The organism is Sediminibacillus halophilus (genome assembly GCF_900103695.1).
GTDB lineage: Bacteria > Bacillota > Bacilli > Bacillales > Amphibacillaceae > Sediminibacillus > Sediminibacillus halophilus.
The window spans coordinates 1-57,671 of record NZ_FNHF01000004.1 but is presented as its reverse complement, the minus strand read 5'-3'; the positions used below and the strand labels follow the sequence as shown (position 1 = coordinate 57,671).

At 41.4% G+C, this 57,671-nt stretch carries 45 protein-coding genes, 2 tRNA genes and 1 rRNA gene (1 of these 48 running past the window's edge); 15 read left to right on the top strand and 33 right to left on the bottom strand.

Annotated elements, in window-relative coordinates; translation table 11 throughout:
- From BLR82_RS14195 to BLR82_RS14175, 5 genes are all read left to right on the top strand, one after another.
- Positions 1–1,135, top strand: the 3' portion of a protein-coding gene (locus tag BLR82_RS14195; RefSeq protein WP_425440905.1) for a bifunctional 2-methylcitrate dehydratase/aconitate hydratase. Its footprint begins 308 nt before the window's first position; the window shows 1,135 of its 1,443 coding nt (coding positions 309–1,443); its start codon lies off the left edge, out of view; the stop codon is at positions 1,133–1,135.
- 17 nt (positions 1,136–1,152) lie between these two features.
- The gene (prpB, locus tag BLR82_RS14190) at positions 1,153–2,073 is read left to right on the top strand and encodes a methylisocitrate lyase (RefSeq protein WP_074600144.1); all 921 of its coding nucleotides are present in this window, start codon (positions 1,153–1,155) and stop codon (positions 2,071–2,073) included.
- Between the two features lie 159 nt (positions 2,074–2,232).
- A complete protein-coding gene (locus BLR82_RS14185; RefSeq protein WP_074600143.1) occupies positions 2,233–2,673 on the top strand; it encodes a cell wall hydrolase in 441 nt (146 codons plus the stop codon).
- A gap of 234 nt (positions 2,674–2,907) precedes the next feature.
- Positions 2,908–4,365: an aldehyde dehydrogenase family protein gene (locus BLR82_RS14180; RefSeq protein ID WP_074600142.1), complete on the top strand. Its 1,458-nt coding sequence runs from the start codon at positions 2,908–2,910 to the stop codon at positions 4,363–4,365.
- A gap of 15 nt (positions 4,366–4,380) precedes the next feature.
- Positions 4,381–5,235 carry a methyl-accepting chemotaxis protein gene (locus BLR82_RS14175; protein ID WP_074600141.1) on the top strand — a complete coding sequence of 285 codons (855 nt, stop codon included), beginning with the start codon at positions 4,381–4,383 and terminating at the stop codon, positions 5,233–5,235.
- A 266-nt stretch (positions 5,236–5,501) separates the two neighbouring features.
- On the opposite strand, the gene betA is transcribed toward BLR82_RS14175, so the two are convergent.
- A complete protein-coding gene (gene betA / locus BLR82_RS14170) occupies positions 5,502–7,184 on the bottom strand; it encodes a choline dehydrogenase (protein WP_074600140.1) in 1,683 nt (560 codons plus the stop codon).
- A gap of 142 nt (positions 7,185–7,326) precedes the next feature.
- The gene (gene betB / locus BLR82_RS14165; RefSeq protein WP_074600139.1) at positions 7,327–8,799 is read right to left on the bottom strand and encodes a betaine-aldehyde dehydrogenase; all 1,473 of its coding nucleotides are present in this window, start codon (positions 8,797–8,799) and stop codon (positions 7,327–7,329) included.
- Between the two features lie 290 nt (positions 8,800–9,089).
- Here betB and cudC point away from each other — a divergent pair, with 290 nt between their 5' ends.
- Together cudC and BLR82_RS14155 are read left to right on the top strand one after the other, a co-directional pair.
- Positions 9,090–9,641, top strand: a complete 552-nt coding sequence (gene cudC, locus BLR82_RS14160; RefSeq protein ID WP_074600138.1) for a choline uptake/conversion transcriptional regulator CudC — start codon at positions 9,090–9,092, stop codon at positions 9,639–9,641.
- A gap of 188 nt (positions 9,642–9,829) precedes the next feature.
- Positions 9,830–10,720, top strand: a complete 891-nt coding sequence (locus tag BLR82_RS14155) for a glycine betaine ABC transporter substrate-binding protein (RefSeq protein ID WP_074600137.1) — start codon at positions 9,830–9,832, stop codon at positions 10,718–10,720.
- An 81-nt stretch (positions 10,721–10,801) separates the two neighbouring features.
- Here the strand turns inward: BLR82_RS14155 and BLR82_RS14150 are convergent, their stop codons facing one another.
- From BLR82_RS14150 to BLR82_RS14125, 6 genes are all read right to left on the bottom strand, one after another.
- Positions 10,802–11,647, bottom strand: a complete 846-nt coding sequence (locus tag BLR82_RS14150) for an SPL family radical SAM protein (protein WP_074600372.1) — start codon at positions 11,645–11,647, stop codon at positions 10,802–10,804.
- Positions 11,648–11,762: 115 nt separating this feature from the next.
- Positions 11,763–13,202, bottom strand: a complete 1,440-nt coding sequence (locus BLR82_RS14145) for a HAMP domain-containing sensor histidine kinase (RefSeq protein WP_074600136.1) — start codon at positions 13,200–13,202, stop codon at positions 11,763–11,765.
- On the bottom strand, positions 13,186–13,866 hold the full coding sequence (locus BLR82_RS14140) for a response regulator transcription factor (protein ID WP_074600135.1): 681 nt from the start codon (positions 13,864–13,866) through the stop codon (positions 13,186–13,188). The genes BLR82_RS14145 and BLR82_RS14140 overlap by 17 nt, the downstream gene beginning before the upstream one ends.
- Positions 13,867–14,087: 221 nt before the next feature.
- Complete coding sequence (locus BLR82_RS14135) at positions 14,088–16,175, bottom strand: carbohydrate-binding domain-containing protein (RefSeq protein ID WP_074600134.1); 2,088 nt, start codon at positions 16,173–16,175, stop codon at positions 14,088–14,090.
- Positions 16,176–16,191: 16 nt separating this feature from the next.
- A complete protein-coding gene (locus BLR82_RS14130) occupies positions 16,192–16,893 on the bottom strand; it encodes a DUF4956 domain-containing protein (protein WP_074600133.1) in 702 nt (233 codons plus the stop codon).
- A gap of 18 nt (positions 16,894–16,911) precedes the next feature.
- Positions 16,912–17,592, bottom strand: coding sequence for a polyphosphate polymerase domain-containing protein (locus BLR82_RS14125; protein ID WP_074600132.1), 681 nt, complete (start codon positions 17,590–17,592; stop codon positions 16,912–16,914).
- Positions 17,593–17,990: 398 nt separating this feature from the next.
- On the opposite strand from BLR82_RS14125, the gene BLR82_RS14120 reads away from it, so the two are divergent.
- Positions 17,991–18,653 carry an ABC transporter ATP-binding protein gene (locus tag BLR82_RS14120; RefSeq protein ID WP_074600131.1) on the top strand — a complete coding sequence of 221 codons (663 nt, stop codon included), beginning with the start codon at positions 17,991–17,993 and terminating at the stop codon, positions 18,651–18,653.
- A 59-nt stretch (positions 18,654–18,712) separates the two neighbouring features.
- Positions 18,713–21,331 (top strand): FtsX-like permease family protein, encoded by a 2,619-nt coding sequence (locus BLR82_RS14115; protein WP_074600130.1) that lies wholly within the window; start codon positions 18,713–18,715, stop codon positions 21,329–21,331.
- An 86-nt stretch (positions 21,332–21,417) separates the two neighbouring features.
- Here the strand turns inward: BLR82_RS14115 and BLR82_RS14110 are convergent, their stop codons facing one another.
- The 4 genes from BLR82_RS14110 to BLR82_RS14095 all read right to left on the bottom strand — a co-directional run bounded on the left by BLR82_RS14110 (position 21,418) and on the right by BLR82_RS14095 (position 23,957).
- Positions 21,418–21,699 (bottom strand): hypothetical protein, encoded by a 282-nt coding sequence (locus BLR82_RS14110; protein ID WP_074600129.1) that lies wholly within the window; start codon positions 21,697–21,699, stop codon positions 21,418–21,420.
- Between the two features lie 12 nt (positions 21,700–21,711).
- On the bottom strand, positions 21,712–22,113 hold the full coding sequence (locus tag BLR82_RS14105; protein WP_074600128.1) for an SHOCT-like domain-containing protein: 402 nt from the start codon (positions 22,111–22,113) through the stop codon (positions 21,712–21,714).
- Positions 22,114–22,125: 12 nt separating this feature from the next.
- The gene (locus BLR82_RS14100; RefSeq protein ID WP_074600127.1) at positions 22,126–22,491 is read right to left on the bottom strand and encodes a DUF2089 domain-containing protein; all 366 of its coding nucleotides are present in this window, start codon (positions 22,489–22,491) and stop codon (positions 22,126–22,128) included.
- Positions 22,492–23,234: 743 nt separating this feature from the next.
- Positions 23,235–23,957 (bottom strand): nucleotidyltransferase domain-containing protein, encoded by a 723-nt coding sequence (locus BLR82_RS14095; RefSeq protein WP_245693827.1) that lies wholly within the window; start codon positions 23,955–23,957, stop codon positions 23,235–23,237.
- Positions 23,958–24,346: 389 nt separating this feature from the next.
- On the opposite strand from BLR82_RS14095, the gene hpaB reads away from it, so the two are divergent.
- Positions 24,347–25,801: a 4-hydroxyphenylacetate 3-monooxygenase, oxygenase component gene (hpaB, locus tag BLR82_RS14090; protein WP_074600125.1), complete on the top strand. Its 1,455-nt coding sequence runs from the start codon at positions 24,347–24,349 to the stop codon at positions 25,799–25,801.
- A 615-nt stretch (positions 25,802–26,416) separates the two neighbouring features.
- Here hpaB and BLR82_RS14085 read toward each other — a convergent pair.
- The 9 genes from BLR82_RS14085 to BLR82_RS14045 form a co-directional block, all read right to left on the bottom strand.
- Positions 26,417–27,736 (bottom strand): Na+/H+ antiporter family protein, encoded by a 1,320-nt coding sequence (locus tag BLR82_RS14085; protein ID WP_074600124.1) that lies wholly within the window; start codon positions 27,734–27,736, stop codon positions 26,417–26,419.
- Positions 27,736–28,695, bottom strand: coding sequence for a formimidoylglutamase (gene hutG, locus BLR82_RS14080; RefSeq protein ID WP_074600123.1), 960 nt, complete (start codon positions 28,693–28,695; stop codon positions 27,736–27,738). Before hutG ends, BLR82_RS14085 begins: the two co-directional genes overlap by 1 nt.
- The gene (gene hutI, locus BLR82_RS14075; RefSeq protein WP_217629895.1) at positions 28,688–29,902 is read right to left on the bottom strand and encodes an imidazolonepropionase; all 1,215 of its coding nucleotides are present in this window, start codon (positions 29,900–29,902) and stop codon (positions 28,688–28,690) included. The genes hutG and hutI overlap by 8 nt, the downstream gene beginning before the upstream one ends.
- A 121-nt stretch (positions 29,903–30,023) precedes the next feature.
- A complete protein-coding gene (gene hutU, locus BLR82_RS14070; protein WP_074600121.1) occupies positions 30,024–31,682 on the bottom strand; it encodes a urocanate hydratase in 1,659 nt (552 codons plus the stop codon).
- 14 nt (positions 31,683–31,696) lie between these two features.
- Positions 31,697–33,223, bottom strand: a complete 1,527-nt coding sequence (gene hutH / locus BLR82_RS14065) for a histidine ammonia-lyase (RefSeq protein WP_074600120.1) — start codon at positions 33,221–33,223, stop codon at positions 31,697–31,699.
- A gap of 110 nt (positions 33,224–33,333) precedes the next feature.
- Positions 33,334–33,786, bottom strand: coding sequence for a histidine utilization transcription antiterminator HutP (hutP, locus tag BLR82_RS14060; RefSeq protein WP_074600119.1), 453 nt, complete (start codon positions 33,784–33,786; stop codon positions 33,334–33,336).
- Between the two features lie 1,019 nt (positions 33,787–34,805).
- Entirely contained in the window at positions 34,806–36,824 is a 2,019-nt protein-coding gene (locus BLR82_RS14055; RefSeq protein ID WP_074600118.1) for an RNA-directed DNA polymerase, read from the bottom strand.
- 112 nt (positions 36,825–36,936) lie between these two features.
- On the bottom strand, positions 36,937–38,190 hold the full coding sequence (locus tag BLR82_RS14050; protein WP_074600117.1) for an RNA-dependent RNA polymerase family protein: 1,254 nt from the start codon (positions 38,188–38,190) through the stop codon (positions 36,937–36,939).
- An 833-nt stretch (positions 38,191–39,023) separates the two neighbouring features.
- Positions 39,024–39,938 carry a hypothetical protein gene (locus tag BLR82_RS14045; RefSeq protein WP_139186973.1) on the bottom strand — a complete coding sequence of 305 codons (915 nt, stop codon included), beginning with the start codon at positions 39,936–39,938 and terminating at the stop codon, positions 39,024–39,026.
- A gap of 1,293 nt (positions 39,939–41,231) precedes the next feature.
- On the opposite strand from BLR82_RS14045, the gene BLR82_RS14040 reads away from it, so the two are divergent.
- Entirely contained in the window at positions 41,232–43,646 is a 2,415-nt protein-coding gene (locus BLR82_RS14040) for an AAA family ATPase (protein ID WP_074600115.1), read from the top strand.
- Between the two features lie 1,308 nt (positions 43,647–44,954).
- Here BLR82_RS14040 and groL read toward each other — a convergent pair.
- Together groL and groES are read right to left on the bottom strand one after the other, a co-directional pair.
- Positions 44,955–46,595 carry a chaperonin GroEL gene (groL, locus tag BLR82_RS14030; protein ID WP_074600114.1) on the bottom strand — a complete coding sequence of 547 codons (1,641 nt, stop codon included), beginning with the start codon at positions 46,593–46,595 and terminating at the stop codon, positions 44,955–44,957.
- A 58-nt stretch (positions 46,596–46,653) separates the two neighbouring features.
- On the bottom strand, positions 46,654–46,938 hold the full coding sequence (groES, locus tag BLR82_RS14025) for a co-chaperone GroES (RefSeq protein ID WP_074600113.1): 285 nt from the start codon (positions 46,936–46,938) through the stop codon (positions 46,654–46,656).
- 299 nt (positions 46,939–47,237) lie between these two features.
- On the opposite strand from groES, the gene BLR82_RS14020 reads away from it, so the two are divergent.
- Positions 47,238–47,948 carry a CPBP family intramembrane glutamic endopeptidase gene (locus tag BLR82_RS14020; RefSeq protein ID WP_074600112.1) on the top strand — a complete coding sequence of 237 codons (711 nt, stop codon included), beginning with the start codon at positions 47,238–47,240 and terminating at the stop codon, positions 47,946–47,948.
- A 7-nt stretch (positions 47,949–47,955) separates the two neighbouring features.
- Entirely contained in the window at positions 47,956–48,159 is a 204-nt protein-coding gene (locus BLR82_RS14015) for a YdiK family protein (RefSeq protein ID WP_074600111.1), read from the top strand.
- 30 nt (positions 48,160–48,189) lie between these two features.
- On the opposite strand, the gene BLR82_RS14010 is transcribed toward BLR82_RS14015, so the two are convergent.
- Positions 48,190–49,521: an MDR family MFS transporter gene (locus tag BLR82_RS14010; protein ID WP_245693826.1), complete on the bottom strand. Its 1,332-nt coding sequence runs from the start codon at positions 49,519–49,521 to the stop codon at positions 48,190–48,192.
- Between BLR82_RS14010 and BLR82_RS21345 the strand changes: the two genes are divergently transcribed.
- The gene (locus tag BLR82_RS21345; protein ID WP_245693837.1) at positions 49,493–49,633 is read left to right on the top strand and encodes a hypothetical protein; all 141 of its coding nucleotides are present in this window, start codon (positions 49,493–49,495) and stop codon (positions 49,631–49,633) included. The genes BLR82_RS14010 and BLR82_RS21345 overlap by 29 nt on opposite strands.
- A 34-nt stretch (positions 49,634–49,667) precedes the next feature.
- On the opposite strand, the gene BLR82_RS14005 is transcribed toward BLR82_RS21345, so the two are convergent.
- A complete protein-coding gene (locus BLR82_RS14005) occupies positions 49,668–50,318 on the bottom strand; it encodes a redox-sensing transcriptional repressor Rex (protein ID WP_074600109.1) in 651 nt (216 codons plus the stop codon).
- A 734-nt stretch (positions 50,319–51,052) separates the two neighbouring features.
- On the opposite strand from BLR82_RS14005, the gene BLR82_RS14000 reads away from it, so the two are divergent.
- Positions 51,053–52,981, top strand: coding sequence for an ABC-F family ATP-binding cassette domain-containing protein (locus BLR82_RS14000; RefSeq protein ID WP_074600108.1), 1,929 nt, complete (start codon positions 51,053–51,055; stop codon positions 52,979–52,981).
- Between the two features lie 382 nt (positions 52,982–53,363).
- Here the strand turns inward: BLR82_RS14000 and tsaD are convergent, their stop codons facing one another.
- From tsaD to rrf, 8 genes are all read right to left on the bottom strand, one after another.
- Entirely contained in the window at positions 53,364–54,404 is a 1,041-nt protein-coding gene (gene tsaD / locus BLR82_RS13995) for a tRNA (adenosine(37)-N6)-threonylcarbamoyltransferase complex transferase subunit TsaD (RefSeq protein WP_074600371.1), read from the bottom strand.
- The gene (gene rimI / locus BLR82_RS13990) at positions 54,401–54,847 is read right to left on the bottom strand and encodes a ribosomal protein S18-alanine N-acetyltransferase (RefSeq protein ID WP_074600107.1); all 447 of its coding nucleotides are present in this window, start codon (positions 54,845–54,847) and stop codon (positions 54,401–54,403) included. Before rimI ends, tsaD begins: the two co-directional genes overlap by 4 nt.
- A 1-nt stretch (position 54,848) precedes the next feature.
- Positions 54,849–55,544, bottom strand: a complete 696-nt coding sequence (tsaB, locus tag BLR82_RS13985; protein ID WP_074600106.1) for a tRNA (adenosine(37)-N6)-threonylcarbamoyltransferase complex dimerization subunit type 1 TsaB — start codon at positions 55,542–55,544, stop codon at positions 54,849–54,851.
- Positions 55,541–55,996, bottom strand: a complete 456-nt coding sequence (gene tsaE / locus BLR82_RS13980; protein ID WP_074600105.1) for a tRNA (adenosine(37)-N6)-threonylcarbamoyltransferase complex ATPase subunit type 1 TsaE — start codon at positions 55,994–55,996, stop codon at positions 55,541–55,543. The genes tsaB and tsaE overlap by 4 nt, the downstream gene beginning before the upstream one ends.
- Before the next feature lie 12 nt (positions 55,997–56,008).
- Positions 56,009–56,986 carry a thiamine-phosphate kinase gene (gene thiL / locus BLR82_RS13975; protein WP_074600104.1) on the bottom strand — a complete coding sequence of 326 codons (978 nt, stop codon included), beginning with the start codon at positions 56,984–56,986 and terminating at the stop codon, positions 56,009–56,011.
- Positions 56,987–57,233: 247 nt separating this feature from the next.
- A tRNA-Asp gene (locus tag BLR82_RS13970) sits at positions 57,234–57,310 on the bottom strand.
- 105 nt (positions 57,311–57,415) lie between these two features.
- A tRNA-Met gene (locus BLR82_RS13965) sits at positions 57,416–57,492 on the bottom strand.
- Positions 57,493–57,540: 48 nt separating this feature from the next.
- A 5S ribosomal RNA gene (rrf, locus tag BLR82_RS13960) occupies positions 57,541–57,656 on the bottom strand.
- Positions 57,657–57,671 lie beyond the last annotated feature (15 nt).

The window sequence follows — 57,671 nt, the reverse complement described above, 5'->3', positions numbered from 1 at the left end:
CACTTGGCTTGCTGCAGAATGGGGACATCCTTCCGACAACCTGGGAGGAATCTTAGCGATTTCCGATTATATCAGTCGCAAAAGATGTTCAGAAGGAAAACGACCGCTGCATATGGACACAGTTTTGGAAAACATCGTTAAAGCCCATGAAATTCAAGGGATACTGGCTTTGGAAAACAGTCTTAATCGCGAGGGGCTCGACCATGTGCTTTACGTCAAGGTTGCCACCACCGCCGTAGTAACCGCCATGCTGGGAGGCAGCAAAGAGGATGTCATCAATGCGGTGTCACAGGCATGGGTCGATAATTCCAGCCTTCGGACTTATCGGCACGCACCGAACACCGGATCACGGAAATCGTGGGCAGCCGGAGATGCGACAAGCCGCGGGGTAAGACTTGCCTTGATGACGATGAACGGGGAAATGGGCTATAAGACCGCCCTTTCCGCGCCAGGATGGGGATTCCAGGATGTGCTCTTCGGCGGAAAAGAATTGAGCCTGGCACGCCCATTTGGCTCCTATGTGATAGAAAACATTTTGTTTAAAATATCCTTCCCTGCTGAATTCCATGCGCAAACTGCAGCGGAAGCGGCAATCAAACTCCATGAACGGGTTAGTGGAAGGATCGAAGACATCGAGCGAGTAACCATTACAACGCACGAATCAGCTATTCGGATTATCGATAAAAAAGGGCCGCTTTACAATCCGGCAGACCGAGATCATTGTATCCAATACATTACAGCTATCGGCTTGCTTTATGGGTCATTGAATGCAGATCACTACGAAGACGAGGTAGCCTCCAATCCGGAAATCGACCACTTGAGAAACAAGATGGTGATAACCGAGAATGAACAATACAGCAAAGACTACCTTGATCCGGATAAGCGCTCCATCGCCAATGCTGTCCAAGTGTTCTTCAATGATGGGACCCATACCGAACAAATAGCAGTAGAATACCCGATAGGACACAGACGCCGCCGTGAGGAAGGCATACCGCTGCTTTTGGATAAGTTCCAACACAATGTAAAGACACGGTTTCCACTTCGCCAGGCCGACAGAATTCTTGAATTGTGCGAGAATTATGATGAATTGACAGATACACCCGTCAATCAGTTCATGGAATTATTCCGCATTTAATGAAGGAGGAATTATAGATGTCATGGATCGTCGAACCAAAATCAACGCAGCCCGAAAGAGCAGAAACCTTTAAAAAGTTGATCAACCAACCAGAATTACTAAAAATCCCTGGCGCTCACGATGGGATTTCCGCCAAGATTGCCCGAGATGTCGGTTTCCAGGCCATTTATCTGTCCGGTGCCGCCTATACGGCAAGCCGGGCTCTCCCTGATCTCGGACTCATTTATTCAAATGAAATGGCCGAAAAAGCCCAAGAACTTATCCGTGCTTCAGATCTTCCTCTACTCGTGGACATCGATACGGGATACGGAGGAGTCATCAACGTAGCCCGGGCGGCAAGAGAAATGGTCGAAGCCGGTGTTGCCGCCGTACAAATAGAGGATCAGCTGCTTCCTAAAAAATGCGGGCACTTGAATGGAAAAAAACTGATTGATCCAGATGAAATGATGCAGAAAATCCGTACAATCAGAGAAGTCGCTCCTACACTTGTCATCGTAGCCCGGACAGATGCAAAATCGGTGGAAGGAATGGAAAAAGCCATCGAGCGGGCCAACATGTATGTCGAAGCTGGAGCCAATGCCATCTTTCCTGAAGCGTTAACGAGTGAAGAAGACTTTCGACTGGCATCATCAGCGATAAATGCCCCTCTGCTCGCCAACATGACCGAATTCGGAAAAACCCCTTATTTTACAGGGGCGGATTTCCTTTCATTCGGAATGAGCATGGTCATTTATCCTGTTACGTCCCTACGCGTGGCAGCCAAAGCTTACGAGCGGGTTTTTACTGAGATTATGGATCACGATACACAAAAGGAAAAACTCGAAGACATGCAGTCACGCCAAGAACTATATGACACCATTAAGTATTACGATTATGAAGCATTGGATGAAAAAGTAGCAAGAACCGTACTTCCGGAAATAGGGAAAGAAAATAAGTAATCAAGAGAAATTATCTGCTTCCCAAACTATTATCCGACCATCGACTGTTTGTATATAAGCAGCCCAGTCAGCCATACTCATCCTCTTTCACTATATTGTTCACGTAAAAAGCAACTTTATGGGCATTTTACATAGAATGCTCTTAGAGGTGATACAAAAATGGCAAGAGTAAAATATACGGATAACGATGTCAACCTTGTCGCAAGGATGATGAGGGCTGAAGCTGAAGGGGAAGGAAAACAAGGAATGCTGATGGTGGGCAATGTCATTGTGAATCGGCTGAAAGCAAATTGTCTGGATTTTGAAGATTTGCGATCGATACGGGATGTCATCTTTCAAGTGCAAGGTGGCAACTACTCGTTCGAAGCTGTGCAAAAGGGAAATGTTTTTTATAACAGAGCCAGAGGTGTAGAAAAAAGGTTGGCCAGACAAGTGTTGGACTTTTGGAGACAGCACCCTTCCAAATTTGCCCTCTGGTATTTCAACCCTTATGGCGAATGTCCTCCTGAGTGGTACGGCCAGCCATTCACGGGACAATTTAAACAACATTGTTATTATGAACCCCAGGCCAATACGTGCGAAAGCGTTTATCGCTGGTAGGAACCCCCCTCCCCCACACAAATGTGGGGATTTTTTCTGCACTTTTTACGATCTATCGTTAGGTTGTCTTTTCATCGTTCGCTTTCATGAATGCCCATACAATCAGGTTCCGTGGATTCACCAGAATAGGTTTTCCTAAAGGATCGAAGCTACCTCACAAACACCCCTTTACTTATTGACTATTCATACCGATATTAGAAAGGTATTTACATTTTACATACCAGGGGGAATATCATGTTAGACATCAACTCGCTCAACAAACAATACATTGCCGGCACATGGATTGATGGAAAAAGCAGCCGCACATTGAAAGATATAAATCCATACAACGGCGAAGTAATAACAGAGTTCAAAATGGCTTCGACAGAGGATGTGGATGCTGCCTATTCAGCAGCACAGGCAGCTATGGACGAATGGAATCAAATTAATCCATATAAACAACGGGACATCCTCGAGAATGCTGTAACATATATTGATGCCCATGAAGAGGAAATCACGAATCTCATTATCGATGAGCTTGGTGGTACACGATTAAAAGCAGCATTTGAAATAGGCCTTGTGAAAAACATGATCAAGGAAGCAGCAACTTTTCCACTAAAAAAGGAAGGCAAAATTCTGCCGTCCGTTGAAAACGGGAAGGAGAACCGCCTATACCGAATGCCGGCAGGTGTAGTTGGAGTTATCAGCCCATTCAACTTTCCTTTTTTCTTATCCATTAAATCAATTGCACCAGCAATCGGCGCTGGTAATGGCGTTGTTCTAAAAGCGCACGAAGAAACACCAATCGTCGGTGGTACATTGATTGCGAAGATATTCGAAGAAGCTGGAATTCCCAAAGGTCTATTCAATGTAGTGGTCACAGACATTAGTGAAATTGGCGATTCGTTTGTAGAACACCCTATTCCAAGGATTATCTCCTTTACAGGTTCCACTGGTGTAGGTAGACATATCGCACAATTGGCAGCAAAACATTTTAAAAAACCACTGCTCGAATTAGGCGGAAATAGCGCATTTATCATTTTGGATGATGCCGATATCGACTATGCGGTGAACGCAGCGGCGTTCAGTCGATTTACCCATCAGGGTCAGATCTGCATGTCTGCAAACCGTATCATTGTCCATCAATCTGTTTATGACGAATTTATTCGCAAATACAGAGATAAAATCGCTTCCCTTAAAACCGGCGATCCACGAGATCCTGATACCGTTATAGGACCTGTCGTGAACGAAAGAGCAGCCCAAACCCTCAAGTCACTCATCGAGAAAGGCATAGAACAAGGTGCCGAACCGCTGCTAAAAGGAAATATTTCAGGTAACATAGTAGAACCAACCATATTGACAGGTGTCACTTCAGATATGGACATTGCCCGCGAGGAGATGTTTGGCCCGGTTGTCAGTGTGATGACGTTTAAAACGGACGAAGAAGTAATTCGGATTGCGAATGATACTAACTTTGGTCTAAGTGGTGCAGTGCACACCAGGGATGGAGAACGAGGTGTCCAGTTGGCAAAACAGGTTCATACCGGCATGATTCACGTGAACGACATCACGATCAATGACGAACCAATTGTCGCATTCGGCGGTGAAAAACAATCCGGTCTAGGTCGGCTGAACGGAGAATGGAGTCTTGAGGAATTTACAACTCTAAAATGGATTTCGATCAATTATGGACAGCGACAGTTTCCATACTAAACGAGGAGGAAAATTATGAGCAGCGTTAAAACAGCTACAGAGTCAGAAATTCTGAATGCCTTTATCAAAGTGGCACCGGTCCTGAATCAATTGATAAACGATGATATCACGGTCGGGATTTATGATACGGAAAAACTAATCATCAATATCCCCGGGGAAACATTCTCCCTTAATGTCAATCCCGGTGATCCGCTTGCTGAGGGTGACATCATCACCAATGCCATTAAGGAAAACCGTTCAAAAACAGAAATTGTGCCGAAAGAATTATTCGGCTTTCCGCTTATTGCCCGCGCCATTCCGTTGCACGACGAAAACGGTACAATTATTGGGGGCGTAGGCATCGGAACCAGTCTGGAAAAAGCCAATAAACTGCATGAAGTTGCCGAAAGCCTTCTAGCAATTGTAGAACAGTCGGCAGCTTCCATCCAGGAAATCACTGGCTCCATAAATGATTTGGCCCAACATGTAACAGATGTTTCAACCCAAGTGAAAAAGGTCAGTGAAAGCACAGATGAAATCGGCGAAATATCAACGGTAGTCAAAGGCATTTCTGAACAAAGCAACCTTTTGGGTCTGAATGCATCAATTGAAGCTGCACGTGCGGGTGATGCAGGCAAAGGATTCGGCGTGGTGGCGGAGGAGATTCGGAAACTTGCCACTAACTCAAAAGATAACGTCAAAAAAATCAACGATGCCACCAAAAACATCCAAAACCTGATTACCAAACTGGATGAAGCATTTTCCGGAATTCATAAAATGACAGATACACAAGCAACCGCAATTACAGAGATTTCTTCCACTGTCGAAGAAATCAGTACGAATGCCCAGGACTTAGCTAAATTAGCTGAAAATCAGCTGGAAACGAGATAAAAAATCCTTATAAGCACGAAACAGAACCTGGAAAGCCATTACAAGGCCTTCCAGGTTCTGTTTATAAAGGGGGGACATTTTTTATGGAGTATCAAACTGATTCAATCCCATCGTTTCTTTACGGAATCTGTCCATCAGCACTTTCTTATCGCTAAAGCACGGCGATGCCATCTAACACTATTTCCAAATAAAAGAGAAGGCACTCTATCAAAATGTATGCTGTGACGGGCAAATACATTCAGAAAGAGACCTTCTCCTAAAAAGCATTATTGGGTTACGGTGCCTGCATCGGCCGGATGTACTCCATGACGATAATAATCCGCATGAATAGGGTCTAGCGGTTTACGCCCGAGGATTAAGTCCGCTGCTTTTTCCGCCAACATCAACACTGGCGCATGGATATTGCCATTTGTGACATAAGGCATAGCCGAAGCATCTGCCACTCGTACATTATCAAGGCCATGAACTTTCATGGTTTGTGGGTCCACGACAGACATGGGATCAGAAGCTGGCCCCATCTTTGCTGTGCAAGACGGGTGAAGAGCTGTTTCAGCGTCATTCCTCACCCATTCCAAAATCTCTTCATCTGTACGAACAGAAGGTCCAGGTGAGATCTCCCCTGCGTTGTAAGGCTTCATAGCTGGCTGAGACATTATTTCACGGGTGATTCTGATTGCTTCCACCCACTCGCGCTTGTCCTGTTCCGTAGAAAGATAGTTATAAACCATGCTCGGATGCTCTCTTGGATCTTTCGAACGAATCTTTAACGATCCACGAGCATCAGAGTACATCGGTCCAATATGAACCTGGAATCCGTGCGGTGTTGACGCTTTTTGTCCATCGTACCGGACTGCTACCGGAAGGAAGTGGAACATCAAATTCGGGTAATCGACATCTTCGTTCGAACGGACGAAACCTCCGCCTTCGAAATGATTGGTCGCTGCCGCTCCGGTGCGTCCGAGCATCCATTGCAAACCAATCCAAGGCATCCGTAATTTATTCAAGTTCGGCTGTTCGGAAACCGGTTCCGAGCAAGCGTGTTGCACATAGACTTCAAGGTGATCCTGGAGGTTTTCCCCTACTCCCGGAAGATCAACTACCGGTTTAATGCCAAGAGAACGTAGATGTTCGGCATCGCCCACACCCGACAGTTGAAGCAGCTGCGGTGTATTGATGGCGCCGCCTGCGAGAATGATTTCCCCTGCGTTCACTTGATGTGTCTTCCCGTTGCGTCGATAGGTCAACCCTTTAGCTCGAGTCCCGTCGAAGTCGATACTTGTAACAAAAGCACGTGTCTTCACCGTCAAATTCTCACGCTTCATTGCCGGGCGCAAATAGGCACGGGAAGCTGACAATCGTTGACCTTTATAAACATGCTTATCAAACGGCCCGAATCCCTCCTGGCGAAAACCGTTCACATCAGGGGTCCGAGAGTAACCGGCTTCTACGCCTGCATTAAAGAAGGCTTGGAACAAAGGATTTTTGGCTGGTCCGCGTTCCAGTTTGATAGGCCCGTCATGGCCGCGAAGCTCGTCGTCTGGTGATCCCAAAGCATTTTCCAAGCGTTTAAAATATGGCAGACAGTGGGCAAAATCCCATGTCCCCATCCCTTCGTCGGCTCCCCAGCGTTCATAGTCCATCGGATTTCCGCGTTGATAAATCATGCCGTTGATGGAACTTGAGCCTCCGAGCACCTTTCCACGGGCATGCTTGATCCTACGGCCATTCATATATGGTTCAGGGTCCGATTCGTATTTCCAGTCGTAGAGGCTTTTGCCTGCTGGAAACGGCAAAGCTGCCGGCATTTGGATCAATAGATCCCATGGATAATCACTTCGTCCGGCCTCTAAGACAAGGACACTTTTTTTCCCATCTTCACTTAGACGGTCGCCGAGCACGGAACCCGCACTCCCGCCGCCAACGATAACAATGTCGTATGTTTCGTTCATCTTCTGTTCCTCCTTAGGTGTTAAAAATAGAAGAAAGGAATTCCTCACAACTTCTTTCTTCTTTTATTGAAGCTTCAGGCTTTAAGTTGGAGGGATGTAAAATATCCCTCCCCAATCATGGAAGTCATACTAGATTGATAGCTTAGAACCAGTTAATCGATTCGGGTTTAAGGTTTTGAAAGATATGCTTTGTTTCGGTATATTCTTCCATCCCCAGCTTCCCTAGTTCACGTCCAATTCCAGACTGCTTAAATCCACCCCAAGGGGCATGCGGGAAGTAAAGGTTGAATTCATTAATCCAAACCGTACCCATGCGCATTTTTGCTACACAACGTTCCGCTTTGGCAATATCGTTGGTCCAAACGCCGCCGGCAAGCCCGTAGATCGAATCGTTCGCAAGCTTTACCGCTTCCTCCTCTGTCCGGAACTTCTCTACCGTAATAATAGGACCAAACGCTTCGTCCTGGACAATGCGCATGTCTGTGGTGCAGTCTGTGAAAATGGTAGGCAAATAGAAAAATCCATTTTGCAGTTCTGGATCAGCCGGACGGCTGCCGCCAACTGCCACCGTAGCGCCTTCTTGGATACCTGTTTCTACATATTTTTCTACTTTTGCAAGATGTTCCGCTGAAATAAGCGGACCCATTTGCGTATCCTCATCAAATCCGTTGCCAAGCTTGAATTTTTTCACCCGCTCAACAAGCGCATGTACGAACTCATCGTGAATACTTTCTTCAACAATCAATCTAGTACCGGCGGAACAGATTTGTCCTGCGTGGAAAAAGACCCCATTTAACGCCTGGTCGACTGCTACATCGAAATCAGCATCAGCAAAAACAACATTCGGGTTTTTCCCGCCAAGTTCAAGGGCCAGCTTTTTCACATTCACGCTTGCCGCTTGCATGATTTTCTTGCCGGTAACAATTCCGCCTGTAAAGGAAATAAGGTCTACCTCCGTATTATCAGACAGCTCGGCACCCACGGTATTGCCAGCACCAAGTACCAGGTTGGCAACGCCAGCAGGCACTCCCGCTTCTTCGATTAATTCAAATACTTTTATCGTCGTTAGTGGTGTAATTTCACTTGGTTTCATAATTAATGTGTTTCCAGTCGCAAGCGCTGGAGCCAGTTTCCAGGACGCTTGAAGCAATGGATAATTCCAAGGGGTAATCTGGCCGCAGACACCAACTGGTTCGCGCACTACTTTGCTGATTGAGTTAGGAATAGGAGAATCGATCAACTCCCCTCCATCTTTATCAGCAAGCTCGGCAAAATAACGAAAAACGCCTGCAATGTCCTCCATATCCCCGCGGCTTTCTTCTACTGTTTTACCAGTATCCAACGATTCTAATGTAGCAAGTTCTTCTTTATCTCTTTCTATTAATTCAGCAATTTTTCTAACGATCGCTCCACGCTCCGTTGCCGGGGTAGTCGACCATTCACCATGATCAAATGCTTCTCTTGCTGCAGCGATTGCTGCCTTCGCATCCGATTCATCCCCTTCGGGAACCGTTGCAATAATTTCCTGGTTAAATGGATTAATAATATCCCGCGTATTACCTACGTTCGCATCCACCCATTTGCCATTAATGTATTGTTGTTGTTTGAGGTCCACAACTATCAACTCCAATTTTTAAATTACATTAAGTTTATTAAAAATATATTTAACGTTTAAAAATCATATCATGACTTTTTTTGGCTGTCAAAGTAGAATAAAAACGTAAAAGTTTAAGGAGAATCAAAATACACGATAATAGTTGGCGTGATGCAGGTAGCAGGCAATCGCGGCCGGCGTGGATTGCAATTTTCCATTTGACATTTCGTCTCAACACGATAACATAAACTTTGTGAAGAAAATTTAAATGTTATTTAACGCGCTTTACTTTATCGCGAAGGAGCGACCTTATGAGTGAATCGACAGAAAGATCAAGAATGAAAATAGAAGAAGCCAAGGACAAAGTAATTGGCGCCATTGCAGAAACAATGGATTTATATGGGGTAACCCCATCGGCCGCAAACTTGTATGCGACCATGTATTTTAAGGATCAGATGACCCTGGATGAAATGCGTACGGAGCTGGATATGAGTAAACCGAGCATGAGTACCAGTGTCCGCAAGCTCCAGGAAATAGCCATGGTGAAGAAGACGTTCACACGTGGTTCCAGGAAGCATACCTATGCCGCAGAGAAAAATTTCTTTCGTTCCTTTATGGTGTTTTATTGTCAGATGTGGGAACGAGAAGTAAAAATGAATATGGAAGCAATTGAGGAAGCGCAAGAAGATTTAATAGATGTCATAAAAGAGACCACCAGCACACCAGAAATTGTAGCGGATGCGAAAAAGTACTATGATCAATTAGAAGGTTCCAAAACGTACTATCGCTGGTTGGATGACTTGGTTGCAAGTATAAGAAGCGGTAAGATTTTTGAGTTCTTACCGAAAGATCAGCAAGAATAAGTGGCTGGTTTTTTATCAGGTAGTCTATAGAAAGATGGCTATAGACTACTTGGCTATAGGAATGTTATCGTCTCTTTGGAAAGAAGAGATGAATTCTTTTAGTCTTTTTGTTAAATTATTTCTAAATACATTTAATATTTTAAATGTATTTAAATAAATATACAAAAGCAAAGGGGAGTTTTTTCAACATGAATACTTGGAAAAAAGAGCTTAGTCTTATTTTCGCGATTCTCCTGCTCGCTGTACTGACAGCATGCGGTAACACAAGCGGAGAATCTAACAGTGAAGCAGAAACAGAAGAAAACGAGGAAGCAATAACAATTGGCCAAATTAACTGGGCTGAAAATATTGCCGTCACAAATATGTGGAAAGCCATCCTGGAAGACAAAGGTTATAACGTGAAGTTAAGCGTATTGGATATGGGCACGACGATGAAGGCTTTAGAAGATGGCGAGCTGGATGCCAGCCTTGAAATATGGCTGCCGGTCCAGGATGCCAATTATCTGGAGAAATACCAGGATACAGTCAATTTCTCTGATGCAACTTGGTTCGATAACGCAAAAGTAGGACTGGTTGTTCCAACCTATTTAGAAGATATCAACAGTGTGGAAGACTTAAACGAGCACAAAGAACTGTTTGATGGGGAAATTGTTGGTTTTGACCCGGGTGCCGGTACGATGGAAGTTACCGAACAATTAATCAAGGATTATAATCTCGATTTTGAACTGCTGCCAAGCTCTGAGCCTGCGATGTTAAGTGAAATCGGAGAAGCAGTAAAAGATGAGGAACCAATCGTGGCACCGCTATGGAGCCCACACTGGATCTTTTCCAAATATGATCTGAAATTCCTGGAGGATCCGAAGAAAACATTCGGCGGTGTAGAAAAAATCCATCATGCTACAAGACAAGGGTTTGCAGAGGATTATCCAGAAATAAGCGAATGGTTTAAAAACTGGAAGATGAATGACCAGCAAATCGGCGAGCTTATCGACTACACTGAAAATGCCGAAGAGCCGCTTGACGGGGCGAAAAAATGGGTTAAAGAGAATCAGGATTTGATTGATGAGTGGGTAAAATAATGGAATAAAAAAGAAGTCGGCTCTCTTCCTTTTGATGAGTCCGACTTCTTTTTTATATGAAATCCTAACTTATTTTTTGAACTACTTATTCCATAATTCCGGAAATACCTCTTCTCTTGAAACTCTTACCATGTGACCAGGAAAGTACTTTTTAAAATACCTCTCCACTCTTACATGGATATCCTTTTGATACCATTTTTCCAGCCCATTTTCTTTAAATAACCTGGGCATCCCTAGCCTAGCCGATCGTTTTCCCATCATTCCATCTCCGATATTCAATGTATCAATCCAAATGCTGTCTGTAATATTTTCCAGCGCCTTCGGAAAGTCAGGCGTAAATGGCAAAACCGGTGATATGGCAGCTTGGGTGAGGATACCAGCTTCGTGGACTTCTCTCAACGTTTTTAACCGCAATTTAATCCCTGGAGCGTAAGGGGCAAATAACTTCTTTATATCTTCTCTGTCTGTTTCAATTGTCATGGAAACAAGCACTTTACATTTCTCTTGTAACTGTATAAGCAAATCTATATCCCGTGTGATAAGGGGGCCTCGTGTTTGGATTTGTAAAAAATCAGGGGGATTCTCAACCATTTCCTCCAGCAGGCCCCTTGTTATCTCCGCCTTCCGTTCTATCGGCTGATATGGGTCTGTCGCAGAAGACATGAAGAGATTCACCGGGGAACGTTTCTTGCGAAGTTTTTTTATTTCATGACGGTATTTCTCGACTGCATTTACTTTAATATCCACCCATTCTCCCCATGTACTATCTCTGAACGTTTGGATAGGCATTTCTCTAACGTAACAGTATAAACAAGAGAATCCACATCCGCTGTATGGATTCAAGGAATGCGTAAATCCAACATTCAAGTATCCTTTTGCTTCCGTTAAAATTTTTTTCGTATGCGTTTCATTCAACTGCGTATTCATACGCCATCCTGTCCACCAACCTTCCATTTTTACAAAAGCGTCCCATTGCCCCTCTCATTCTCCTGCTCTTAGCTGTAAAGTCTCAACCGCATAGATCCCTCTATCATGTACCGAGCTATTCATCAGTAGTTTTTTGTTCGGAAAGCGGTAACTCAAATCGAAAAGTAGTCCCGGAAGGGCTGCTTTCGACAAGCATGAGATCACCATTTAACACGTTCGCAATCATTTTGCTGAAAGGCAGTCCCAGTCCTAAACCGCCAACTTTGTACTTTTTGTTTTCTCCCCGGTAAAACCGTTCAAATATATACGATTGTTCCTGCTCCGGAATTCCCTCGCCGGTATCATTCACATCGATCATTACCTTATTCTGGCTAGTATGGAGTTTTACTGAAATTGTTCCTTTATCCTCTATTGCCTGGGAAGCATTGTTTAAAAGATTGGTCATGATTTGCTGAACACGCAACGGATCCACGTCTACGGTTTGATCTTGTTCGAGTAACGAAACCTCCATTTGTACGCCTTCTTGCATGTTGGTCTTTTTCCAAACGTTGAGGGTATCTATTATCAATTCATTGATTAAATAGGTATCCATTGTCACCGGCACGGCGTTTGCTGCAAATTTATTAAAAGCCAGCAGGTCTTCTACCATTGTTTTCATTTTTTCAGATTCTCTAATCGAAAGCTGTAAAAATTCTTTTGCTTCTTCCTTGTCGACAACACCTTCATCGATTGCTTGCAACAGTCCGCTTATCGAGGTGACAGGTGTTTTTAATTCATGAGAAACCCCTGCCAACAGCTCCGTCCGGAGTGCTTCCAGATGCTCTAACTTTTGCGACATTTGCTGGAAAGAAGTTATTAACTCATGAACCTCTTCCTCTCTTGTATTTGTGGAAAAACGCACATCGTAATTCCCCTCTTCTATTTGTTTGGCAGCTGCTGCAACTTCTTTAATTGGTTTGGACAATCGGCCCGTTATAAAATAAATGGCAAGCCAACCCAAAATAAGCAAGCTCCCAATCACAATCAACAATTGGCCATATTCCTGGCGGACTTTTGTCAGCTCGGCCTTTGATTCCACATAGAGCACCAAGCCAAGTGTCGCATCTTCCGTTTCAATCGGTTTCTTCACGACATATAATTCGGCTTGTTCCCCGTTTTCAGAATTGATGGTTTGAATGGTATCTTTTTTTTCCAGTATAGATGAATGGATTTCCTGGCCGTTTGATTGTGGGGGTAAGTTACTACTAATAATCGTACCCTCTGGGTCGGTTACATAAATGATGGGATTGCTTTCTCTATTCATAAATCTGCCTCTATCTGTTATGACGCGATGTATCTCAAATTCCGGCGGCAGCGTATCATCGCTCATATTTTCAATTCGGTCGGCTGTTTCTTCTGCCATAAATTCCATCATATTCAGACGGTTTTCCAGGGTGGTGTGGCGAATCCACAGCGCTGAAATCACTGTGATAACCGCAAGACCGACCACAAGTGTAATTAGGTATCGAGTTGTCCAATACCGTTGCAGTGATACTTTTTTATTTTTCTTGAACACGGAATTGATACCCCACCCCTCTGAGCGTTTTTATTTCTCCTTCTTCACAGGACCAATCCTTCAATGATTTTCTTAACCGTTTGATCGATAAGTCGACAGCACGGTCGCTGCCTTCATAATCCCAGCCCCATACTTGCTCGATCAACTGTTCTCTTGTAAAGGTTTTGTTCGGGTGCTCGGACAAGAATAACAGCAATGCTAAATCACGTGGTGTTAATTCGATTTCCTTTTGATGGAGGAGGACCCGGTGTGCCTCGTGATCAATATGCAGGGCACCGAACTTTTTCAATTGGTTATCATCGGTGCGGAATCTGCGCAATACGGCATTCACTCTGGCGATCACTTCATCCCCGATAAACGGTTTTGTAATATAATCGTCTGCTCCTCCGTTCAGACCGTCCAACCGGTAATTTACATCGCCTAGAGCGGTCAACATGATAACGGGGCATGTACTTGTTTCTCTTATTTCCTTTAGTATTTGCCAACCATCTGTTCCCGGGAGCATAATATCTAATAATACTAAATCTGGATTCCATACTTGAAAAGCTGGAATGGCTTGGTTTCCTTCCATTACCACTTTTGTTTCGAAACTGGCCTTTTGTAAATAAACATTCAGCACTTTGCTAATGGCGACTTCATCTTCTATGATCAGCACTTTGCTCATTCTTTTCAACTCCCAAGGTTATTTTATCATAGAAAGTAAGCTTTACTTCCCTGGTTTTATTGCAGACAATTGCAAAGGATAATACCGCTGTTTGATGAGTGCTTGTCTACCATTCATATTAATATGAATCAGAAATGAAGAATCGAACGAGTTCGACTATTTAAGGGTCGAATCATCGTTCGATTTTTCTTTGGACCTCTGATTTTTGCCCTGCTTGCTCTTTACTGGGATGGGGGCTGGGGCATTTCGCTTCCATCCTGCCCTTGTTGGCCTTGTCCGCGTCCGCCGCCGAACATGCCGCTCGGTTGTTCGGTTTCGCCTGATTCATCCAAATAGACCATCGTACTTGTCAACGAAAACTCCAGTACTTTTGTACCGCCTTCCATTGTGGGACCTTGGAAAATTCCATCCGTTTCATCGCCAGACAGTTCACCACCTGTATAGAGCGTATAGGATTCACCCTGCCGTAAATCTGGCGAACTAATGACAATTGATTGAAACTCTTTTTCGGGTGCAACCGCAGCTACGATGTTTCCATTACTATCCTCGACAGAAACAGTAGTACCAGCTTCGAGCATTTCAGGAAAAGTCATCAGGAACGAGGTTTGTTCCGAATCGTCGGAAACGCCTTGAGCCATCCCGCTGCTCCCCGTAGCAATCAATGTTCCACCTTTGATATCAAAGGATTGATCGTAATCCAGGGCTCCGTTACCATCGTTCGTCGGACCGTACACGAGTACCGTGCCGCCTGTCATTTCGGCGGAAGTATTGGAGTCAAGACCATCACCATTTGCATCGACATAGATGTAGCCACCTTCTATCAACAATTTCCCTTGATCTTGATCTGCCTCTTCTTCCGTACTATCCTCTTCACTCTCCGGTTGGTTTTCCCCAAACCCTTGCATACCCATCTGATCTGTTCCACCATTTACATTGAAACCATCGTCTTCTGCAGTTAAATGAATCGTTCCATCTGAAACCGTTATTGATTCTGCTTCAATTCCTTCATAACTTTTATCGACTTGGATAGAACCATTTGTGATAGTGATCTCCTCATCTGCATGAACCGCATCGTCTCCGGTGGCCAACGTCATATCTCCATCGGCTACGGTCAATTCCTTATTGCTGTGCAGTGCATCATCACTCGCATCGATTGTAATGATGCCACCTGCTATTTCCAGACTGTTTTCTGCTTTAATCCCTTTCATACTTGGTGTATCGTCTTCCGCAGTTTCTGTATTAACTTGTGCTTGTTCCCCTTCCACCGCCTGTTCAGGAGGCTGTCTGTCTTCAAAATCGCCGCTATCACCTTCTGCCGGGGGTTCCATTCCTTCCGCACCGTCCGGCCGTTCCGTCGGCATGTTATCGTCTGAAAACTCTTGGCCATCAGGTATTGTTCCCTGGCCTCCGAAGCCCCCTCCGAATTCAGTTGTAGCCTCGATCGTTTCCGGACTTCCTCCTCCGGCCGTAATGTCATACTCTCCATCCAATATGGTGACCGTGTTTTCTGACTGCACACCATCACCGCCAGCATTTATGGTTAAGGAGCCGCTTTCCAATACGACGTTTGCTTTATCTTCATCTGTATCATTGGAGGATTTCACTCCGTCGCCGCCTGCCTCGATTGTAATCAGTGCTTCGTTCATCGCAAACAAATCACGTCCCACAATGCCATCGTCTTCCGCTTTAATGTCTATGTTTGTTTCGATGATTTTCAAGTCGTCATTGCCTGTAATGCCATCATTATAATTGCCATTCACGGTTAGATCGCCTGATCCGTTTATCGTCAGATCATCCTTGCTATAGATGGCCGCTTTCGGTTCATCTGTGTCCTCTTCATACACATATTCAGCCGGATCTTTCAGGGTGTTGCTTGACCCCTCTTCTACTGAAATGACGGTTTTATCCGCCTGTTTGACAAAAATAGTGGCCGTTGATGCTGATTCTAATGAAACGCCATTCAAAATCAGACGAACGGTCCCTTCATCCTCTGCGTCAACAAGTACCTGACTGTCTGTTGCACTTCCTTCCAAGACATAAGTGCCAGAGGTATGGATTTCTACTGTATTGTCATTGACAATGACACCATTGTTGCCATCTTCCACGTCAACCGACTGGTCATCGAAGGTGATGTTTGTGGCATCTTGCTCATCCCATTCGGTGTAGGTATCTTCTGTATCATAGTTGACTGTTGATTGTGCCGACTCTGTCAATGTTTTATTGTCATTTTTGTTGCTGCAGCCGGCTATCATGATTGCTGTTCCTATAAAAAAGGGAAGGAGAAACCTTACCTTGATGGATTTTTTCATGTGATTCCCTCCTGGATTACGCAGTGAAATTCCCGTCATAGCTCAGCATCACTGCCGAACGGACACCATCGATTTGGGAAACAGTCGAAGTCACTTGCGCATCGTTTTCTTTCACACGTACTTCATACGTTACTTCCACCTCATCGTCTTGCATCATAGATTTTGATTTCAGCACATACTTCTTCACCTTGTTACCGATAACTTGTTCCACTTTCTCTCCAACTGCATCCTTATCAAATTTCACCACTAATAAATATGGATTTTCGACTTTGATTTTGTTCGAGAATAAGGCGATCACTACGCCGATCAATCCAGAACCTACCGCCGCTAATAAAACGAAACCTGCTCCGCTTAAAATTCCTGCAATCACTGACCAGAACAAGAAAACCAAATCCATCGGGTCTTTTATCGGGGTACGGAAACGCACGATCGATAAGGCACCGACCATTCCAAGTGACAAGAGAACATTTTGGCTTATCCCCATAATCACAAGCGCTGTTGCCATGGTCATAATCACAAGCGATATATTGAAGGAGTGGGAATAAATTACGCCTTTAAAGGTTTTCTTGTAAACACCGTAAATAAACAAACCGATCAAAAACGCCACACCGAGTCCTAGTAAGGAATCTATAATGGAAAACGATGCAGTATTTTCTATAAAACTGGATTTAAATATATCTGAAAAATTGGTTGTGGTTGTAGTTGTTGTATATAGCACTTTTTTCTCTCCTCTTCTTTATCCATACATTCTGCTTAATTGGTATTTGGAATATGCTTCCTGCCGTGTATCTGACAGTTGAAGCAAATGCTTGATCACATCTGGCAAATATTCATCATACTTCACTTCCAGAATCACGATATCCGGATTTAATACGTCCACCATCGGTAAATCCCGGGCAAACATGTTCGTATTGTGCATGCTTGTCTGTACTTTCAAATCGAACGTGATCCTAACATTCCCAAACGGATAGATATAGGGTTCCCGGATATAATCAACGACCGTCCTTGGTCTTAGCTGATAATGGTACATTTCAAAAAACAAGTCTCTTATCAAAGGACGATCATCCTCTACCATCCAAGCAATCTCTGATTTTCTGATATTCTCGAATTCATGTCTTGTAATCTGGCATTTGGATTTAAAGGTAAGATTATTCCGCTTGCTTTTTCTTTCTAGATTAATGACATGATCACACTTCCCATATATCCTCACCCGATACTTATCCCGGTTTAAATAACCTTCCTTTTTCTCCTGCAGCACTTTGTTATCAAAATTGTCAAAGTAAGTAGAGCGAATCATATATTTTCCATCTGACGCTGCATGTGGATCGATCCTCATAAAATGAGCAAGTTTTTTTCTCAGCACTTGATATTCCGCCAGCGAGATGGCGTGTTTTAATTCTTGTCTTCCCAATGACACCTTGCCTTCCTCCTTCCTGGTACATTTGTTATGTTAAAGCAGAAAAGTGTCAGCAAGATGTCAAGTAAAGTTTTTGTTTGGTTTTTATGTAGAGAAGGTTATTCGTTATTACAAGAGAGGGATCAACAGGGAAAGCGAATGGACAGTGTATGCCGATACGGTTAAACAACCAGGAAGAGAGTTAGGGCAGAACTTGCCCTGTCCCTTTATTCACTTGATTACAGAAGGGGATTAATTGTATATAAATTAGTCCTTAATCATAGGAAATCGACGTCCAGTCGTGCTTTTTACTGTACCCCCCAATTAACTGGAAATAAATCTAGAAAATTACAGTCTAATAGAGTACTATTAACTGTGAAGATGTCGAAAAATTGAATTTAAGGTAAAGGGGGATTTCCATGACCATCGAATTGCATAATGTTTCTGTCACCTTTGATGGAGTCGAAAAGGTGGAAGCCATCAAAAATATCTCCTTAACGATTGACCACAAGGAATGCCTGGCCATATTGGGACCGTCCGGTTCCGGTAAAACAACCTTGTTAAATGTGATTGGCGGGATGCTTCCGCTTACTAATGGCGAGATTTTTGTTGACGGTCAAGCTATTCACCGACTGACAGCTAGCGAACTTCAAACGTTTCGAAGGACGAAAATTGGCTATATTTTTCAAGACTATCGATTATTTGACCAATTTACCGTACTAGAAAACGTCATGCTGCCCCAATGGCCCTATGATTCCAAAAAAACGAATGAAGAAAAAGCACGCGGACTGTTAGAGGACCTGCAAATAAGTCATCGTGAAAAGGCTTTTCCTTCTTTGCTGTCTGGTGGTGAGAAGCAACGGGTTGCCATTGCCAGGGCCATGCTCCATCAACCGGATATTTTACTATGTGATGAACCAACAGGTAATTTAGATGCTGATAACCGCAACAATGTCATGGAAATTATCGAGGAAATTAGAAAACAAGGCATAACTATTATAATAGTCACACATGATCAAGAGGTTGCTAAGCGAGGTACCAGAGAACTATTTATACGGGATGGCGAACTTGCTTCCGGGTAAAACAGAGAGGACAAAACTCCTAGCTTATCATTTCTCCATTAAATAAGAGGAGGGTTTTTTTGGACCGTTTAACTTTCATTCAACTAAGCCGAAATAAATGGAAGCATTTTCTCTTCTTTCTTGCACTATTACTTATTTTCATAACCGTTCCGCTGGCCTTGCATTCTCTTCAACGAGCACACCAACAAGTGGAATCGGATATTACCTACTATGCTCGGGGGACTTACGATTTGCTTGTTCGTCCTATGGAGACAGAACATCCTTTGGAAGAAAAACTGGGAATGGTTCCAGAAAACTATATAGGTTTTGGCAATGGCGGCATTTCTATCAACACTTGGGAAACGATCAAGAGCCGTGAAGATATTGAAATTGCGGCCCCTGTTGCTTCACTTGGCTACTTTACCGGTGTGAACTCAACCCTCGCCATCTCTCCTCCGCAAGCAAATTATATGCGATACATAACGGAATTTGCAACGACGGATGGAGTCAATCGTTATCCGATTGAACCGGAATATATGTGCGCTTTGTTAAAGTACGAAACAGATCAATTCACATATGAAAGCATCATTAATAACGATGATTTACGTAATGACTGTGTTGAAATTCCTGCTTTCCCTCTTCCAGCTACCTACCATTTAGTTGTCGGCATTGATCCTACCGAGGAGGAAAAGTTAACAAACACTTCCTTTTCCAGCATTGCATCAGACTCTACATTAACCGGCAGCGGCTCCTTATATACCGCTGATTATCCAAATGCCAAACTCCTTCCTATCGTCGAAGTTATAGATAAGGAAGCATCACTATCAACAAGCTTATCCATCGGTACACTCGATTTATCGCCTGATGATATTGTTCAATTTAGGGATCAATTGGGGCTGAAAGACCCTGATGAGGCCGAAGATCCGACTTTACCAACCCATTTTTATCAAAAAAAGCAAACGAAGCAATACAAGCAGTTAGTAAAAACCCTACGCACACTCGATACAGCCGACAGCGAAGACTATACCCTGGATTTATCTTCAGTGGTCAATGCCTTTGATCAAAATGAACACGGTATCTATCTAACAGAGGACGGGGATTTGGACACGATTGAAAATCATCCCGAACTGTTTCAACAAGGATATTTTATTAATCAGAGTATGAGTGCATCCAGTGCTTATTATCAAGCGAGTCAGACGCCGTACGAATTATCCGACGGGCGATTATCTGTTCCCATATTGGATGTTAAAGATGGTGTTCCTATCTATCGGGAAATTAAAAAGCAAGGAAACACGATGAAAGAGGTATTTGACAATGATTCATTAAGCCCCGAAGACATTGCATTCATTCCCGATCCAGTTGACACAGTAGAAATGGGAGAAAAAGAAGCGCAACTAGCTGCAAGCCCTTTGGGGATTTATCAGTTTGAGCCAGCAAGATATATCGGAAAAGAGAAAAACGAATCCATTGAATTAGAACCGACCATGACACCTGGAAGTTTTGTCACTCCTTCAGCGAAGGGACTGACCAATATGGAAGCGGCAGTTACCGTAAAGGGGGATGAACCGATTGATGCTATTCGAGTAAAGGTTGCTGGTATCGATCAATACACAGAGGAAGCAGCAACTAAAATTGAAAAAATCGCAGACGAGCTTCGACATATGGACTTGAATGTGACGATTGTAGCCGGCGCCTCCCCACAAAACGTAGAGGTTGATGTAGAAGGTATTGGCCTTGTGGAGGAATCTTGGACAACACTTGGCGCGGCAGGAACGATTGTTGGGGAGTGGAGTATCTCGAACCTTGTCTTGGCCATCCTATTTGTACTCGTTGGAGGCACCTATATTTTTAATCGATTTATTTTCTGGAGGATTACCAAAGAAAAGGACACCCTGTTATTATCTCAGCTTGGGTGGACTAATCATCATATCCAAGCACTTTGGAATAAAGAGGTTTTTTATGTTTTAAGCGGGTCAGCAATACTGGCTATCCCACTGTTAATGGTCCTGTCCCGATTAGGCGGTTTGGATTCGACCCTCTATGTTTACCAGCTTATAACCGTGTTAATCGCAGGCACCTTTGTTTGGTTCTTTATTCGGAAAGCCATACCAAAGCTTACCAATCCTTTCCTATCTAAGAACAATCCGAAGAAAAGCAAGCGTAATAAGCGAAGATCTTTAGTTAATAGAAATATACACTATTATTGGCGCTATATCGTCTCAGCATTTACCCAACTAGCAATCGTCAGTACGTTAGCCACTTTTGTCTATCTGGCCATTAATGAAACAGTCAGCCAAACCAATACAACGGTGCTTGGCGAATATATTAACGTTCAGGTTAATCATTGGCACCTTATCCTGGTGGTTTCTGCTTACATTCTAGCTTTTATTACCCTGATTGAAGCGTTAATGTCTCTATTTAAAATACGAAAAAAAGAAATCAAACAATTTTTATTGATCGGCTGGCGTAAAAAAGATATTTTTCAACTCTACATGAAAGAAATCTTTTTGTGGACTGGTTGCGCCTTACTCATGGGAAACTTAATAAGCATCTTGTTGTTTATGATTTTCTATTCCTTAAACTGGACTGTTTTTCTCGTTGCCACTCTATCTTTTTTAGGTTTATACCTGTTCATTGTTCTACTTGCCATGGCAATCGTCTGGCGGTATATCAGCAAACCGTTTGCCAGTGCGGCTTAAGCAGGAAGGGCTGATGTGTCCTTCCTGCGTTTACCTTAGAATAGTCCGTAATACAAAAGTTCAGCGGGGCAAAAATTATTATGGTTTTATAATCTTACAATCACTTCCGTACCATCTTCGGCTTTCACATTAACCAACTCTAGGCCTTTATTCTTTTTCAGTTCTTTAATAATACGCTTGAGTTCTGTTTTATCTATGGAAGGAATGGTAAAGGATATATTTTTCTTTTCCAGATGAGGTTTAGACCATTTGTTTGCATACCGAATCAACAGTTTGGAGGTGAAAATGGCTACACCTACATTTAAGAGGACATAAGGGACAGGTATCATGAATTTAGCTTCATCTGTTTTCACCTTTACATGCAACATGCTCTGCCCCCTCTATTCAATAAATATGGAAACAGTATCACCGTTTGCGGATTTCACATCGACAATTTGGCCGTCTAGTTCATTTTCGATTGCTTCTAAGATAAGGTCAATATTAATATCTTTTACATATTCTTCAGACTGGGGAATTTTTGAAGCGATGCTATGACCTGCTGATAAAACGACCTTTACCAGCTTAATGGGAAGGTTTACATTTACGTTGTCATTTTCAGTAGAGACGACACGTATCTTTAGTGTTTTATCCATGTAACTAGAAGTTTTTTGAGAAGTTTCGCTCGATCCAACAGAAGCACTTTGTTCCTTTTCTTTTAATACTTGGATTAATTCAGAACCCTTTTCCGTGTCAATCTGACCTTCTTGTACCATTGTTAAAACTTTTTCGATTTCATTTTTCATTTCACATTCCTCCTATTCATCTTTTAACATTTTGATCGCTTCATCTGCGGTTATTTCTCCGCGTTCAAGCATCATAACAACCTTTTTCTCGTCTACTTGATTCTTCTTTTTTCGTTCATACCCTAGTGCAGATGCAATGTCATTCAATTTGCCTCGAACGGTTGGGTATGAAATTCCAAGTTCTTTTTCAACCTCTTTAATATTGCCTCTACATACAAGAAAGACTTCCACAAAATGAAGCTGCTCTTTCGTTAATGAAGATAACTTGAATAACTCGAATTCGTTCTCGATGGTCGTCTGGCAATGTGAGCAATGAAGTTTCGTAACCGTGAGTTTTTGTGAACATACAGGACAATTGGTGAGTAGTGGATGAGGCATATTAGATTCCTTTCTCTTTGTTTAATTTGATTATATACAACAAAATAAATATTGTAAACAATAATAATTAATTATATTTATTTTAAATTTAACTTTATTTATAACTATATTAATTTATTTAATTTCCTGTTTTTTGTGATTTGATGATTTTATGGATTCTTCCCCATTGAAATTTCCAGCCTTTTATGTCTGAATTTTTAACAAGTGATGTCTTTTCATCGATACAAATCCAAGTGAGAACAAAAACGCCTATTAAGCGTCCTCCCTTATTGTATGGCTTTATGAATTATTTAAGAGGCACTACCCTTAAGTTCGCTTACGAGAAATAAAAGGAGATATCCTTTGAATAAAGAAGATTAAATTCGAATGGTTAAGCGGGAGGCAAAAATTTAATAAGCCTATGTATAAACAAAAAAAGCCTCCGACAAAGTTAAAACCCTGTACAGAGGAATAAAAAGTTTGTAGTTCTTTATCGTTATAACTATTGTAGTTACAATTGATGAAGGGAATATATTAAACCGCCATTAGTAGTAGCACTATCAAAAGCGCAGTGTCAACCGTTAATAGATAAATGGGCCACGACGAAAACGAGTGCGAGGATCAAAAACACGACCTCGGTAACCGTAACGAGGGCCAACGCCGAAACCACCTATGAAGAATGGCATAAAAAATTCCTCCTTTATAAATGATATGGTAGGTTATGCCACAAAGGCGCTCGGGGACAGAGAAATATATGGAGAAATCTAAAAAAAGTATCCTTTATAACCAGCGAATAATTGTCCCCCATACTTATCAAGTGTAGATTGAATGAATGAAATCAGTTCTGTTTTATCATTTGTCTTTACGTAGTCCTTAGTATATTTAGCTAGTTTATCAGACAGATCTTTATCATATGATTTAAGGTTTCTAGCAACCCACTTTCCTTCACCATACCAATTGCCATCCACCCTTAAAATCAATTCCGTTAACGTATTGATTAACTTATTTAAAATAAAGAAACTTTCTTCAAAGTCTTCCGAACATCTAAAGTCTGACAAAAAATCTGTGATTTGATACCTTGCCGCATCTATTTTGTCCTCATCCCAAAGCTTTGGACCTTGGTCATATAGCATTTTCGCCTCTCTTTGCACTTCCTTTCCATCCCCATGTTTATCTTCTATAAGTACACCCTCGGCACACATTTTAATGATGGTGGGCATCCCTTTATATCTAGCTGTTTGAAATTCCAACTCCAGCGATAAAGCCGTATAAATAAATGCTTCGATTTTCCACCCTAGAAAGTGATAACATTCAAGTCTTGGTGTTTCTGTTTCATCAATGATAATTATGTCAATATCAGACTCTGTTGTTACATTTCCATAAACTGCACTTCCACCTAACAAAGCTACATCTGACTCAGGAAAGTGTGAAACGATAAACTGTTGAGCTATCCGCTTGATCGACTCTCTCATATAAACACCACCCATACCAGGATATTCACCTAAATGATTGGTGTTCTAAAAGGCATTATCCATCTATAAAATCCTGAATCATTTTCGCTATAGATTTTTGCCATCCCTTCCATTTGCCTTGTATGCGACAAGTAACTTTGTCTCCCTTTTTAACTTTCCAATGTTTTTCAGCATATTATGTTGAGTGAGATCGATTATGTATATTTGACTCATAAATGGAAAAGGATTCTGGCTTTACCCAACTGATTGATATATGGACTGGTACGCGCTGGACAATTTCACGGTTTCCATGAAAGGTTTGTCGCCTCTTATCCAGTCCTTACTTTGTACTTAAAAACAAAGGACCCTTGCGCAAGTTAAAACCACAGGTCCTTATAAAAGTAATTGGATATGGGAGTGTTATTATGGGAGCTATCAATGGGGCAGAATTTCTTAACCGCATAAATTCGCTGAAAACTGAAATTTGGCTAGATGGAAAAAAGATTCAGGGGAAAATCTCTGAACACCCCGCATTCAAAGGAATCCTTCAGACAAAGGCTTCTCTATATGATATGCAGCATGATCCTGCATTGAAAGACGAGATGACTTTCCTTTCACCAAAAACGGGGGCTCCTGTCGGGCTTTCCTTCTTGCAGCCTAAAACGAACGAAGATTTAATCAAAAGACGAAAAGTAAGTGAGCAATGGGCTAGAAAAACAAGGGGATTTATGGGAAGAAGTCCTGATTATCTCAATTCCGCTGTGATGAGCTTCGCTTCTTCTTCTCCTCTATTAAGAGGAAAAGTCAATTGCTTTCCAGAGAATATCCGATCCTTACATGAAATGGCTATGGAAAAAGACCTTTCGTTCACCCATACATTTGTCACCCCTCAAGTAAATCGTTCCAATACCTATTCTGAATCCTCTGAAGAAGAACCCATTGTCGCCCGGGTGATTGATCGAAACGAAGAAGGAATAATTATTAAAGGCGCACGCCTTTTAGCTACTCAAGGTGGATTGACAGACGAAGTGCTAGTTACTAGTACTCCTAATTTTTTGCTGGATGAAAATGAAGCTTTTGCCTTCTCCATTCCATCAGATACTAAAGGCTTAAAATTTATTTGCAGAGAGTCATTTGTTGGTCGGGAGTCACTTTTCAATCACCCATTAAGCTCTCGATTCGAAGAAATGGATACCATCCTTGTTTTCGACAATGTATTAGTACCGTGGAATCGAGTATTTTATTATGACAATGGAGTTGCAGCCGCTGAATTCTCATTCCAAAATTCTTTTCATGCTTTTACAGCCCATCAATCCTTGATCAGACGAATTGTCAAAACCGAATTCATTTTAGGTCTGGCAGAGCTTCTCGTACAAACAATCAACGTGAGCGAGTATCAACATATCCAAGATAAGCTGTCAGAAATCATCATTGGTCTTGAAACAATGAAAGCTCTTTTGGAGAAAGCTGAAAAAGATGCAGCTTTGGATAAGTGGGGGACAATGCGTCCAAGTGTTGTTCCACTGGAGGTGGCCAATAACATCTTCCCCAAAATTTATCCCCGCTTCACTGAAATTATTCAGTTAATTGGGGCCAGCGGACTAGTCGGGTTGCCTACGGAAAACGCCTTTCATTCCTCGATCAGGTCTGATATCGATCAGTATCTCCAAGCCGCAACCAAGAACGCAGAGGACCGAGTGAAAATATTCCGGTTGGCCTGGGACCTGACCATGAGTCCGTTCGGAACGAGACAAACTCAATTTGAAAGGTACTTTTTTGGAGACCCGATCCGGTTATCAAGCCGCCTGTACAAGGCCTATCCACTTACTGACTATGTGAAGGAAGTTGGGGGTTTTTTAGACTTGGAAACGCATGAATAATAATGAATTTGATTATCAGCTAAGAAATACTCATAATTGGCACCTGTATAAGCTGTGGATTTCTCACTCTAAGCCACATGATATACCAATATCAGCGCTCCAGGGTTATCCTGGAAATTCCGTTTCATGGTATTAAAGATTCTGTTATAAGGTCACGTGCTCTTTCATGTTTCCACTGATTTGAAAGAGTAAACTTTGTCGTAATTATCGCGTTAGGTTATACACGATTTACATTGGGCCTCTTGCTTTCTGACATAACTTATCCTCTTCTCTTTTTAGCACAAAAAGAATCATTGTATGAAAAAAGCCAACAAACCTGTTTAAATTGTTTGTTGGCTTCATTAAACCGTTCCCTCTTAAATAATAGGGGCGTAATGTCCAGTTCCTGCATCGAACGGAATAAACAGTCCGGATGCAAATCAAGCAAATGGGCGGATTCCTTATATACGAATTACTTCATTTACTCCATCACCAAAGTGATGACCCGATCATCGAATGAGATAAGACCGTCCCTTTCCTTAGGACAACCCTATGATTTATCCGTTCACATTTTTTCCATTGTCCTTTTCATCTCTTCTTAACACTTATTTAAGGACTTGATCTAGTGTGACTCGGTTATAGCACCACAGCAGCCAGCACACCAAAAATAAACAGAGGTATGTTGTAATGCATGAATGTCGGAACACATGTATCCCATATATGGTGGTGCTTTCCATCCGCATTCAACCCGGAAGTGGGGCCTAACGTACTATCGGAAGCCGGCGAGCCTGCATCCCCTAATCCTGCAGCCGTTCCAATCAAAGCCGCAGTAGCCATCGGTGAAAAACCGACTTCCAAACAAATCGGCACGAACAGCGCTGCAATAATCGGAATGGTGCCGAAAGAAGAGCCGATCCCTATCGTTACCAATAGCCCAACAAGCAACATCACCACCGCAATAACAAGATGACTGGTGCCCAGAAACTGGGAGGCTGAAGTAACAAGTGCTTTGATTGCGCCCGTATCTGTCAGGACCTTTGCATAACCTGAAGCAATTAGCATGACAAATGCAATCATACCCATCATATGAATACCTTCGTTCACAAAACGATCCCCGTCTCTAAACGGAACTACGAGGAGTGCAAACATGGAAACAACTCCTGTAAGCGCCCCCAAAACAAGAGACTCGGTAATCAGTTGCACAACCAGGGCAGCGGCAATGGCTATTAACGTAAGGAAATGATGTTTTGAAAATACAAGTTGTTCGTGTTCCGCCGACGCAGCAATCTCCCCTTCTGCTAACGGGGAATTACCCATTGCACTAAGTTCCCTGTCTTTTCTGTAGGTAATAAATATTGCAAATAGTAAACCGGCAACCATACCAATACCCGGAAGGATCATCGCTTTCGTAACAGTTGAAAGTGCTACGTCCATGCCATTAGCAGACATTTCACTTACGATGATCCCCTGAAAAATCAACCCAAAACCAGCTGGTATCGTCAAATAAGGTGCTTTCAGACCAAAAGTCAACGCCGCTGCTACACCGCGGCGGTCCACCTTCATCTTGTCAAACAGGTGCAACAACGGTGGAATAAGTATTGGAATAAACGCAATATGAACTGGTATGACATTCTGAGATAAACATGCTGCTCCTGCAATCACGAGTAAAAGGATCGAACGCTTCCCGCTTATTAGTTTTACAAGTCTTTTCACCAAAAAACCTACGATTCCTGAAAAACCGATCATTACAGCGAAAATCCCCAACAAAACATAGCTTAATGCGGTATCGGCCAACCCACCCATGCCGGAAATCATGAGATTCGTTGTCTCTGTTAAGGAGAGACCGGTCAGCAGTCCTGCTACCTCAGCAGCTACAATAATGGCAAATATGACATTCACCCGCATTAAACTTAATGCTATGAGAACAAGAACTGAAATAATAACAACCCATTCCATTATCCTTCCCCCTCATGGCTTCTATTCAGAAATTGTAATACCACATGCGCTGCAATCCGGCTTGTCATGTTACGAAAGTCAATCGTCGGATCAATCTCAACAATATCGATGGCACGTACGGATTTTTCGCCTCCGAGATAATGAACCGCCTCCAGAAGCGTTTCGCTGTCCATGCCTCCTGGGCCGATTGCGGGGCATCCGGGAGCAAACGCTTGATCCAACACATCCATATCAACGGAAACATAGATTACATCGACTTTTTCTTTCAAACGGTTTACGCTTTCTCGTAAAATATCAGTGATGTTGCGCCGCCGCACCTCCCTCATCGTATAAATTGATACACCGTGGTCCTTCCCGTAATCATGGTATTCGCGGCTATTTGAAAAATTGCGGATGCCGATTTGGACGAGGTTTTCTCCTTTTAACGTGCCCGACTCTATTAGATTTCGGAAAGGCGTACCGTTGGAGGGCCCACCATCTATTAAATTCCGCAAATCATGATGGGCGTCGAATTGAATAACGCCGACTGTTCCCCTTGCTTTGGAAAAAGCTTTGATACTCGGGGAGCTTATCGAATGGTCACCTCCGAAAATGATCGGAGTCATTTCTGTCTGTGATTGGAATACTTGATAAAATGTATCTTCAATGCGTTGCTGGGATTTAATCAGGTCCGTCACGTGCATGTTCACGTCGCCAAAATCATGTAACTGGGTACACTTCAGATCAACATTGTCCTCAATAGCATACGTGGTATAAGAAGAAAAAGCGGATCGAATGGCCCCGGGTGCACTCGCCGCACCAGAATGACTGATAGACGATTTGGAAAGCGGGGCACCAAGAATGCCAAAGCCTTTCACTTTTTCCCCATTCCATGGCACGATGAGTTCGTGCGCCTTTGTCACTTCACTGTCTTTGAAAGTCGCTTTTCCCGCAGGGGATAAATGGGGGATGTCAGCCATGCCAGCCACCTCTTTCAAACACTTTTTCTCCGTTTTTCAATACAGTGTTAACATGATTCACACCATAGTGATATGGAATATATAAGTAGTTTGACGCATCCCAGATGACGATGTCCGCAACTCGGCCCACAGCAATTGTTCCTGCTTGATCCCCGCGTCCGATTGCATGAGCCGCATTCACTGTTACCGCATGCCAAATTTCTTCCGGAGTCATTTTCAGGTTTAAAGCAGCCAGATTCATAATGAATTGCAAGTTTTCGGTTACGGAACTACCCGGGTTGAAATCGGTCGAAAGTGCAACCGACACACCTGCTTCTATCATGTCTCTCGCTCTTGCGTGCTTTTCTTTCCCAAGATAAAACGAAGTACCGGGAAGCAATGTAGCAATCACGTTGTTTTCCGCAAGCATTTGGATGCCTTTATCGCTTGTGCCGACGAGGTGATCAGCTGAAATCGCCCCGACTTCCGCAGCCATTTCCGCTCCCCCGAGAGGATCAATTTCATCAGCATGAATTTTAACCTCGAACCCGGATTCTTTTGCTTTTTGTAAATATTCACGGGACTGCTCAACACTGAAAACACCCGTTTCACAGAAGATATCAACAAATTCTGCAAGTTTTTTTTCTTTGATATCGGGAAGCATTGCTATCATTTCATTTAAAAACATATCAGGGGCGTCTTTATAATCTTCAGGTATCGCATGTGCTCCCAGGAAGGTCAAAACTACATCAAGTTTGTGCTCCTCCTGAAGTTGTTTCGCAACCCGCATTTGTTTCATTTCCGTTTCATAGTCAAGCCCGTATCCGCTTTTCGCTTCCATCGTTGTAATTCCATAGCTCATCATCCGATTGAGATGAAATCTTGCTTTTTCGAGCAGCTCTTCCTCCGGCGTTTCACGCGTGGATTGGACGGTCGAAAGAATACCTCCGCCCTGTTTTAAAATATCAAGGTATGGCACGCCTTGTTGTTTCAACGCCATTTCGTGCTCACGTGATCCGCCGAATACGAGATGCGTGTGCGGCTCGACGAGTCCTGGTGTCACTAATTTTCCTTGACAGTAAATTTTTTCCTTTGCCTCGAAGTGTTTTAAGTCATGTGTTTTTCCAATAGCAATGATCTTGCCGTCTTTGATAGCAACTGCGCCGTCCTCCAAAACATCGAGTTTGCTCATATTTTGGCCTTTCACCGGCCCCTCGCTGCCATCCATCGTTAACAGTTGTCCGATTTGATATAACAGTATATCTGCTTCTTGTGTCACTCTGCTCCACTCCCTGTAAAAGATAATGGTAAGCAGACAGTATTCTAGACTGCCTGCACACCCGTAATGTCTATTCCATCATTGGTAAATGAACACCTTTTTCTTTCGCGGTTTGAATTGCAAGATCGTAACCGGCATCAACATGGCGGGCAATACCCATACCCGGGTCTGAGGTGAGGACTCGTTCCAAACGTTTCGCCGCTTCTTCTGTCCCATCGGCAACAATAACCATACCCGCGTGCATAGAATACCCCATTCCGACACCGCCGCCGTGGTGGACGGACACCCAGCTGGCCCCGTTCACACTGTTGATCATAGCATTTAAAATCGGCCAGTCGGCAATTGCGTCACTGCCGTCCTTCATCCCCTCTGTCTCTCGATTAGGTGATGCAACCGAACCACAGTCAAGGTGATCGCGTCCTATGACGATCGGTGCTGAGATTTCACCAGATGCGACCATTTCATTAATGATTTTGCCAAACTTTGCTCTTTCTCCATAACCGAGCCAGCAGATTCTGGAAGGAAGTCCCTGGAAGGATACCTGCTCCCTTGCCATTTTGATCCACTTGCACAGGTGTTCGTTATCCGCAAACTCTCTTAATATCACTTCGTCTGTTTTATAAATATCTTCTGGATCACCCGAAAGCGCAACCCAGCGGAACGGACCTTTTCCTTCACAAAACTGCGGGCGAATAAATGCCGGGACGAACCCAGGGAAATCGAACGCACTTTTTAGCCCTTCGTTATACGCTTCTTGACGAATGTTGTTCCCGTAATCAAACGTAACAGCACCCGCCTTTTGCAACTCAAGCATCGCCTGAACGTGGTCTTTAATGCTTGATTTCGCTCTTTTCAAGTATTCGTCAGGATTGGCTTTTCGAAGCTCTTCGCCTTCATGAAGGGACATCCCTATCGGCAAGTAACCGTTTAATGGATCGTGTGCAGAGGTTTGATCTGTCACAAGATCCGGAACTTCACCACGGCGAACGAGTTCTGGCAAAATTTCAGCGGCATTGCCAAGGAGGCCGATCGACAGGGGTTTGCCTTCATTCATTGCTTCCTTCGCCAACGTGAGCGCTTCATTCAAAGACTCTACCATCAAGTCACAATACTTCGTATCAATCCGGCGCTGAATCCGCTTTTTATCACATTCAATGGCAATGACTACCCCTTCATTCATCGTGACAGAAAGAGGCTGAGCTCCACCCATGCCACCGAGACCTGCTGTAACCGTTAGCGTCCCTTTAAGTGAGCCATTAAAGAGCTGGCGAGCTGCTTCCGCAAACGTTTCATATGTTCCTTGTAAAATACCTTGTGAGCCGATATAAATCCAGCTCCCGGCCGTCATTTGGCCGTACATCATTAAGCCTTTTTTTTCAAGGTCCCGGAATGTTTCCCAGTTTGCCCATGCAGGAACAATATTTGAGTTGGCAAGCAACACACGCGGCGCATCGGTATGTGATTTGAATACGGCAACTGGTTTTCCGGATTGGACTAGCATCGTTTCATCATTTTCAAGCGTCCTTAACGTTTCGACAATTTTATGATAGCTTTCCCAGTTGCGGGCCGCTTTTCCGATCCCGCCATATACTACAAGCTCTTCAGGCTTTTCAGCCACTTCCGGATCGAGATTGTTCATCAGCATCCGATAAGCTGCCTCCTGAATCCACCCCTTCGTATTTAATGTGGTTCCCCTTGGTGCACGAATGTTTGTTTTTACCTCTGCCATGATTATCTCTCCCTTTATATGAATTGTTTTTCTTTACTTACTGGATGCAAAATGGAATCCCAATTTCCTTGTTTCATCCATAATGCAACAGACTCAATATCTTTTGAAAAGGCACGGTCCTTTGTTATGGATTGGACAACCTCACGTCCTTTCCGGTATATCCTCTGTGTTCGTGGAGCCATGTGTTGGACACCACGAAACTCTGAAGCCTGTAATGCACAGATCATTTCGATTGCGACAACTCTTCTTGTATTGGCAATGATTTGCATAGCGTGTCTGGCCGCGATCGTTCCCATGCTGACGTGGTCTTCCTGGTTAGCAGATGACGGAATCGAGTCGACGCTGGCTGGGTGTGCAAGTGTTTTGTTTTCAGACACGAGGGAAGCCGCACTGTATTGCATGATCATTGCTCCAGATTCCAGCCCCGGCTTGGCACTTAAAAACGCCGGCAAATCGTTTAACTGAGGATTGACTAGCCGTTCAATACGGCGTTCAGAAATGTTGGCGAGCTCGGCTACTGCAATACCTAAAAAGTCCATGGCCAATGCAATCGGCTGGCCGTGAAAATTGCCGCCTGAGATAATTTTCTGGCCGCCTTCAAAAATGAGTGGGTTGTCTGTGGCCGCATTGATTTCGATTTCAAGCTTACTTTTTACATAGTTAAGGGTTTGCCATGTCGCGCCATGTACCTGAGGAATACAGCGCAGTGAATAAGCATCCTGGACCCGGATTTCCCCTTGCCTGGTAATAAGATTGCTTCCATCAAGATATCGACGCATCCGTTCTGCCACGTCAACTTGTTCCGGGTACCCTCTTGCGAAATGGATATCTTCATCAAACGCATCAATGATTCCGCGCAACCCTTCCATCGTGATGGAAGCAGTCGCTTCGGTTTGCAGTGCAAGTTTTTCCGCTTCCAAATAAGAAACAACTCCCACCGCTGTCATGGCTTGCGTACCATTAATCAGAGCCAGGCCTTCTTTCGCGGTTAATGTAATCGGCGTAAGTCCGACAGTGCCAAAAGCTTTCATTGTCGGCATTCTCTCACCTTTATAAAACACTTCCCCTTCCCCGATTAAAACCAATGCCAAATGGGAAAGAGGAGCAAGATCACCGCTGGCTCCAAGTGAACCTTGTTGGGGAACAACGGGATGAACATGCTCATTCAGTAAGACTAACAATTTTTCTATCAGTTGTTTTCTTACACCCGAATATCCCTTCAGAAGCGCATTCGCCCTAAGCAACACCATGGCACGACTGACGATTTCGGGAAACGGTTCGCCGACGCCGCAAGCATGACTGCGAATCAAGTTCAATTGCAGTTCTTCGACATCTCCTTTTTCGATTAGTACGTCACTCATCTTTCCAAATCCGGTGTTGATTCCGTAAACGGTTTTTCCTTCGTTGACTACATTCTCTACCGCTTGGCGGCTTTTGCTGACACATTCCCAGCTCTCTTTTGAAGCCTGCACTTTTTCCTGATCATACAACACGTGTTTGACATCCTCTAAGGTTAATGAGTGTCCTTCTAATGTAATCATTGTATGCTCCTTTCCTTTACAGTAATAAAGTGGATATAAAAAGGGGCTGTACCAAAGAAAATTTGATTTCTTCGGTACAGCCCCCTATTCGCTAATATCTATGGGCTACATTATATGTGATTGACTCCCAATCCAATGGTTTCGTGCTCCAACCCCTTGACAGGAGCACCAATCGTTCCATAAAGCGCAATGGCCAACCATTCGCCTTCTTCTTCGTTGTCGTACGGATTTCCCCGCACAAGTGCGAATCTTAACCCGACCGTCCGTAATATCGTACCCAACTGGACTTGCCCGCGGGTCACACCGTGAAGCGCTTCGATGATCGCATGGTACAAGGCGTGCAATTCCCTGTAAAGATCGGCCTTGATAATACCGTTTCTTTTCGCCGCTGTTTCGATAGCTGCAACCACCTTGTGTGAATCCATCGAACCTACTTTCCCTGTGCAAAACTGCCACTTTTGACGATCAATTTGTTTATTAAAATCAGGATCGTTTTCAAACTGTTCATTTAATACCAATAACATCGCCTGCTTGCCAATTCTTCGGTCAACCTGTAAAAGCAAGATCGATCACTCTCTTCTAATATCTAAAGAACTACCACTATTGTAATCGCTTACATATATGATGTCAAAGTATTTTTTGAAAATTTTATTGGTTGACTTTGCTTTCTCTTTTACTCCTCTTTAACTTATTGGGGTAGAGCTTCTCTTGTTGCCATGTAAATCCAGTACACCTAGCAAAAACAATAGCTGTTCCAGTACTAACTTCCAATCAAGTAAAAAAGTTGAACATCGCTGTTGCCAAAAGACTTAAAATAAATATAAAATTTATAAAAGTACGTGAAATATCTTCATTAAGGATGAATTTTACTGAGAAAAAATAAATTCCTATAACACTGATAATGTAGAAGAAAGCATCTTAAACATAAGGAAATTTAAAAAGTACAGTTCCAAGAAAAAGAAAAAAACATATAGCCGAGTTATTAGTTGGTTTTTTCATACTCCCTCTCCTTTTAAACGAAGTGCGTATCACACCTTATCATATCAATTTATTATCGAAAAATACAAAATATTCCAAAAAAAGGTAGCGGGTGCAGGAACAACGGGGTTTTTATTCGCTTATTTTCTAAAAGAAAATATGAAAGTTCATCAAGTTGATATGTTAGAACCAAATCCATCAAGAGCGTCCTTTGTTATTTGCCTCAGCCGTTGGGTGTAATACCAAATTCTTTCCCAATGACGACTATGTTAACAATATGCTCATAAACACCATAATACAATCACAAGATACATCTCTTTTAGCTGAAGCAGGTATAGCTCTTGAGCAAATAATGGGTAGTCTCGGTCACTCAAATGAATCTACTAACAAAAGATGTTTATCTCCATGGAACACAAGAAATGAAAAAGAAGCTTCCTAAAAGTTTAGTCAACTAATGAGAAGCCTCCGTTAATATCCTCAATGTAAGCAAAATGTGAGCATTTCACTCGCTTTCTTTCTTAAAAACCCACTATATGCCTCAAACAGAATCCACTAATATATTTTAGGGGTTCTGTTTGTTTCAATAAGTGATTGCAGTTCATCACTATCTCGATGTATTAATTTGATCATTTATATCAGGATTAAAAACAGTTCTATCTTTTGTGTAGTAAAAATAACTTCTATAATAACTATATTTTGAGAAATTCCACTCGATAAAATGTAAATTTTCATTTAAAAGAAATTTTATAATAAGTGACTTCGCTCTATTTGCAGGGCTATTACCAAGTTCCTCATTAATACTACTTAACTTTTCTTTTATCTCCTTCTTTAACTTAATATTTATTTTAGGGTAACTAAAGAAAACAAATACCCACCAAGATAAATCATCTTGGAAAAAGTCGTTCCAATTTACACTTTCAAGTTTACTTTTTATTAATGAGTTTACTCTCCGAACAATATTTCTAGAATTGATAAACTTTGACTCAGCCATTAAACATAATGAAGCTATTTTGATGGGTGACTCATCAGAGACTACTAATTCTGTTATTTTCTCTATAAGAGAACGAGAAATATTTAAATCGTAATTGGAAATAAACAATAAGATATCAATCCAATCTGATGGATGGTTATTAAAAATATCATTCTCGAACCTTTCTATATTTCTTTCAATTATTTCTTGAATATCATAGTTATTATTTTCCGCTACCTCAAGTAATTTAACAAGAATCCTAACCACCTTTTGAGTAGATGCATAACTAACTGATTTTGTGTATAACAGTAGTACAAAACTGACTAATTCATTAACTTCAATATTAATATCTAATTCAGTCTTATCTTCTATCTTTTTTAAGAGGGTACTTAAAATGTAAGAAGATATTAATGAATTTTCATGGCTAGATTTTATAGCTATATTCAGTTTACTTCTAATATCCTTATATCTTATTTTTCGAGCGTATTTTTTATTTTCATACTTTGTAGAAATACTTGAAGCAACTTCTAAATATGAATCAGATAAAACATCTTTATTTTTTACTTCATCTATTATAATACTTAAAAGGTCCTTCTGAGGATCATGCTCAATTTTAAAGATATCCATTATATCACTCATAATAGGGATTAAATTGTAAATCCATGAATTAAGAGTCTCATCTCTTTCAAAACTAGTCTCTTTTAACTCATTTATTTTTAATTGGAAATTATTAATTAAGTTAGAAACTTCTTTTTTTATAATTAGTTGTGTCTGTCTATCATCTGAAAAAATATAGTAATCATCAACAAATCTAAAAATTTTATAATCAGTATTCTCAGCCAGACCTTTTTCCAGTAAATTATTTAACAGTTTTTGATCTAAATGTACAAATAGAAATTCGGCTAATAGTCTACTAATTTCAGGACCAACAATTATTCCGTTAGTTTTAGATCCATTTATATTCTGCAAATATTGATCTATGTTTTTGTATACAGAATTCGAAGCTTTTAAGTTCTTTGAATCATAAATCTTATTTGAAATTAGCCATTTGTATGAGTGTGTATAAATACTAGGAAAACAATCTTGGATATCAATTACATCTAACACCTTAAACTTATCTCGTTGATAAGTAAAAGATATGTCGTTCAATAATTGAGTAATCGTCTTGAAAGGGTAATGTTTAAAATAAGTTCCTGATGATTCTAAAGTTATAAGTAGTTGTTTTTTTGTATTTTCAGTATAATATACCGTTTGTTTGTTATTTTTCTTATAAGTTAACGAATTTGTCCTTCTAGATTTTCTTGCTGAAAAGTCTTCTTTGTTATGTGTAATATTTATTATGTCATGTTCATATAATTCAATGAAAGCTAGAGATTGAATCAAACCTAATGGATTAATTAAAGAGATTTCTCTAAAACTTCCGCTTCTCTTACGCACTTTAAACTTTAATGGTGCTGAATGCCATTTTGAGTTAAAGTGCTCAGATTCAAGTCTAATATCTTTTATTATCCTACTTAATTCTTTTTTATTTTGCAGTAAATACTCATAGAGAAAGCGATGAGTGTAATGATTTCCTTTTTCATAAGGCAGTAAGTCCGTTAATAAGTAATCTATCTTTTGTCTATTAAACCTCTGAGACTTCTCATTCTTCATTTTGACACTCCTATTAAATTAATGGTAACCTATACATACACAATATCAAGAACTAGCACTTGCTAGCTCTTAAAGGGAATGGCGAGATGAAAAATCATCTCGCCATTCCTATTTATTTTATATTTCTTAACAATTTATTTGCTAATTCATTATAACTATAGTTATTTAAATTCTCATTAGTAAAAAACATTACTCTACTTTTTAAATCACTATAACTCAATCCAATTTTTTTATGTAGTAAAATTGCTTTATTATTTAAGAATAAAGAAATGAATTTTTTATTTTTTATTTGGTTAACAATCTTAGAGGGTATATCGATTCCATGTCTTTTAAAACAAATAAATATTGATTTACAAAAAAAGTTTTTAGTATCATTAGTTATCTTTTCAAAGTCATCATTATGAATAATAAACTTTTTTAATTCCTTATAACTATCACTTATCCCCCTAACTTGCCACCGAATTTTAGTCTGATTTTTCTTACTTCCATAGTAAACTATTCTTTTAAACAAAGCCTCTAATTCAAAGCTTAATAATTGCACATTATTATGATTTTTAAAATCTAATATAATCCTTTCTATTTTTTCATAATACTTGTCCAATTTCTTTTTAGCTATTCCAATATTAAATGGTTTGCTAGCGGACTGACCTTTTTCAAATTCGTATCCTAAATAATCAAACCTATAATTTATAGTATCCGAATTTTGATAATCTGTTTTAGCTTTATTTAAAGCTAGCTTTTTCCCAAAAACTTCAGTAATAATTTTTTTGATTTCATATTCTAGATAGGAATGACTTACCCTTTCATCTAGTATTAAAATACAATCATCCACAAATCTTGCAAAGTGAAGTATATTCTTGCTAAACTTATTTCTAATTGCAAAATCAAATTTTTTACCTATTATTTCTATAAAAGCGTTATGCAATCCAATACCTGGTGTGAATTCTGATAAATTAAATAGGTACTTCTTTAAAAAATTATACTCATAGGTTTTCAAATTAATAGAGTCTTTTAAAAGATCAAAACATTTCTTTGGATTTATATTATAAAAGAAATCCTTAAAATCAAACTTGTATAGGGTATACCTATTATACCTATGTAAGTATGGTATTATATTCATTAACTCAGTCATTATATATGAACGATTTGGGTAAGTTACTTTATAGTAAGAATTTAAAAGTAATTTATAATACTCTAAAGTGATCTTTTCTATATCAGGTATCGACTCTTTTTTTATTATTTCCCTTCCTTTAATCTTCTCCTTCTTATAAGTAGATATCCCCTTGCTATTTTCTATTATTTTGTAAATATAGTCTTTTTCTTCATTAAATTCATTTGCCAATCTCTCAATAATCTTAACCCTCATAAAGTCCCTCCCTTTTCATGTTTCAGGTGTGGCTTTTCATAATATATATGAAATAAAAACTTTTACTTTATATCCAAAATTCTACATTTTTTTCTAAATTCCTTTCTATACTACAGAAAAAAATTTAATTAGTTTAATGAATGAATTTCAAAAAATGGCGAAGGAAGAAGAGCAGTTTACAGATGATAAGATTCATACTTTATAAGCAAGCAGGGGCAGTCTTATTATCTCACTCTTTTAGAAAAACTTCCCACACTCCCTACAGTGATGGGTTCTCTGATACAACAATGTACCACGTTATCCGTCCCCTCAACTGGGAGAAGAAACTATCGCTATGGAGAGAAGATGGCATAACACATATGCTATTAAGTTAACGTTTGAATGTGAAACTCCGACTGTAACGAATATCGTAAAAACGTTAGAGAAAAAGGAATTTATTAATACACGTGATGGTGCCATGGAAAAGTGCCAATTAAATAAAAGGTCATTGTTTCCGTACGGTCCACCTTTTTTCTAACTTTAATATCGTTCGGTTTCTTACTTAAGTAATCTTGATAATATTTAACTTATCCAAAACTTTCTCCAGCTTTTTTTGGTGATTCCAGTTTTCTAGCGTTCATTTCATCATTTGCTAATTTATAGATGGAACGATTAACAAATTATGGAATGGGTCGGTTATAACTTATGATCAAAATTACCCAAAATGTGAATCTCCATGTAACACAAGAAATAAAAAAAGAGACTTCTCAAAAGTTACTTAACTAATGAGAAGCCTTTCTGAAACAGTTGTTCACACATAGGTCACCCCATATGATTAGATGGTTAACCCCACGCTAAATAGCACCATCGATACTTACTCCATTGAACAAATTGGGGTAGATATTAAATACACTTAAAATTTTGTTAATTTCAGGTTTAGAAGATATTGATGCTAAACTAGGTATATCTTTAAACTTAAAATATCGATCATTTATACTACCTGAATACTGCTGCAATAAAAGGAATAAAAAGAATTTTTCACTTGAAGAAATTGATTTCACTACATTCTCTAAATGATCAAAATTTATACCGACTTCTTTTCTATTCTTATCAAATCCCCCTTGCCTAATCAAAATACAATCTTCAAATTTAAGTAAAGGAGAACCAAAGATTTCTTCCCATAAATCTTTAATAAGTTTGTATTTTGTGTATTTCTGATACTTTGATTTTAGACATAACTCCAATTCTGATAAAACGTCCATTAAGATATTTATAAGATTCTTGGCTTTCTCAATTGAGAAAGTGTTCCCTTTCACTGTTCTCTTACCGAGGAGATATTCTCTGTTAGAAATAGTATTATCATGTACCAGTTTATTTCTATACTCCGAAACCTCCTCTATTGCTCTTCTATCAAACGTCAATTCAATAGCCATGAGACTTTGTGCTGTTTGTAAGAGGGCTAGCGCATTACCTTTCGAAAGGGATTTAATTTCGGCATTAATAATAGTATCGAGTATGTAATTAGGTGAATAATAATTATTAAAAATATCTGAATTTTTAAGTTTAAGTTGTTTTTCATCTGATAATTTTTCTGGAAAGGCAGCCACTATACGTCGTAAAGCCTCACAAATACTACTTTCAAATAAGGCAAATGAGTAAACAAAAAATGCTTCAAAGTTATTTTTTTTCAATTGCACAGACATATCTTTAATCTTTTCAATATTTACCCTAAGGTCATTAATCAGTTCTTCGCAAATAAGCATCCTCATTGCCTTCACCAGCCTCATTTAATTAATAGAAATTGAGAGTGTACTTCCTTGCTTCGAGGTAAACGATTTTGAAGGTTTATTTATTTCATACTTCATGAATACACTTCTAATGCTCCGTACTCAATCGATTATCTTCAAACTCGACTAAATGGGCCAGCAAAGTTAATTAGAAAGTCCTCACTACTTATCCTACCAGAGCTCCCTTTAGTGAGGTTGATTTTCAAGGGCGCAGCAACTATTGCAAAATGATGCTACTAAAATTACTAACGTCGGTAATGCAACAGCTAGAAAGCTTAACTATTTGCAGCTAATTGTCTCATACATATTTGCGAAAGTTACTGGAGGCAATAAGATATTCTAAGTTGAATCATTTTTTCATGGAAAAGAGGGCCAACTAAACTCCTTGGAACGTAAGATATTTGAAAATATAAATGGCGCTTAATGTATAAGTGACTATTTTCTTAGAAAACAACAAAAATTTATAGGGAATATAAGTCTACTTCATTTAAAATACTTCTTGTCTTATGAAGGCAGTTCAAAAAGCTTAACGCCTAATAGAAGGGGAATAGCATTAGTCGATAGAAACAGTTTTAGACGAATATAAACTCCCTGCGGTCGTTCTACCCTCACCGGATTCCTCTCTCTTAAATTCATATTAACTCATACTTAACGTTAGAGCATCACAATAGATAGTCGATTAATAAAATAGCAGTTTCCATGTGGGAAACTATTTAGAATTTCCGAAGAAAAAAGTTTACCTTAGGGAAGTTTATTTAATATTACGCTAAACATCGTTAATATCGCTAACAACTGTCTTTTACTGTCGCCATATTGAGATAACAAATAAAGCGATATAAAAAAGCAGAGAAATGTATTCCATGCTACAAATATAAATCGTCTAAATTCGTTTTCTATTTTTTCTTGCTGAGGCTGAACCACTCTTCAGAGTCTTAATCTTACGTATGTAAGTTTTTATAGTATTATAACTCTTTCCGTCTTCTATTTGCGTAGTAGCGTTCATAAAAATTATTATAACCATCTAACACTTATGCTTTTACGTCACTTTTTTCACGCTAGCTAAACAGCCCATTTAGTACTGAGTATGTCTATACTATCAATAAGTAACGTGAAAGTAAAACTTTCGAAACGCTTATACGTTAGGCTTTAACGTGGAAAGTATGTTAACCACTCTCCTTTTAGAGATATTTTTCAGTGCGTTTTTAGTCAAATTTAAAAGGAAAATCATGGATTATGTAGAATCCTTTGTTATAAGGTTTTGTTAGGGGGATACTTATGGACTTCTCAGAAATAAAAGCCATAAAAAATATAACATGGCGTGGGTGTGTAAATTTCGACTTTAATCTATTTGAACAAGGTAATCAACAAGAGAAATCTAGAAGGATACTCTGTTATGGACATAATGGCAGTGGTAAAAGTTCTGTTGGAGAAGCTATTTCACATTTAAAATTAGCTAGTGAAGGGATAGATTCTGTTACTGCAGATAACATTAAACTTGATATTATCGGCGAGGGAATAGTCGGTATTCATGAATATAGTAATAATAAAAATATGAAGAATATTCGAGTATTCAACGAACGATTTATTAAAAAAAACATTGATATATCAGAAGACGAAGATTTAAATGCTATCATTATGTTTGGTAAAGATGTTGAGAATGAAACCAGGAGAGAGGACATTGAAAAAAATATAGAATCAATAAATATAAAAAAGGAAGAATTGGATATTAAAAAAAAGGAAAATGAGGATAGAGTAAAAGAAATAATAGACAAAAGTTTTGAAAAGGAATTCATTAAGCCTATAAGAGAATTGGGTAGGAATAGAAATCATACAACTGCTATAAGAGACTATATTTTAACGAGTAGAATTGATAACCACGAATTAGCAAAAGAAAACATTCAGCAAGACATATCATATTTAAATTCATTAAAACAATTAAGAACTTCAAACAAGATTCCTATTCAAATCAGTAAGTTACCTGTATTACTTTTCTATGATGAGATAGTTTTAAAGAAAATAGAAAAACCCCAACTAAGTGCTAAAGAGGAAGCAATTATAAACCTTATAAAGTCTGAGAGCGGGTACACTAATTGGGTAGAGACCGGTAAAAATCTCATTAAAAAAACTGTTGATGATTGCCCTTTATGTCTACAGCCAATAAATAAAGATATCCTTTTATCCAAAATAGATGAGATAATCAACCCATCTGTTAAAAATTTCAAAAAAGAACTAGATGATGAATTAACCAAGATAAATAATTATGATGAATCACTTAAAAAGATAGAAGACCAATCTAATGATATAAAACAGTATTTTCAAGTCAGAGATGATCTTATACCATGCGTAACGAGTTTAATTGAAAACATTAACTCCATCTTAATTAACACTAACGAACTTCGTAGCACGATTATGGAAAGGTACGAAAACGTCTACAATGAATTAGAACCAAAATCTATAAGCGTTTTGCTAGACAACATTCATAAGTTTGAAAAAGAAAGCCTTAAAAATATCGAAGAAATTGAAAATATTAGATTGTCCTATAATGAGTCTATAGATCATTCTGAAAATAAAATAAAGGAGTTTAAAAATGTTATTGAGACAAAGGTATTTAATTTAGGCGCAAACGCAATAGAATCTTATCAAAAAGATTTAAAAAATATTAATGCTAAATATAAAGAAAACGACAATCTACTAAGAAAACTCAAAACAGAACTACAATCCGTCGAACAAGAATTAAAGAATTCCACCCATGGAATGAATCTCATTAATAAAGATTTATCTTTTATCTTTCTAACTGAAAATAGGCTACAATTACAACCAGATTCGAAAGATGGATATAAATATAATGTTTTAGTAAAAGGTGAACCAGTCAAATCATCAAATTTGTCCACCGGTGAAAGGAATGCATTAGCGTTAGTTTACTATTTTAAATCTTTATATTCTAATCATATTGTTGAAGAGACTTTAAAAAATTCAATGTTTTTAGTACTCGATGATCCAATCTCAAGTATGGATGAAAATAATTTAATGGGATTAATCTCTTATATTAACAGTGAGATTAATAATATCCTAATTTCTAGTCCCAAAAGCCGCGTACTTATTATGACTCATAGATGGTACGTCTTTGATAGTTTACACAAATTATTTGATGGAGATAGTAATGGAGTAGTTAGCTTCGAATTAATAAAAAATGGACAGACTATGCAACAAAATTTCATTAATTTAAATAACTTTAAACATAAAAATGGATATAAAAATTTATTATCAAAGCTTTATAGTTATGGAAAGAAGATAATTCCGCCAGAATCGGTTTCTATTGGTAATACTGCGAGAAGAGTTTTAGAGGCTTACTTTACTTTCAATTATAGAGTCGGTATAAATAGCATAAATAATCAAAGAGAAATTTTTGATCGCATAAAAGGAAATAATCAATTTAAAGAGAAATTTATGAAAACAGCTATAAGATTAATTTTAAATTCAGAAAGTCACCTTGAAGATGAAATGTATCAGATTGGTCAAGAATTTACTGATAATACATTTACTGATTTAGAAAAGCAAATGACGTGTCAACACATATTAGGATTACTATACCTTTTAGATGATTTTCATCTTAAGAAATACTTACAAAACAACGACGAAAATTGGGAAACTATTGAAAATACGATAAAAAGTTGGATCAACATAGCATAAGTTTACTGCTGTAAACTATTGTAAATACTTAAAGTTTGTTAATGTATGTATGTTTGTTTCTATCCCATACTCAGTTTCGCGGATGGGACAACAACGACTAGGCTATAATATCGCCTTTCTAGTCAGCTAATATTAAAAATAAATAAAGCTAACAAAGAAGTAGGCGACAAATTCCTCAGTGTATCCGAGTTTAGGTGTCCGATAAGAAATTCCCATAAACCGCTAGTCCCTTGACTAAATTGACCTACACTATCGTTAATTAGTCTTGGTAGTTTCATTAATCCTGGTCCTTTACGATATTGACTTTTCAGCAACTTAATTCCGTAACTTCATCGTCAAGGACTGGGAAAAGAAATAACTACTATGTTCAATTTACAGCGCTCGTAAGCGTTCTACCTATCCTTCATTCAAACACTATAAGGCAGCTTTCTCTATTCAAACACAGGCCCCATTGGTTGGGCCGGGGTATCTTTAATTTGTGCATCAGTTAAGGCATAACTTACCAAGTTTATTTTCCCAGCCGTCTTATTTGGCGATCCACGCTAGGCTGGAACACTTCCCATCTAAAAAAGGATATAGTTAATACGCCTTTACACACTTATTTAGATTAATATGAAAGGGTATCAAGTGTTCACATATTTTATTGTGATTTGATTCGTGATAGGACTGTATCACTTCTTTATAGTGTAGCCATCTCCTGTTATCGCAAGTGGCTTTTCTAATGCCAAATGCCAAATTACCTCTTAACTGAATTGCAGATATTTAATTTAATAACGATAAAGCAAATTGTTGTTATACTCCTTCTTCCCCAAAGAAAATTGAAGCTTTTACACTTTTCGAATTTTCGTCTTTAACTTCCTTAAAAATCGAAGCATCTTTTTTCCATCTCCTATACTTCTTTAGCTTCGGATAAACTAAAATAGTAACTTAACGCCTGCTTCATTGACCAACCCATCTTCGAAAAAATAATTAAAAAATGCCCTAATACGATGTAACTTCAAATTTATCTTTCACCTCTTCCTTGGCAGCACTCTCTCAAGAATCCTTTTACATGACCACTAATGATTTCTTCTAACTTCATCAGTCGATTATCGTGACTATAATCTATAAATTCTCCCAATAAAACTTTATAATTTTGATTTTGGATATTAGCTTCGGTTGTATCTTAAATATTTTCGATTTTCCATAAAATCCTGAAATACAAATTCTAAAAGCACAAAAAAGACTACCCCCTTTGATCAGGAAGTAGTCCTTTTCTTAATTATTTATACATTAATCAGCTTCACAAAATGGACTGTGATGTGTTTATTACATCATGCCGCCCATTCCGCCCATGCCACCCATGTCTGGCATACCGCCGCCTGCAGCTCCGCCTTCTTCTTCAGGCAGGTCTGCTACTACTGCTTCGGTTGTCAGGAACATAGCTGCAACAGATGCTGCGTTTTGCAGGGCAGAGCGGGTAACTTTTGTTGGGTCGACGATACCGGACTCAACCATGTCTACCCATTCGCCGCTTGCTGCGTTGTAGCCTACGCCGACTTTTTCGCCTTTCAAGCGCTCTACGATGATAGAACCTTCCAGGCCAGCGTTGTGGGAGATTTGACGAACTGGCTCTTCAAGCGCACGAAGCACGATGTTGGATCCTGTTTCTTCGTCGCCTGTCAGCGTCAATCCTTTTACAGCGCTGTAGATGTTGACAAGTGCTGTACCACCACCGGCAACGATACCTTCTTCTACTGCAGCGCGAGTAGAGTTCAGGGCGTCTTCGATGCGAAGTTTACGCTCTTTCAATTCTGTTTCGGTAGCTGCACCGACTTTGATGACAGCAACACCACCTGCAAGTTTAGCTAGACGCTCTTGCAGTTTTTCTGTATCAAATTCAGAAGTAGATTCTTCTACTTGTGCACGGATTTGTGCTACACGTGCAGAGATTTTTTCTGGATCTCCGCTTCCTTCAACGACTGTTGTGTTGTCTTTGGTTACGACAACTTTAGAAGCGCGGCCCAGCTGTTCAATGCTGGTGTTTTTCAGATCCAATCCAAGATCTTCGGTTACGACTTCTGCACCAGTCAAGGTAGCGATGTCTTCAAGCATTGCTTTACGACGGTCACCGAAGCCAGGAGCTTTAACGGCAACAGCGTTGAATGTACCGCGAAGCTTGTTTACTACCAATGTAGCAAGTGCTTCGCCTTCTACATCCTCAGCAATCATTAGAAGCGGCTTGCCTTGTTGTACGACTTGCTCCAGTACAGGAAGTACTTCCTGGATGTTGGAGATTTTCTTATCCGTGATCAGGATGTATGGATCTTCAAGAACAGCTTCCATTTTATCCTGGTCTGTAACCATATAAGGAGATGCATATCCACGGTCGAACTGCATACCTTCTACTACTTCAAGCTCCGTGTTGAAGCCTTTGGATTCTTCAATCGTGATAACACCGTCGTTACCAACGCGCTCCATCGCTTCGGCAATCAGCTTACCTACTTCGTCGTCGCCAGAAGAGATAGCCGCTACTTGTGCGATGGAATCTTTGCCTTCGATTGGCTTGGAGATTTTTCTAAGTTCTTCGGTTGCAACTTCCACCGCTTTTTCGATACCGCGGCGGACACCGACAGGGTTAGCACCGGAAGCAACGTTTTTCAACCCTTCACGGATCATTGCTTGAGCCAACACAGTAGCAGTGGTCGTACCGTCACCGGCAACATCGTTAGTTTTCGAAGCAACTTCGGATACCAATTGCGCACCCATATTTTCGAAATGGTCTTCCAACTCGATTTCTTTAGCAATGGTGACACCATCGTTTGTGATCAATGGGGAACCGAATTTTTTGTCCAGTACAACGTTACGGCCTTTTGGTCCCAATGTTACTTTTACTGCGTTTGCCAATGTATCTACACCGCGTAGCATCGCACGGCGAGCGTCTTCACTAAATTTGATTTCTTTAGCCATTTGTATGCCCTCCTTGAACTTTTAAAAATTATGTTATTGTAAATGGTCCTTCGCTTCCTTAGCTGATTACAGCTAAAATGTCGCTCTCACGAAGAATTAAGTATTCTTTACCTTCGTATTTTACTTCTGTACCAGCAAACTTCGAGAAAATGATGAGGTTTCCTTCAGCTACCTCTGGAGCAACTTTTTCTCCATGCTCCGTGATACGTCCAGAACCTACCGCAACGACTTTCCCTTCCTGCGGTTTTTCCTTTGCAGAATCAGGCAGCACGATACCGCTTGCTGTTTTTTCTTCTTGCTCGACAAGTTCAATAATGACACGATCACCTAGTGGCTTTAACATGTGTGAAACCCTCCCTAACCGTTATTTAATTGGTTTGTTTGTTAGCACTCGTCAGTGATGAGTGCTAACATAGTTATTATAATAATCAATTCAATCTCATTTTGCAAGCAATGCAATTATAAATTTTTTCGACAAATTACGAACGGCCTGCAGACAGCAAAAAAGTACTCCCGCCAGCATTCCACTACGGCTGCAGCAGGAGCTCTTCAGTCCTTCTATTACATGACTATTCTAATTGTATGTTAAAATACGTACAATGATGTAGTAAAGTAAATCTGTTTTTGAAGGAGTAGTTTAAGGTGCCTAAACGATATTGGTATGTCATCATGACCTATATAATCATGCAGCTTTCCGGAGCTTTTCTCGTACCGTTGATCGATAAGTTGAACATAGATCGGTTCACCTTCAGTGTCAGCTGGAGCATCATCAGTTTTGTTGCCGCTCTTGTGATCACGTTGCTGTTATTACGGCCGGACATGCGGCAGGGCAGTGACCGTAATGCTTCCGGTGCCGGCGGTATCATCGGCTGGAGTGCACTCGGAGTCGCGATGGCTTACATGGCGCAGTATGCAGCTGTCATCATAGAAACATTGGTTCTCGGCATCAAACCGGGTTCCGAAAACACCATGCAGATCATGGAAATTGCCAGAGCAGCTCCTATTTTCATTATCATTCCTGCTCTGATTGCACCGATTTTAGAAGAAATCATTTTCCGAAAAATCATTTTTGGCAGTTTGTACAAGCGGACGAACTTTTTCATCGCCGCTCTAGCATCTTCCATTATTTTCGGACTTGTCCATATGGATGTCACCCACATCATAACGTACACGGGCATGGGACTGGTGTTTGCCTTCCTTTATGTGCACACCAACCGGATCATCGTTCCGATTATCACTCATATGGCCATGAACACCATCACGGTCATCGCCCAGTTCAGTATGGACCCGGAAGATCTTGATCAAATGCTTGAACAATGGGAAAAAATGCAAATGATCTTAATTGGAGGCTAATCAATTTATGAGAACATCCCCGTTGTTTATGGCTTTCTTGTATTTTGCAATGGGAGCTGTATTCACCTATATTGCAGCACAATCGGTGGAAGACACGATTTGGAACTTCATTACGATCCTGCTGGCCATTTTCGCCACGCTCGATTTTGTCGTTTCCTTCCGATTGGTCGGTCTGCATTTTAAAATCCACAAGTCGAAAAAGAACAAATAGCTCCGGCCATAAAAAAACAGCTGACACGTGTCAGCTGTTTTTTGTCTCATTGTTCGGTTTGCTTTTTAGGATAAAGGAGATCGGGACGACAATCAGCATCAATATCGAGGAAAAAATAAAGGCTTCATTGATTGCCTGCAAGGCCGCTTCTTCTCCGGCCAATCCGCTGACAGCGGAAATTTGTGCTCTTCTGACTTCATAGTAAATCGAGAAAAATACAATTCCGAAGGCGGAAAAAATTTGCCGCAATACGTTGTTCATTGCCGAGCCTTGGGCAACCAGCCTTTCGGGTATGGCATTCATCCCGGCGGTGGTCGCCGGCATATTGGACATGCCAAGTCCTGCACCGCGGACCGTGTTGATCAGCAATATCAGCCAAAATGGTGTCGAGAGCTGCAGGTTTCCCAGGGCAAAGGTGGTAGCCGCTAACAGCAGCAGCCCCGGCGGGACCACGTAACGCGGTCCTTTTTTATCCAACAATTTCCCGCCAAGTGTCATGAACAACCCGCTGCATAAAGCCGCTGGCAGAAACAACAATCCGGTCTGGATTTCGCTTAATCCGTACACATTCTGGATTAACAGCGGCAATAGAAAAATACCAGAAAACAGTCCAATCGATGCGGACGCCGTCACTACGATAGAAACGGCATAGGTGGGAACTTTGAAAACACTCAGTTCCAACAACGGCTGCTCTTGTCTTTGTTCATAGATAATGAACAGGATAATGGCTGTCACGCCTCCGCCGATCAGGAGCAGACTGAATGGCTGTGTCAACAGTTCCCATGTCGAACCCCTGCCGAGGGCAAACAAAATCGCCCCGACACCAGCCGTCACCAGCAGGAAGCCGGCCAAGTCGAATTTTAAATTCGGATCAGGCTTGGTCGGAATCAAATATTTACTGGATATAATCAACCCGATAAGTCCGAACGGAATATTAAATAAAAACAGAAAATTCCACGGTAATAATTCAATGATCACGCCGCCGATCGTCGGTCCGATTGCCGGGGCCACCATCGCGGCAACTCCATAGATCCCGACGGCGAGCCCGCGTTCTTCCCGGGGAAATGCCTGGAAGATCAGGGCCATGGCAATCGGCATCATCAGGCCACCTGCCATGCCCTGAACTGCCCGTGAGGCGATCATCATCCCCAAGGTATGCGACAATGCACCAGACAGCGAGCCGACCAAGAAAATCGATAGACCAATCAGATAGATCTTTTTCTTGCCGAAACGATCGCCCAGGTATCCAGTCAGCGGCATCGTCATCCCCATTGATACCATGAAAATCGTCAAAATCCAGCCCACCGACACTGCATTGGAGTCGAAGAACTCAATGAAGTGGGGCAAGGTCGGGTTCAGCATGCTGTTGTTTAAAATTACGGTGAAAGTGCCAAATAAAACAGAAACGACAACCAGCCATTTGGAGTCTATCTTCTTGATACGTCCACCCCCATATGTCTGCGGTAAATCGTAAACCTATACCCTTTTCCGCGAGAGTGTATGCAGGGTTACTCTCCCTCTTCTTCTTCCAGCGGATAATGCTTGAGGAAGTAGACCAATGACTGAAGCTCGACGGATAAATCGATGTGATGCACCCGTATATGATCGGGAACGGTAATCCGTGCGGGTGTGAAATTAAGGATACCGGAGACACCTGCTTCGACCAGTCGTTCGGTAATTCCCTGGGCTTCTGTGGAAGGAACCGTCAGTATGGCGACAGCCGTGTTTTGCAAATAATCTTCCAAATCATCTACATGGTAAACCGGCACCCCGCCGATTTCGGAACCGACTTTATTCGGATCGGCGTCGAACGCCATTTCAATTTTCGTATTGTTGTTTTTCATGAAATTATAATGGAGAAAAGCTGTTCCAAGGTTCCCGACACCGATAAGTGCGACCTTGGTCACTTCATCCTGATCAAGGGTTTTCCGGAAAAAACTGAGCAGGTATTCGACATTGTAGCCGTATCCCTTTTTTCCCAATGCACCGAAATAAGAAAAGTCCCGGCGGATGGTAGCGGAATCTACTTTGACCGCGTCGCTCAGCTCCTTGGAAGAAACGCGCAGTTTCCCTTGATGGTGCAGGTTATTAATAAACCGGTAATATAGTGGCAGGCGCTTTGCCGTTGCTTGTGGTATTTTATTTTGCTCGTTATTCATACATATCCTCCTTACAGTTGCCCTTCTGTCCTGTGTCCGCTTTTTACGAAGCGATCAGGCTTATCGATGCCTTTTTCGGATAATCGATGACCAGCTATGAAGCTCCTGTACATAATATCATTTCGTAACCGTTATCTTTTTTGATCAGACAGTTTTCTAAAGTCTGCTTAAATGGAATGCTGAAAGACCTATCGTCAGGATATTCCGCTTACCACCGAGTGCCTTTGCCAAGCAACTTGATTAAACGTATGGTACTTTGGCAGCTATGGGTCTATAAACGAAACAGTTGCTTCTTTTAACAAAGTAAGCAGATTACCAGCGAAGGAAATACACGGAGACTCCCGCGGGAGGAAAGGCCTAGGGGAGACCCCACAGAGCGTAGCTCGAGGAGGCTCACCAGCCGCCCGCGGAAAGCGTAGTGTATTTCCGCAGCGTTATACAACCAAGAGATGTTGGATGATTCCGTTGATTCTACCAACAAATTGGACGGCATGACGATAAAAAGTGCAAAAAAGCCTTTCCTTTATACAAGTACTTTTGCTTATTTTGTTTAACTTCTTTAGTTTATCAAAAATTCAGCAATAAGTCGTGATTTTATTCACATTCTTTTCCATACCTATCTCTCTACCGAAATCGACGGAAGGTATGAAGCAAAATAATCGCCGAGAGCATTGCTGTGTCGCTTGCCACCGCAAAGAGTATTAAGATACACTTAATGCATTGAGGTGAACAAAATGATTTTGATGCAAGTCAATGACATCACAAAAAGATATGGCGCTGAGCTTATCTTATCCAATATAAAATTAGAAGTGCAGACCAATGACCGAATTGCTGTCGTCGGCCGCAACGGTGCTGGTAAGTCGACACTGTTGAAAATCATCGCGGGAATCCTGCCCTATGACGAGGGGGAAATCCACAAGCCGAAAGAAACCACGCTTGGCTATCTCGCCCAAAATACGGGGCTTGAATCAGATCAGACAATCTGGCAGGAAATGCTGGGCGTATTTCAGCACTTTGTCGATACGGAAAAAGAACTTCGGGAAATGGAATTGAAAATGGGTGATCCAGATGTACTTGAAGACCAGGACGCCTATCAAAAATTGCTGGCTGCTTACGACGCCAAACAACAGGCCTTCAAAATGGAGGGCGGCTACCAATACGAAGCCGACATCAAGTCCGTCTTGAACGGGCTTCATTTCTATGAACAGGACTGGGACACGTCGATAGCAGAACTGAGCGGCGGTCAGAAGACCCGCCTGGCACTGGGCAAGCTGCTCTTATCCAAGCCGGACATCCTGATTTTGGACGAGCCGACCAACCATCTTGATATCGAAACCCTTTCCTGGCTGGAGGGGTATTTGAACAATTACAGCGGTGCTGTCGTGATTGTTTCCCATGACCGTTATTTCCTGGACAAAACGGTCGAGACCGTCTACGAAATATCCCGGAACCATTCAACGAAATACCATGGGAATTACAGCAAATACTTGGAACAGAAGGCTGCCAATTATGAACGGGATTTAAAACAATTTGAAAAGCAGCAGGCTGAGATTAAAAGAATGGAAGAGTTTGTCCAAAAAAACATCGTCCGCGCTTCTACAACAAAGCGGGCACAAAGCCGCCGCAAACAGCTGGAAAAAATGGAACGGCTGGATAAGCCACAGGGTGACGAGTCCTCGGCCAAATTTGCATTCGATATCAACCGTCGCAGCGGGAATGACGTATTGAAAGTAAAAGACCTTGCGTTCCGTTACGAGGATAGCGACGAGCCTGTCTTTTCCAATCTAAACTTCGATGTTTCCCGAGGAGATAGCATCGCCCTGGTCGGACCGAATGGCGTCGGTAAAACCACCCTGCTGAAAACGATTGTCGGCGACTTGAAGCAAGCCAAAGGAAACATTCAGATCGGAACCAATGTGCAAATCGGATACTATGACCAGGAACAGACCCGGCTGCATTCCAACAAGACGGTGTTAAACGAGCTTTGGGACGAGTATCCGATGACGAATGAAAAGGACATCCGTACCGTTCTGGGAAACTTCCTGTTTTCCGGAGACGACGTGCTGAAAAATGTAACCAGCTTAAGCGGAGGCGAAAAAGCCAGACTGGCTCTGGCCAAGCTGATGATGGAAAAGGCAAACCTGTTGATTCTCGACGAACCGACCAACCATCTTGATTTGGACAGCAAAGAAGTACTGGAGTCAGCATTGATCGACTTCCCCGGAACGATTCTGTTCGTTTCCCACGATCGCTACTTTATTAACAGGCTGGCGACACAGGTAATCGAAATGCAGCCTGCTAACAGCACCATTTATCTTGGTGATTATGATTACTACCTTGATAAAAAACAAGAGGAATATGAATTGCAACAGCTGAACGAGCAGGAACATGCTCCCGAGCAGCCAGCAGCAGCTGCAAAGACGACTTTCGAGCAGGAAAAAGAACTGAAAAAAGAAAAACGGAGAAAAGAGCGCCGCATCCAGGAAATTGAACAGGAAATCGAATCAGTGGAAAAACGAGTGGAAGAAATCGATGCCTTGTTATGTGATCCTGAAGTGTATCAGGATCACGAAAAAGCGTTAGAGCTGACGGAGGAAAAAGAACAGCAGGATTTGCGATTGGAAAGGCTGATGGAAGAATGGGAAGAGCTACATGAAAATTAACAAAGGATGGCACCTGTAAAAGTGCCATCCTTTATTGACGGTTTATTTTTCCCAGTGCTAAGCATCCGAAACCCATTTCAACTAACCCTTAACTAAATCTACATGTTAAATCCAATTAAAAGAATGACTTATACACATACTTACACACATACCAAAACCGATATAATAAGTTTTCCACTGTTTTATCCCCATTATCCACACAGAAACCTCCTCTTATCCACAGAAACTATCAACATACCCACCCTTACTCTCCCAATGCCCGGTTAATTTTCTCCACATATTGAAAGATAACCTGTTGATAAGTACCTTTCTTGTAACAAAAAATCTGCCCTACTGAGTCTTACTCACACCCAGAGAACAGATTTTTTCCTTGCTTCTATACTTATTGCTTTGATTCTCTCTTTCCGTATCGTTCCAAATCAAGCGACGGGTTAGCATTTAAGTCCCATCCTGCCCGATGTCCTTGCTGGTAAGCGACTGTGCCTGCTGCAGCGATCATCGCGGCATTATCTGTACACAACTCCAAAGGAGGTATCAACAACTCCTGTTTAGCATCGGCGAACTTAGTATTCAGCGCTTTCCGTAATCCTTTGTTGGCAGCGACTCCACCTGCTACAATGACTTGTTTCACATCGTATTGCTGTGCCGCTCGGTACGTTTTTTCCGCCAATACATCGACAACACTCGCCTGGAAGCTGGCTGCTACATCCTCATCCCTTAGAATCTCCTTGCGTTGTGCCGCATTGTGCAGGGTGTTGATGACGGAGGATTTTAACCCGCTGAAACTGAAATCGTACGATCCGTCTTCAAGCCATGCCCTCGGAAAATCAATGTTTACTTCTCCCTCTGCAGCAAGGCGATCCATATGCGGACCACCGGGGTACGGCAGTTTCAGTGTCCTGGCAACCTTATCATAGGCTTCACCCGCTGCATCGTCGCGCGTTTCACCAATCACTTCAAAAGAGCCATGCTCATGCATGACGATCAATTCCGTGTGACCACCGGAAACAACGAGCGCCAATAGCGGAAAGCGGAACTCCTTAACCAGACGATTGGCATATATATGCCCTGCGATATGATGGACACCGATTAATGGTTTATGTTTCGCGAAAGCAAGCGCCTTGGCGGTATTGACACCTACAAGCAGTGCGCCGACCAATCCAGGTCCTTCCGTAACGGTGATGGCATCCATTTCCTCAGCAGTCATATTTGCCTGTTGGAATGTTTCCTCCAATACCATGGTAATTTGCTCGACATGGTGCCTTGACGCCACCTCTGGTACCACGCCTCCGAATCGTTTGTGGCTCTCGATTTGGGAAGCAACCACATTCGAGACAACTTCCGTGCCATTTTTGACGATGGCCGCGGCTGTCTCATCACAGCTCGTTTCTATTCCTAGTATATATACATCATTTTTTGTCATAGTTTCACCCACATTACTAATGCATCCTCAAAATTGTCTGTGTAATAGTTTTTCCTGATGCCGCCCGGTACGAGTCCGAACTTTTTGTACATATTCTGAGCAGGCAGATTGGATACCCTCACTTCAAGGGAAAGCTGCTTTGCCCCCAAGGCAACTGCCTGATTGATCACAAAGTGGAATAATGCCTGGCCGTACTTTTTTCCTCTGTGTTCCGGGAGAATCGCGATATTGGTAATTTGCGCTTCATCGATAATGACCCATAATCCGCAATAGCCGATAACCGTACCGCTTTTTTCAATGACGAAATAAACGGCATACGGGTTTTCCTTCAACTCATTTACGAAAATATCCTTCGTCCAGGGTGTTCCAAAGCTGACTGCTTCCACTTGCATGACTTGATCTATATCCTCTACCCTCATTTGCCTGATGATTGTATCTGACATATTAGTTCTTCCCCTGTTGTTCCAGCCATTTGGCCTCTGCTTCTACAAGCCTTAGGTATTCTGGCGTCAAAGCATGGACCGGCTCCGATTCTTCCATTGCCCCGGCCTCAGCAAGATATCCAGCCCGTGGATAATGGCTGACGAGTTCCGGAATGATGGCCAAATCCTTCATATAATCGGTGATAACCGGACGATGCAACTCGATGTCCGGGCTTAAAAACACGACCGGTTCTCCACGGTCCGCCAATTTTTTCAACCACTCGGTAAATAGAATGTTCACTTCATTTTCTTCTAACGTAAGGGTCCCGTCCTTGTTTTTATAGAGACCGGTATAAACAAGCCCTCTACGGGCATCAAAAAACGGACAGATTGCCGCGTTCGTCAGCTGGGCTTGCAATGCTAGTGCCTTTAAACTTGACACACCAGTCACCGGAATATTCAGTGCCCATCCCATTGTTTTTGCAGTGGTCAATCCAATCCTTACACCGGTATAGGATCCGGGCCCTTTTGCCACCACTATCTGGTCCAGCTGCTTCGGTGTCATCTCTGTTTCTTTCATCAGTTGGTCGATCGCCGGCATCAGGCGAACGGAATGATTTTTCTTGGCATTGGTCGTATATTCTCCGGCAAGCAAACCATCCTTAAGGATGGCAATCCCCATTACTTGGTTGGAGGTATCTATCGCAAGTATATTCATCGAGCTAGCTCCTTACAAATGGATTCAAAATGATGTCCTCTCGGGTAGAATGTGATCTCCCGTTCCTGTTGTCCTTTCAACCGGATGTCAATATCGAGACGGTGGTCTGGCAAAAAATCAGCGATAAAATGTGCCCACTCGACAACTGTGATTCCTCCGCCGTGAAAATATTCATCAAAACCGATGTCTTCATCACTGTCTTCCAAACGGTACACGTCCATGTGGAACAACGGGAGTTCGCCTGTGTATTCTTTGACGATGGTAAAAGTGGGACTGTTAATCGTTCTACGTACTCCAAGACCCGCACCCAGCCCTTTAGTAAAGGTTGTTTTTCCGGCTCCTAGGTCCCCTTCAAGCGTCAATACATCATTGGGCTTCAGCAATAATGCAAGCCTCTCTCCTATTTTTCTTGTTTCTGCCTCTGTCTGTGTCGTTATCGTTAACTCTTCCATTTATATTCTCACCTATTTCAAATGTGTATAGCCTGCTTTGTCTAGGATTGTCTGGCGGTTTCCTTTATGTAATACAACACTTCCTGCCTTAGAAGACGGACTGGTTACAAAGCCTATTTTTGTGACAGGAATCCTCTCCTTATCCGCTGCTGCTACAATGGCGGGCCAATCTTGCTCTGGCACCGTTCCGATCAACTCAAAATCCTCTCCACCAAAAAGCCTCCACTTTCGCTGCAGGTCCCCGCTAAACTCTTTAAGACATTGATGAACAGGAATCCGCTCGTCATATAAATGAATAGAAACATTAGATGCTTCCGCAATTTCTGCAGCCTCATTGGCAATCCCATCACTGATATCATTTAAAGCGACTCTTTCGACAGCATGCAAAGATTTGGCAAACGCAACCCTCGGAGACGGCATCCGATGTCTGTTGATCAAGTAATTTCGTCCCTCTTTCGAAAGACGACTATCTTCATTGGTCAGCAAATACAGCCCTGCCGAGGAGTCACCCAAAGTGCCGGTGGCAAAAACGATATCCTTCTCTCTCGCATGGCTTCTGTACCGTACTCTATTCTGTTCTACATAACCGATAATGGTGACAGATATGGATAATTCTTTACCTGAGACAGTATCCCCGCCAATTAAATCGATATGATACAAGGATGCGAGATCATCCATTCCTTTATAGATGGATGCCAAGCCTTCTTCTGTCCATCCTTCCGGGATAACGATAGATATCATATAAAAGGCAGGCGTACCCCCCATTGCGGCAATATCGCTTATATTTGCCGCTAATACTCGATAGCCAACATGGTAAGGCTTCATTGTTTGGCTGGTGAAATGGACGCCCTCTACGAAGGTATCCACTGCTGTTACAATATCCTGATACGGTTGTCGAAACACTGCCGTATCATCGCCGATTCCTTTAATTAATCCGGATTGACGATGCACTTTCGGGGCAATGGATCGAATAAAAGAAAATTCATCCATTCGCATTTCCTCACTCAGTTTATAATGTTATTTCTATCATAGCAAAACGGGTAAGAAAAAGAAAAGGAGGCGTCACGTCGAGAGGTATGATAAGAGGAAAAAGTTTTTCCAATTGAATGGATTTTTTCACATTCCGTGCTTTCTCCCTTTTATTTCAGTTTACTTGTTAAAGTCTATCTTTTGCACAGACATAAATAAAGCCCTAGGAATTTTTCCTAAGGCTTGTCATTATTGTTTGATATGTAAGTGGCGGTCCGGACGGGACTCGAACCCGCGACCTCCTGCGTGACAGGCAGGCATTCTAACCAACTGAACTACCGGACCACTATGTATAATCAACGTTGTGAGAAAATAAATTGGTTGCACTCTTTCAAGCACTATTATCATTTTCTAGCGAAGAAGTAAAAACGACGTTGTGAGAAAATAAATTGGTTGCGGGGGCAGGATTTGAACCTGCGACCTTCGGGTTATGAGCCCGACGAGCTGCCAGACTGCTCCACCCCGCGACAATGTAAATAACATTTATTATGTTACTTATAAGAAAAAATATTTATGCCTGGCGGCGTCCTACTCTCGCAGGGGCAAAGCCCCAACTACCATGGGCGCTGGAGAGCTTAACTGCTGTGTTCGGCATGGGAACAGGTGTGGCCTCTCCGCTATTGCCACCAGACATCGGTATGCTTTT

Excerpts from the sequence above, each read along its gene's own strand:
- BLR82_RS14175 (WP_074600141.1), top strand. The coding sequence starts at position 4,381 with ATGAGCAGCGTTAAAACAGCTACAGAGTCAGAAATTCTGAATGCCTTT.
- hutG (WP_074600123.1), bottom strand. The coding sequence starts at position 28,695 with ATGGCTGACATCCCCCATTTATCCCCTGCGGGAAAAGCGACTTTCAAA.
- BLR82_RS14120 (WP_074600131.1), top strand. The coding sequence starts at position 17,991 with ATGACCATCGAATTGCATAATGTTTCTGTCACCTTTGATGGAGTCGAA.
- BLR82_RS14000 (WP_074600108.1), top strand. The coding sequence starts at position 51,053 with ATGATTTTGATGCAAGTCAATGACATCACAAAAAGATATGGCGCTGAG.
- BLR82_RS14140 (WP_074600135.1), bottom strand. The coding sequence starts at position 13,866 with ATGAGCAAAGTGCTGATCATAGAAGATGAAGTCGCCATTAGCAAAGTG.
- betA (WP_074600140.1), bottom strand. The coding sequence starts at position 7,184 with ATGAACGAAACATACGACATTGTTATCGTTGGCGGCGGGAGTGCGGGT.
- BLR82_RS14005 (WP_074600109.1), bottom strand. The coding sequence starts at position 50,318 with ATGAATAACGAGCAAAATAAAATACCACAAGCAACGGCAAAGCGCCTG.
- rimI (WP_074600107.1), bottom strand. The coding sequence starts at position 54,847 with ATGTCAGATACAATCATCAGGCAAATGAGGGTAGAGGATATAGATCAA.
- BLR82_RS21345 (WP_245693837.1), top strand. The coding sequence starts at position 49,493 with ATGAAGTGGGGCAAGGTCGGGTTCAGCATGCTGTTGTTTAAAATTACG.
- BLR82_RS14015 (WP_074600111.1), top strand. The coding sequence starts at position 47,956 with ATGAGAACATCCCCGTTGTTTATGGCTTTCTTGTATTTTGCAATGGGA.
- tsaD (WP_074600371.1), bottom strand. The coding sequence starts at position 54,404 with ATGACAAAAAATGATGTATATATACTAGGAATAGAAACGAGCTGTGAT.
- tsaB (WP_074600106.1), bottom strand. The coding sequence starts at position 55,544 with ATGAATATACTTGCGATAGATACCTCCAACCAAGTAATGGGGATTGCC.
- tsaE (WP_074600105.1), bottom strand. The coding sequence starts at position 55,996 with ATGGAAGAGTTAACGATAACGACACAGACAGAGGCAGAAACAAGAAAA.
- BLR82_RS14150 (WP_074600372.1), bottom strand. The coding sequence starts at position 11,647 with ATGAATACGCAGTTGAATGAAACGCATACGAAAAAAATTTTAACGGAA.
- hutU (WP_074600121.1), bottom strand. The coding sequence starts at position 31,682 with ATGGCAGAGGTAAAAACAAACATTCGTGCACCAAGGGGAACCACATTA.
- BLR82_RS14085 (WP_074600124.1), bottom strand. The coding sequence starts at position 27,736 with ATGGAATGGGTTGTTATTATTTCAGTTCTTGTTCTCATAGCATTAAGT.
- BLR82_RS14110 (WP_074600129.1), bottom strand. The coding sequence starts at position 21,699 with ATGTTGCATGTAAAGGTGAAAACAGATGAAGCTAAATTCATGATACCT.
- BLR82_RS14095 (WP_245693827.1), bottom strand. The coding sequence starts at position 23,957 with ATGGGTGGTGTTTATATGAGAGAGTCGATCAAGCGGATAGCTCAACAG.
- BLR82_RS14180 (WP_074600142.1), top strand. The coding sequence starts at position 2,908 with ATGTTAGACATCAACTCGCTCAACAAACAATACATTGCCGGCACATGG.
- hpaB (WP_074600125.1), top strand. The coding sequence starts at position 24,347 with ATGGGAGCTATCAATGGGGCAGAATTTCTTAACCGCATAAATTCGCTG.
- BLR82_RS14040 (WP_074600115.1), top strand. The coding sequence starts at position 41,232 with ATGGACTTCTCAGAAATAAAAGCCATAAAAAATATAACATGGCGTGGG.
- hutI (WP_217629895.1), bottom strand. The coding sequence starts at position 29,902 with ATGGATGGCAGCGAGGGGCCGGTGAAAGGCCAAAATATGAGCAAACTC.
- groES (WP_074600113.1), bottom strand. The coding sequence starts at position 46,938 with ATGTTAAAGCCACTAGGTGATCGTGTCATTATTGAACTTGTCGAGCAA.
- BLR82_RS14055 (WP_074600118.1), bottom strand. The coding sequence starts at position 36,824 with ATGAAGAATGAGAAGTCTCAGAGGTTTAATAGACAAAAGATAGATTAC.
- hutH (WP_074600120.1), bottom strand. The coding sequence starts at position 33,223 with ATGATTACATTAGAAGGACACTCATTAACCTTAGAGGATGTCAAACAC.
- BLR82_RS14185 (WP_074600143.1), top strand. The coding sequence starts at position 2,233 with ATGGCAAGAGTAAAATATACGGATAACGATGTCAACCTTGTCGCAAGG.
- BLR82_RS14045 (WP_139186973.1), bottom strand. The coding sequence starts at position 39,938 with ATGAGGATGCTTATTTGCGAAGAACTGATTAATGACCTTAGGGTAAAT.
- prpB (WP_074600144.1), top strand. The coding sequence starts at position 1,153 with ATGTCATGGATCGTCGAACCAAAATCAACGCAGCCCGAAAGAGCAGAA.
- BLR82_RS14010 (WP_245693826.1), bottom strand. The coding sequence starts at position 49,521 with ATGCTGAACCCGACCTTGCCCCACTTCATTGAGTTCTTCGACTCCAAT.
- groL (WP_074600114.1), bottom strand. The coding sequence starts at position 46,595 with ATGGCTAAAGAAATCAAATTTAGTGAAGACGCTCGCCGTGCGATGCTA.
- BLR82_RS14105 (WP_074600128.1), bottom strand. The coding sequence starts at position 22,113 with ATGAAAAATGAAATCGAAAAAGTTTTAACAATGGTACAAGAAGGTCAG.
- BLR82_RS14050 (WP_074600117.1), bottom strand. The coding sequence starts at position 38,190 with ATGAGGGTTAAGATTATTGAGAGATTGGCAAATGAATTTAATGAAGAA.
- BLR82_RS14100 (WP_074600127.1), bottom strand. The coding sequence starts at position 22,491 with ATGCCTCATCCACTACTCACCAATTGTCCTGTATGTTCACAAAAACTC.
- cudC (WP_074600138.1), top strand. The coding sequence starts at position 9,090 with ATGAGTGAATCGACAGAAAGATCAAGAATGAAAATAGAAGAAGCCAAG.
- thiL (WP_074600104.1), bottom strand. The coding sequence starts at position 56,986 with ATGGATGAATTTTCTTTTATTCGATCCATTGCCCCGAAAGTGCATCGT.
- BLR82_RS14135 (WP_074600134.1), bottom strand. The coding sequence starts at position 16,175 with ATGAAAAAATCCATCAAGGTAAGGTTTCTCCTTCCCTTTTTTATAGGA.
- BLR82_RS14155 (WP_074600137.1), top strand. The coding sequence starts at position 9,830 with ATGAATACTTGGAAAAAAGAGCTTAGTCTTATTTTCGCGATTCTCCTG.